Raw genomic sequence first — 57,671 nt, forward strand, 5'->3', positions numbered from 1 at the left:
GGGACCAATTATTTCTTGACAAACTGGGGGTTCCAGCGTTCTGATGTTTTGAGTACTGATTATTCGACTTTTAGGTTTCTATATGGATTTTAAAATATTGATATCTGTCTGCGAAGTCCATTATATATTATGAACCTTGCCAAAACCTTGCCGAAACCTTGCTTTTTTCATGTTTTGCAAAAAGCCCTGTGCTGTCACAGGACTTTCCGAAACATGATTATAAATGTTGTGCCTACACTAGGGATGCTTTCCACTTTTATTTCTCCCTTATGTGCATTTACAAGTTCCTTTACAATGGCTAATCCTAATCCGTTCCCATCCGCCAGACGGGAATCATCACACTGATACATCCGTTCAAAAATATGAGGAAGATTGGACGGTGAAATTCCTATGCCATTATCCGTAACCGCAAGCTGAGCCTGACTTTCATTCTCTGTTATCCGTAAAGTCAGTTTATTTCCACCGCTGTGTGTTAAAATATTTTGAATTAAGTTATTAAGAATACGGATATATGCACGAACATCTATTTTCATAAAATATTCGTTTTCTGGAATATCAATATCATATTCAAAATGACTGTTCTCCAATGTGGGTATCCAGTCCGCCATAATATTACGAGTTAGTTCGTTTAAGTCAAGTTGTTCAAAATGATATACTTGTTCTCCTGCATCCAATTTTACCCACTCAAACAGAGATTCTACAAATTCCTTTAATTGATGTGCCTTTTCCGTGGCAATCTGAATATAAGTTTCTTTTTCTTCTCCTGCAACAAGGTTTTCAGTAACCGCTTCTAAATAGCCGACAAGAGAAGCTAACGGCGTTTTTACATCGTGTGAAAGGCTCGTCATAAGCCGCTTATATGCCTGTTCGGATTGTTGCTGCCGAATAAACTGTGATTGATTTGTAGTAGCAATTCTGTTGATGTCATAGCAAATTTGCTTTGTCATATCATTTTCTTTCGCCAGTACACGACGATTTAAGTTGCCTGCTTTTATATCTTCTAAAGCTTCCTTAATGACAGACAAACTTTCCTGTACCCGTCGTAATTTTATACTTAAAAGCAGTACACACACCAACGAAAGACATAATGCAACAAACAGAAATACATTACAATTCATATTATGCCTCCCCATTAAAACGATAGCCTATACCTCGGACGGTTAAAATATAAAAAGGATGCTCTGGGTCTGGCTCTATCTTTTTACGCAGTTTGCTGATAAAAGACATAATATTGCTGTCATCAAAAGCATATTCTTCTTCCCATACTTGGTTATAAATCTGTTTTTTTGTAAAAATGCTCCCCTTATTGGATGCCAAAAAACTAAGTAAGTCAAACTCCTTGCCAGTCAATTCTGCCCGTATCCCATTTATCTCAACAATACGGTTTACATTATCAATCGTCATTCCTTGAAATGTAAGCGTATCTGCATCAGGGCAAGAAACAGGATTAAATTGAGTGTACCGTCTAATCAACGAATTGACACGAGCCATCAATTCATTCAGACTAAATGGTTTTGTTAAGTAATCATCAGCCCCCATTCGCAATCCAGAAACCTTATCCTCCTCATCGCTTTTAGCAGTCAGCATAAGTATGGGCACATTGCTTGTCTGACGAATTTTCTGTAAGACTTGAAAGCCATCTAAATCTGGCAGCATAATATCAAGAATGATAAGCGAACAATCATCACTGTTTTCACTTGCAATCCTTAAACCTTCAGCTCCACTGTTAGCTATCATCGCTATATAATTTTCCTGTTCTACGCATTTCTTCATAAGAAAGCATAGCTCTTTATCATCGTCTATAATAATTACTTTATTCATTTTTCTTTTCCTTTCCATCATGTGTCCTGCCATCAATAAGTTTTTGGATATTCTGGGGAATATACCCAAACATATTAAACATCCCAATGTGTACGGTATCTATTATAGCCACTTGAACAAACTGTATCAATAGGGCAAATATGAACTCTCACCACCCAAACTAAACTGAAATATAACGCTTTTCCGCTTACACTATCAAGATTTCTGCTGATTTTTAAGGCATAAAACAAGAGGATAGGTATTCAATCCCTATCCCCCGTTTTGGGCTTTTTACGCTTTGCAGCTATACAAAAATAATCTCGTTATTCACAATCTTCCTTGCACACGCCCTTATGTTATTGAGCTTTCCCGTCCATTCTAAGGCGTTTTCTGCCTTTAACTGTTCCGTTGCCCTGTGCCTGTTTCATGTTCTCTATAAGCCTTTCAAAGCGTTCCTGCGCCTGTCTGTCAATGTCGGCAAGGTAGGCGTTCAGCCTGCCGCTTGTGAGAAGATTGGTGTATGTAACCCTGCGGTACTGCTTCAGATAGTCCAAGTGCCACTGTCCCCATACGCCTATCGGCTGTTCTTCTTCGGCGGGTACATTTAAGCACGGAATTAGATAATCACCTTGCCTTTCGTATTTGCCGCCCAGTTCCTCAAAAATCGTCTTTGCCATTGTCTGTTACCTCCACATTCATTTTTATTTTGAATGTCCGCAAAATCCGTCCTACATCTGTCCACCAGAGATTAGAGATAAGAGTATAGAGAATAGAGAATAGAGATAAGAACTTAGATAAAAGAGAGAGTAAGGAACAAGGGCAGTTCCTGAGAGAAAAAGGCACTCTCCCACGCCCTTATGGGAAATATGGGAATGTCATTCTTACGGATAGGGAACTGGAAACGCTGAAAAATGACTTTCCGGCAGATTACCTGTCCATGATAGAACATTTATCGGAATACATGGAATATTCAGGAAGAACATATAAAAACCATTTAGCAACTATGGAATGTTGGAAAAGAGCGGATTTGAAAAAAGAACGGAAAACAGGGACAGGGTATACTTATAACGGCAGTTTTAAGGAGGGTGACAGTTTATGATCGGTGCGGTTGTTGATGAAGTGCTGAAAGAAATGGAAAATGCCGCAAATGAGGGAAGAAAAGCGGCTGATGATTATATGGATACTGAAACGGGGTTTTTGATGTGCGGAAAATGCCATACAAGAAAGCAGAAAAAATCTCATTCTTGGGGGTGGAGCGTGTTGTCGGCTGTCTGTGTCAGTGTGCATCGGAGGAAATGGAAAGGGAGTGTGAAAAACACAGGGCGGAGGAAGAACTTCTGCATATCCGGCAGATGAAAAGCGCAGGATTGCAGGACAGCACTTTCTTTGATTATACATTTGCAAACTCTGACGAAACGCACCCATGCGCCAAATATGCACGCCGCTATGTGGAACATTTTGCAGAATTTCAGAAAAACGGGCAGGGGTTATTGTTCTGGGGCAACGTGGGAACGGGCAAGACATTCCTTGCAGGCTGTATTGCCAATGCGCTCATGGAGAAGAATATCCCTGTGCTGATGACCAGTTTCCCGAAACTGTTGAATGCACTCGGTGGGTTATACAGCGGCGAAAAAAATGAGTACCTGAAAAGCCTGAACCAGTACAGACTTCTTATCATTGACGATTTAGGAGTGGAGCGTGACACTCCCTATGTGCTGGAAACAGTTTATCTTGTGATTGATGAACGCTACAAAAGCGGGAAATCGTTTATCATTACAACAAACCTGTCACTGGAAGAACTGCGCAATCCGGCAGATTTGGAACATGGGCGCATCTATGACCGCATCATGGAGAGATGTGTTCCTGTTGCTTTTTCGGGGAAAAATTACCGGACAGACAAAGGAAGGAAGAACGTGGAGGATGCTGCGGGCAAATTGAGGGATGAACCGGCGTGAAATGCTGTTGAATTTGAGATAAAATAATGATATGATAAAGGCACAAAAAGGAAGGAATTAAGATATGGCAAATATATATGACGGGGCATTCTGGACAATATTAAATGACTGCAGGAAGCTGATAATCCCCGTAATCAATGAAATTTTCGGGGAAGCATATACAGGGGAGGAAGAAATCCGCTTTTTCCCCAACGAGCATTTTTTAGACCAGCAGGACGAAGCAGACAAGGAACGGATTACGGATACGAATTTTACGGTTTTTGGAAAAATACCAAAGAAATGTAGAGTGCGAAAGCAGTCTGCCGGACGGAAGAATCACCATAAGGCTTTTTGAGTATGATGCGCAGATAGCGCTTGATGAGGGTAAGGTTACGGAGGAAACGCTGACAGTGACATTTCCCAATACTGCGGTTCTGTATCTTCGGACTTACCAAAAAACACCGGATAAAATGAAATATGTGATTGTTACACCGGGCGGAACAGTTCAGTATGATGTGCCGATTATGAAAGTACAGGCGTATTCGCTGGACGATATTTTTGAAAAGAGGCTGCCGATGCTGATTCCGTTTTATATTTTTTCACATGAGAAAGGCTTTCCGGAGTATAATAGTAATGAGCAGAAACTGGTAGAATTGAAGGCGGAGTATCAGAAAATTTTAGAAAGGCTTGATGAACTGGAACAGCAGGGAGTGATCGGGGCGTTTGACAAACGCACAATCATAGAGCTTTCCGGCGATGTGGTTAAAGAGATTGCACAGAAATACGAGAATGTGCAGAAAGGCGTAGGTGATATGATGAGCGGAGCATTGATTGAAACAAGTGCAAGGACTATTTTAAATCAAGGAATAAAGCAAGGCATTAGTGAAACAAAAAAGCAGACAGCACTTAGGATGCTGAAAATGGGAAAGCTGACAATCGAGGAAATTGCAGAATGTTCTGAACTCAGCGTGGCAGAGGTAGAACAGCTTGCAGGACTTCAAACGGTGTAAAGCGATAATGTGGAAAATTTAATATTGCAGCCATTAAGCAGGGAATAACTGATGATTCAGATTTGTTTCCCTGTTTTTTTGCAGGAAAACGGAGGACAGCATGATGGATTCTAATTTCGCAGCATTACAACAGCTTCACAGCAGTTTACGGGTTGCCATATATTGCAGGCTCTCAAAAGACGATAACCTTGACGGGGAAAGCGCAAGCATACACAACCAGCGTGATATGCTGGAAACATGGTGTCAGGAGCATGGTTTTACCGTTGCGGGCGTGTATGCTGATGACGGGTATTCCGGTTTATACATGGACAGACCGGACTTCCAGAGAATGTTAGCCGACTGTAAACAGGGCAAGATTGATATTGTGGTGACTAAGGATATGTCAAGGCTCACCCGAAACAGCACACATTCAGGACAGCTAAGGGACGAATTTTTTCCAAAACATCATATCCGCTACATAGGCGTGACGGACGGCGTGGATATGGGGAAAGATGATGACCTTATCGCATTCCGCAGCGTCAATGGCGTAGATTTGAATTAGACTGGGATAATCTATCCAGGGAAGGACATCAGGTAAATATTAAGGCGATTTTTGTTGATAGTGATGAAGAAGGGACATATTCACCTTTTTGGTGTATCAGAGAGGCAATTGATGAAGATGATGTGAGCGAATATGTAATAACAAATGATGATTTACAGTAATTTGGATTTTATTATTTTCAGTATCTTAAAACTACGATTTCATGTTTATCTACTAGCAAGAAAAATGATTTAGCAAAAGATAGAAAGATTTTAGAAACTTACATTGAATCGCAGGAATATAAATTACATGATATCCAATGCCCAGTCCATAATAATCTTACCATAGATAAAATTGTAAAACAGCTTGAAGCAGCCAAAATAAATTCGCACGAATATATTTACAATATCGCACGAATAATATATAATGATAGCACGAAGGGAGGGAATGCCATGTCAATCACAGCTACAGAGTTGAAACAGAATTTAGGGAAGTACCTGTTGCTTTCCGTCAATGAAGATATATATATCACAAGGAACGGCAAGACGATAGCGAAGCTGACAAACCCGAACCAGAACAGGGTAGAAGTGGCGAAGTCATTGTTTGGAATACTGCCTATAGATGCAGATATTGAAGAGTCAAGGAAAGAAAGGCTGGATTCAAAATAATGAAGATACTCGTTGATACCAATGTGATAATCGATGCATTGACTGGAAGGGAGCCTTTCAGGGAGACGGCAGAGCAGATATTCATGCTTGCTGCCAACCAGACAGAGGATATGCATATCACAGCAAGTTCCGCAACAGACATATACTACCTGATAAGGAAGCATCTGCATAGTACGGATAAAGCGAAACATGCCATGGAGAAACTGTATGAGTTGTTTTATATCCTGGATGTTACAGCAGAAGACTGTAAGGATGCGCTATCGTCAGAAGTGAAAGATTATGAAGATGCTGTCATATCCTGTTGTGCCTTACACAATAAAATGGATTATATCGTGACAAGGAATGTCAAGGATTTTGAACAATCTAAAATCAAGGCGGTCTTGCCAGATGATTTCATGAAACTGATAATGAACGATGAAGAGTAATGTCTTAATTCCATAGTTCACATCCTCAAAAACTACCAATCTGCATCCAAATGCATTGAGGTAGTTTTTTATATTTTTTTCACATAGTCCAACTTATTGGACACCCTTATCTGTATAATAGTGTCTATAGGCTGGCAGACAGGCTCATTCCCATAAGATACAACCGAAAAAGAACTAATGTTCGATTCTGCTATTGACAAATACAAACATATGTTCTACAATAACGAACATGACAGGAACAGGCCTGCCATATAACAGAAGACCTATCCAGAATCATGCAAACGGTGTTGGCGCACCTCTGATCATAGATAGGCCTTGATACATAAAAACGGATAAACCGCTTGGATATATTAAATCATTTTCCGTGCTTCAAGTCAAGCAATTTCAAGCGGTTCAGCTGTGATTTCGGTGGAAATAGTTGTAAAAAGTATTCTGAAAGTGTTTTTCAGAGAAGTTGTTCCAGTAAAAGGAGAAGTAATGTAATTATATGTAATAGTGGATATATGAAGCGGAGGTGAAAGATAATTGGAGAATAATTTATGCAGAATTCAGTATGTGATTCTACATAACATGAGGAAACAAAAGGCAGTTCATCAAATGCGCTCCATGTCATGCAAAGAGATATGCGATATCATGGAAAACCGATTTAAGGTAACTACAATATATAAACACATCAGTATTCTGGAGAGGTATGGATATGTAGAAAAGGGAGCTAAGATTGAAAGGGCATATGGTTATATCTTAACAAAAAAGCGCTGGATATATTACCAATAATAGATGTAGAGGAGGAGACGAGTGATGAGCAATAGTACAGTAAAGAACAAATGTGGATTTTTGGCAATAGGAGCAGGTGGTGGTAATGTCTGTGTTCCATTTTATAAGGCAGGCTATCCGTCCCTATTCGTAAATTCAGCCAGACTTGACTTGGACAGCTTGACGGAAGTGGATGAAACGTATAAGTACCATATTCCAGGTGGTGAAGGGTGCAATAAGGACAGGAAGAAATCAAAAGAGTTGTTCCGTAAGGATATTGATAACATTATAAATGAAATCAAAGAGAAGCTGCCAGGGATTGAGTATCTGTTCATCATTGGGGCTGCTGGCGGTGGAACAGCTTCAGGTGTCCTTGCATCTATGAAACGGGTTGCTATGAATGAATTGGGTTTGAAAGCATGTATCATTGTCACGATATTGCCCAATACAAAGACAGAATCTGTAAGGGCATTGATTAACGCATATGAGACACTGGCAGAAATAGAGCAGTTAGATGAGGCTGGAATGACCATTATCCTTGACAATGACAAGAATGCAAACAAGATGCGGATAAATGAGATGTTCTTCTGCTATTTGGATGCACTGTTGACCAACAGTTCCAGTTCCGTGCTAGGGAATGTTGACAATGCGGAAGTTGAGGAAATGATTTCTACAACAGGGATGGCGATAATATCAAAGTTAGGGAAAGATAAGTCAGACACCCAACAGCTTATCAGTACATTCCGTAACAACATTTATGCTCCACTTGAGGATGATAAGATACTCAAGTATATAAGGCTGATCAATGCTGGGAATGGGAAGGATATCCAGACTGAGGATATCAATAGCGAAATCGGTACGCCTCTTGATACATTTATTGGCTATGAAGCAGATGCGACTATCTGCATTTTGGCAGGTTTATCACTTCCTTACACGAAAATGGACGAAATCAAAGAAATTATTGATTCTAATAAGGATGCGATAAAGCGTAACTTGACAGCACAAAGCAGAAACAAATTATCTGAAGGATTAGGATTCTTTGATGATATAGTTCCAGCAGATAAACCCCAAAATGAGAAGAAAAAGAGTTATAGGGATTTATTGTTTTGACTGAGTATAAGAGTTCGATATGAAAATATGTGTATTGGATAGTAGTTAGTAATTGCTATATGTGAGATAAAATAAAAGTAAAATATATTTAAACGATGTTCATTATATTTAAGAAATTTCTTGAACTTCATTTAAATTTATCTACGACATCCGTATAGCCATCTATGATGTCATATGCCTGGACACCTGGTGAAACGTAAAGAATTTGAAAAGTACTTAGAGAAGAACATTGAAATATGAAGTTGAAATAAGAGTCTGGATGTGGTAGTATAATATACTGTGTCAAAGGAAAAAAACACACGCCCGAATACAGTGAGGAATTATCGTGAAAGATATGAGTATAATATCCGGGATGTGATTGGGGACATGGTTATATCAGAGGTAAAGCCGATGCACTGTCAGAAAGTGCTTAATCTCATGGAAAACAGCTACAAAGGTTCTGCAATCGAGCAATGCAGAATTACTATGGCGAGTATGTTCTTCTACGCACAGGAAAATCAGATTATACCGATAAGCCTGGTCGTAAAATCAGTTAAAACGCCTAAGAAGATTGAAAAGAAGGTAAGGTTCCTTACCTTGGAAGAACAGGACAAGTTCTTGAAGGCGGCAGAAGGGACGGGCAATTATTGTCAGTTTGCTTTGATTTTGCAGACTGGCTTACGGACTGGTGAGATGATTGGGCTAAAATGGGAAGACATAGATTTTCGAAAAAGAACGGTCAGCGTCAACCGAACAATGGAATTTCGCTATGGTGACCAGGAGTTTCGTATCGGAGAGCCAAAAAGTAAAGCTGGCTACAGAACCATTCCAATGACGAAAGCTGCTTATGATATTTTGAAAGCAAAGGAAAAGGAAAGGCATGCGATAAAAGTACTGGACATCAGATACAAAGATTTTGTGTTTATTAATAGAAAGGGTATGCCGACTAAAAATTCCACCTATGATTCTGCAATATACAAGATAGCGGATAAAGCGGGTATCCCCAGATTTTCGATGCATACATTAAGGCACACCTTTGCTACAAGAGCGATAGAAGCAGGAATGAAACCTAAAACCCTTCAGGAAATACTCGGTCATGCAAATATAGGGGTAACAATGAACCTGTATGTACATATAACCGAGGATGAGAAAGAAAAGGAAATCAAGAAGTTCGAACAGGCATTCAAGATTGGCTGATGGTGCGGAAATGGTGCGGAGGCCGACTGGAAAATGCTTGAAACCCTTGAAAATAAAGGAGATGTGAGATTATTATGAAATTAGGAATCGTCGGCCTGCCGAACGTAGGAAAGAGCACATTATTCAATTCACTGACAAAGGCCGGGGCAGAATCGGCCAATTACCCTTTCTGCACCATCGACCCGAACATCGGAATCGTCGCCGTGCCGGATGAGCGCATAAAACTGCTGGGAGACATGTACCAGTCAAAGAAAGTCACCCCCGCCGTGATAGAGTTCGTGGACATCGCCGGTCTGGTAAAGGGCGCTTCCAAAGGCGAGGGCCTGGGCAATCAGTTCCTGAGCAATATTCGCGAGGTGGATGCCATCGTCCATGTGGTCAGGTGCTTTGAAGATGCGAATGTAATACATGTGGATGGCAGCGTGAATCCTCTGCGGGACATCGAGACCATCAATCTGGAGCTGATTTTCTCCGATCTGGAGGTGCTGGAGAGGAGGCTGTCAAAGGTTTCCAAGGCTGCCAGAATGGACAAGACCTGCGCCAAGGAACTGGCCCTGCTGGAGCGGATCAAGGAGCATCTGGAAAGCGGAAAGCCGGCCAAGACCCTGGAGGCTGCCGATGAGGACGAGCTGGCGCTGCTGCGGGAATACAATTTCCTGACCTGCAAGCCAGTCATCTACGCCGCGAACGTGGCGGAGGAGGATCTGGCCGATGACGGCGCCTCCAACCAGAAAGTGGCGGATGTCCGCAAATTCGCGGAGGATGAGAACAGCGAGGTGTTCGTCATCTGCGCGCAGATCGAGCAGGAGATTTCCGAGCTGGACGATGACGAAAAAGCAATGTTCCTGGAGGATCTGGGGCTTTCGGAGTCCGGGCTGGAGAAGCTGATCAAGGCCAGCTACCATATTTTGGGCCTTATGAGCTTCCTGACGGCAGGCGAAGATGAGACCAGGGCGTGGACCATCAAAATCGGCACGAAAGCGCCCCAGGCTGCCGGAAAGATTCATTCTGACTTCGAGAGAGGCTTCATCAAGGCAGAGGTGGTCAATTATAAGGATCTGCTGGAGCAGGGCTCCCTTGCCGCCGCCCGGGAAAAGGGGCTGGTGGGTATGGAGGGCAAAGAGTATGTAGTGAAAGACGGAGATGTCATCCTGTTCCGCTTCAATGTGTAATGAGAGAAAGGAAATAGCTTATGAATGTTGGCGATATCGCGTTTCCGAATCTGGGAATCTATCTGAGGGATGTGCCGAAGTCTTTCAGCGTGTTTGGCTTCAGCATTGCCTATTACGGCCTGATCATCGGCATCGGCGTGCTCTGCGGCATCCTGATGGCGGCGCACATGGCCAAGGTGAGCGGCCAGAATCCGGACGATTACTGGGACTTCGCAATCTATGCCGTCGTTTTTTCCATCATCGGGGCGCGCATCTATTATGTGGTGTTCGCGTGGGATTACTATAAGGACAATCTTCTCGGTATTTTCAATACGCGTAACGGCGGCATGGCCATTTACGGCGGCGTCATCGCCGCGTTCATCACCCTGTTCGTCTACGGCAGGATAAAGAAGAAAAATCCTCTCCTGATGGGGGACACCTGCATGCCGGGGCTGATTCTGGGACAGGCCATCGGCCGGTGGGGGAATTTCATGAACCGGGAGGTCTTCGGCGAATATTACGACGGCCTGTTTTCCATGCAGCTTCCCATAGACGCGGTGCGGGTCAGGGACATTTCCGAGAACATTGCGGCCCGCATCCCGGAGGGCGCCAACTATATCAATGTACATCCCACCTTTCTGTATGAGAGCGTGTGGAACCTGCTGGTGCTTGCCGCGATTCTCTGCTATTGGAAGCATAAAAAGTTCGACGGGGAGATATGCCTGCTCTATCTGGGGGGCTACGGACTGGGGAGGTTCATCATCGAGGGCATCCGCACCGACACCCTCTTCATTCCCGGTACACAGGTTCCCGTGTCCCAGGTGCTGGCGCTGTTGATGCTGGTCTTCGCGATAGCGGTTGACATCGCGGTGAGGCAGAAGAAAAAGGCTGGCGCAGGGTCAAAATAAAGACGAAATTACGTGAACAGGTCTGCTGATTTCCGCTATGGAGACAGTCGGGCCTGTTCTTTCGACAAAAAAGTTTACGAATTGACATAAGAGCTTTATAAACCTTTAAAAATTTTATAAGGAAGCCGAAAACTATATCTTGTGTGAAGATGCTGTTAATGGAACAATATATTGTGTTTCATTTTCGGCATTTTCTTTTTTGTTGTCCTAAAATCCGTTTGGAATCCCAATCGCACAAACTTTCGGCTTGTCAAATGATGAATTATATATTAAAATCAATAACGTAGTGGGATGGATATGGCATGAAAACCCATAAAGTGGGATGAAAGACCAAAAAAGGGTTGGAATGCGCAGTCCCGTGGCGGTTCCGGCTTTGATGGGTGGTGATTGCTTTTGTTCATGGGCAGATACAATCATACAATCGACCCCAAGGGCAGGCTGAGTATTCCTTCAAAGTACCGGGAAGTCCTGGGGGATGAATTCGTGGTATCAAAGGGGATGGACGGCTGCCTCTTCGTGTATGCCAACGAGGAATGGAAAGTCTTCGAGGAAAAGCTGGCGTCCCTGCCGCTGATCAACCCGGAGGCCAGGCAGTTTGCAAGATTCTTCCTCTCAGGGGCCCAGTCAGTGACCGTGGACAAGCAGGGACGTATCCTGATGCCCCAGGATCTGCGGGATTTCGCAGGTCTGGAAAAGGATGTGGTGCTGGCCGGTATGGGAGGCCGCATTGAGATCTGGAGCCTTGAGAGATGGAACGCGAACAGCGAATCCGTGGACATAGGTGCCATATCCCAGGGCATGATGAACTTAGGCCTGACTATCTAAGGAGGAGCATCCATGGAATTCAGACACTACTCCGTGCTTTTGGAGGAGACCATTGAACAACTTCATGTGAAGCCGGACGGTATCTACGTGGATGGGACCCTGGGGGGCGGCGGACATGCCCTTGAAGTGTGCAGAAGGCTCGGGAACGGGCATCTCTACGGCATCGATCAGGACGGCGAGGCTGTCTCGGCAGCAAGGGAGCGCCTTTCCTCTTTTGCGGACAAGACCACTTTCATCAGGGAGAATTACTGCAACATGAAAGCCGCGCTTGCCGCGGAGGGTGTGGAAAAGGCGGACGGCATCGTAATCGACCTGGGCGTATCCTCCTACCAGTTCGACAATCAGGAAAGGGGCTTTTCCTACCGCTTTGACGCGCCCCTTGACATGCGGATGGACCGCAGACAGACTCTGACGGCGAGGGACATCGTAAACGGCTATCCGGAGAGCGAGCTCTTCCGCATCATCAGAGATTACGGAGAGGACCGCTTTGCGAAAACAATCGCGAAGCACATAGCAAAAGCAAGGGCGGACAAGCCCGTCGGGACTACTTTCGAGTTAAATGAAATCATCAAAGCCGCGATTCCGGCGAAAATGCGCCAGAACGGACATCCCTCCAAACAGACTTTCCAGGCCATACGCATTGAGTGCAACAGGGAGCTGGAGGTGCTTCGGAATTCACTGGATGATTTTATCGAGATACTGAATCCGGGAGGAAGGCTGTGCATCATTACTTTCCATTCCCTGGAGGACCGCATTGTAAAGACTGCTTTTAAGAAAAATGAGAACCCCTGCACCTGCCCCCCGGAATTTCCCATGTGCGTGTGCGGTAAGGTCTCAAAGGGGACTATGGTGACGAAGAAGCCGATTCTCCCTGGGGAGAGGGAACTTACAGAGAACAGCCGTTCTAAAAGCGCGAAGCTGCGTGTGTTCGAACGTGCATAGAGACAGGAAGACCATAAGGACATCAATCAAATAAGACAAAGAAAGCGGGTATTGAAATGGGCCAGAATAGAAGGAACTATCGGCGGAATACATACGAAGAAAACAGAAGGGCGTACCTGGGAAGGAACCGCGATGAGTACGTCTATGGAAATGCAGTCAGGAAAATCAGTCCACAGGAGGAATGGGAGCAGACACCGGCGAAAAAAGTGAATCCCGGCGTGCGCAAGAACAGGGAGAAAGCGAGGCACATGAGCGCAGGCTATGTCATGTTCCTGGCAGTAGCCCTCTGCGCGGCGGCATTCATCCTGGTGAATTATATTCAGCTGCAGTCCGAGCTGACCACCCTGACAAAGACAGTGGCCGACAAGGAGAGCGAGCTGAATATTCTCAAACTTTCCAACGATGAGGATTATAACCGAATCATCAGCAGCATCAATCTGGAAGATATCAAGCGCGTGGCCATCGGAGAGCTGGGCATGGGCTATGCCAAAGAAGGGCAGATCGTGGAATATGAGAACGAGGAAGGCGATTACATGCGCCGGGTGACGGAAAGCAATAAATAGGAGTGCAGCGTGAAGAACAGAAATGTCAAGAAGTTTTCAATCAAAATGCAGAAAAAGCTGGTGGTTCTGTTCATCCTGCTGTTATTTCTGTTCATCGGCCTGATTATCCGGCTGGTGTGGATTACGAGAGAAAATGAGACGGATTACCAGAAGCAGGTTCTGTCCCAGCAGCAATACACATCCACCACCATCCCCTTTAGACGGGGAAATATCCTGGATGTGAAAGGGACCAGGCTTGCCACCAGCGAGAAGGTGTACAATCTGGTCATTGACGCCAAGGTCATGAATTACAGGTCTCAGTACCTGGAGCCGACTCTGAAGGCGCTGGGCGATAACTTCGATCTGGACATGACAGCCATCAGGGCCCATGTGACCACCAACAAGAAATCTTCCTGGTATGTGCCTTTGAGACAGCTGACCTATGAGGAAATCAGCGGGTTTCAGGAGGCCCAGCAGGCGGACTCCAATATACAGGGAGTCTGGTTCGAGGAGGAGTACAGGCGCATATACCCCTATGGTTCTCTGGCGTCGGATGTCATCGGCTTTTCCGACAGGGACAATATGGGAAGATATGGATTGGAGGAATACTATAACGATACGCTTAACGGCGTCAACGGAAGAGAGTACGGCTATCTCAACGATGATCTGACATTAGAGCGCACCGTGAAATCCGCGGTGGACGGCTACGACCTCCATTCCACCATCGATGCCAATCTGCAGATGATGGTGGAGAAATATTTAAAGCAGTACAATGATGAGCAGACGGATGCTTTCACAAAGGGAAACGGCGCGGAGAACGTGGGCTGTGTGATGATGGATGTCAACACGGGGGAAGTGCTGGCCATGGCGAGCTACCCGCCCTATGACCTGAATGACGTGCGGAATACGGACAGTCTGCTGGGCACCAGGTTGCTGGAGGAAATCACCAACGCCGCGGGCTATAAGGAGATCAGGAAGACGGACACCGTCATCACCGAAGAGGTGCTGGCTTCTTTGAGCGAAGAGCAGCTGTATGTGAATCTGAATTATCTGTGGCAGAATTATTGTATCACCGGCACTTACGAGCCGGGTTCCACGGCCAAGCCCTTTACGGTGGCCTCGGCGCTGGAGGACGGCGTCATTTCACCGGATCTGAACCTGGAGTGCAACGGCGTCATGGAAATCGGCGGATATGACATTAAATGCCATAACGGGCCGGAGGGCTGGCTGACCCTGGAGCAGGCAGTGGCGAATTCCTGCAACGTGTCCATGATGAAGATCGCCCAGCTTATGGGGACGGATGAGTTCTGTGAGTTCCAGCAGATTTTCAACATCGGCCTGAAGACGAACATCGACCTGGCAGGAGAAGCGAGGACGGCAAACCTGGTCTATGTGGCGGACAATATGGGGCCGACGGATCTGGCCACCAACAGTTTCGGCCAGAATTACAACGTGACCATGATCGAGATGATCGCGGGCTTCTGCTCATTGATTAACGGCGGTTATTATTACGAGCCCCATGTGGTGAACAAGATTACCAATTCAAACGGCGCCACAGTGCAGAACATCGAACCCAGGGTCCTGAAGCAGACGGTATCGGAGTCCACCTCCGAGCTGATCAGGCAGTACTGCAGGGCTGTAGTGGCATACGGAACCGGCGTGACAGCCAGACCGGCGGGGTACATGATAGGCGGCAAGACCGGAACGGCGGAGACTATAGATCCGAATACGAACAAACGTTCCGAAACGGAGCATGTGGTATCCTTTATCGGATATGCTCCGGCGGATGATCCGCAGATTGCGATATATGTAGTGGTGGACAGGCCCAATTCCGACAAGCAGGGCAATGCCAGATACGCCACGAAGATTGTACGCAATATTCTGACAGAAGCGCTGCCCTATCTGAATATCTTCATGACAGAGGAAGTCTCGGAGGAGGAGAGGCAGGAACTGGAGGCGCTGCAGCTGTCGATTACCAGCCAGTATACCCAGACCCCTGAGAGCGGAGAGGAACCGGAAAACGGCGAAGGCGCAGAGGGAAACCAGACGGGCCAGGAAGGAAACAATGGAACTGGCGGGGAAGGGAACGGCGGAACCGGCAGCGAGGGCGGCCAGGAGGGGAACTCGCCAGAAGGCGGACAAGGCGCTGCGGAACAGCCCTGGATGGCTTACCCGATCGATCCCGAGACCGGCTACCGTGTGGATCCTGCTACGGGCAGGTCCTATGATGCCCAGACCGGAGCGCCCATCGATCAGGGAGAATCGGTGCCGGATCCCGGCATCCCGGTCAATCCGAATCTGCCCGTGAATCCCAACATGGAGTAAAAGCCCAGGCATAACCTCAAAGAGACAGGAATAAAGTATAGTAACACTTATTCCTGAGGCATACATGCTGACAGACAACAATAAAATATTCCACAGAAAGAAGATTCTGACCATCTTCCTTGTCTGTACCGGCATTTTCCTGGCGCTGTTAGGGAGGCTCGTCTATCTGTGCGTGTGGGAATCGGAGCATTACTCCGCCATGGCCACGCAGCTGCATGAGAGGGAGCGAAGCATCAAGGCGGCCAGGGGCCGCATCCTTGACCGGAACGGCATAGTACTGGCGGACAACAGGACAGTGTGCACCATATCTGTCATCCATAACCAGGTGGAGGATCCGGAGAAAGTCATCGAAGTCCTCAGCCGCGAGCTGGAGCTCTCGGAAGACTACGTGCGGGGGCGCGTGGAGAAGTATTCCGCCATGGAGCGTGTCAAGAGCAATGTGGATAAGGAACTGGGAGACAGAGTCCGGGAATACGATTTGGCCGGAGTCAAGGTGGATGAGGACTACAAAAGATATTATCCCTATGATGACCTGGCCAGCAAGGTGCTGGGCTTTACCGGCGGCGACAATCAGGGAATCATCGGACTGGAGGTGGTCTATGACGAATACCTCCAGGGAGAGCCGGGAGAAATCCTGACCATGACGGACGCCAGGGGCATTGAGGTGGAAGCGGCGGGAGAACGGCGGGTGGAGCCGGTGAGCGGACTGGATTTACATATCAGCCTTGACTGCAACATTCAGTCCTATGCTGCCCAGCTTGCCCGGCAGGCTATGGCCACAAAGGAGGCGGACAGCGTGTCCATTCTGGTGATGAATCCCCAGAACGGAGAAATTTACGCCTGCGTCAATGTGCCGGAGTTCGACTTGAACAATCCCTTTGAACTGCCGGAGGGGACGCCGGAAAATATCAGTGAGGAGGAGTCCCGGAATATTTTGAACGGCATCTGGCGCAACGGCTGCATCAATGATACATACGAACCGGGATCTACTTTCAAAATCATCACGGCTGCGGCAGGCCTGGAGGCCGGAGTGGTGACCACGGAAAGCAATTTCAGCTGCCCGGGCTTCATCGTAGTGGATGACAGAACGATTCACTGCCACAAACGGGCAGGGCATGGGAGCCAGAACTTCACGCAAACGATGATGAACTCCTGCAATCCGGCTCTGATTTCCGTGGGGCTGCGGCTGGGTATCGACAATTATTACAGCTATTTTGAAAAATTCGGCCTGAAAAAGATGACCGGTGTGGACTTGCCGGGAGAGGCCGGGACTATCATGCATAGGAAAGAGGACATGGGCAATGTGGAGCTCGCGACAGTGGCTTTCGGCCAGTCCTTTCAGATTACGCCCATACAGCTTTTGACTACGGTTTCCTCCGTCATAAACGGAGGCAGGCGGATCACGCCCCACTTTGGCATACAGACAACGGATGCCCGGGGGAATGTGGTGGAACGCTTTGAGTACCCTGTGGCCACGGAGATCGTATCCGGAGAGACCAGCGCTACCATGCGGGGAATCCTGGAAATGGTGGTGCAGGAGGGGAGCGGCTCCAACGGCAAAGTGGAGGGTTTCAGGATAGGGGGCAAGACCGCCACCAGCCAGACACTTCCCAGAGGAAGCGGACGCTATATCGCTTCTTTCATCGGCTTTGCGCCGGCGGACGATCCTCAGGTAATCGCTATTGCCATTGTGAACAATCCCCAGGGAGTGTACTATGGTAGTCAGGTGGCTGCACCAATCGTGCGACAGCTTTATGAGAATATTCTTCCCTATCTGGGCATAGAATGACCTTATGATTTGTGAAAGGTATGACAAATGGGCAAAATCAGTATTACAGCAGTCATGTTTTCTTTCTTTGTCAGTTCCCTTTTGGGGCCGATGCTGATTCCTTTCCTGCGATGGCTGAAATGCGGCCAGATGGTCAGGAGCGACGGCCCTGCCGCCCATCTGAAGAAGATGGGTACTCCTACCATGGGAGGCGTACTGATACTGTTCAGCGTGACAGCCACCTCCCTGCTGTTCATAAAGGATTATCCCAGGATAGCGCCGGTGCTGCTGCTGACAGTGGGATTCGGGCTGGTAGGGCTCATGGATGATTACATAAAAGTGGTATGCAGGCGTTCCATGGGGCTTTCGCCATGGCAGAAGCTGTTAGGGCAGCTGCTGGTCACCGGCATCTTTGTCTGGTATCTGACCTGTTATACGGATGTGAGCCTTGCCATGAAAGTGCCTTTTCTGCCTGGCAGATATCTGGATTTCGGTGTCTGGAACATACCCATACTGTTTTTCGTCACATTGGGAACGGCGAACGGTACGAATTTCACCGACGGGCTGGACGGACTGGCGGGAAGCGTCACCTTGATGGTGGCGGTGTTCTTCTCCGTGGCGGCAATCGGCTCTTCGGCGGGGATAGAGCCTGTGACATGCGCCGTGGCCGGGGCGCTGATGGGATTTCTGCTTTTCAATGTCCATCCGGCGGCGGTCTTCATGGGAGATACCGGTTCCCTGGCGCTGGGAGGGTTCGTGGCGGGCTGCGGCTACATGCTGCAGATGCCGCTTTACATAGCGATTATCGGCATTATTTATCTGGTGGAGGTCTGCTCCGTCATCCTGCAGGTGGGATACTTCAGGATGAGCGGAGGAAAGCGGATTTTCCGCATGGCGCCCCTGCATCATCATTTTGAGCTCTGCGGATGGTCGGAGACGAAAATCACGGCGCTGTTCACCATCATTACAGCATTGATGTGCCTGGTGGCCCTGCGGGCCATGTAAGACACATGTGACGGGAAGTCAGAAAGGAAACAGAGATGAAATCTGGGGAGAAATTCCGGGGAATGAAACGTCAGGGCATAAAGTGCCTTGTGATCGGCTCCGGCCTGAGCGGAGTCAGCGCGGTGGCCTGCCTGGAAAGCATGGGGGCCGAAGTCATATTGTATGACAGCAATGAGAAACTGACGGAAGAATCTTTGAGGGCGCTTCTTCCTGCGGAGAGCAAAGCGGCCTGCGTGGCGGGGGAACTGCCGGATTCATATCTGCAGGACGTAGAGACTGTGGTGCTGAGCCCCGGTGTGCCCACGGATATTCCGCTGGTGAACCGTCTGCGGGAGAGCAGAATGGAAGAAGGGCATTCCATGGAAATCATCGGAGAGATTGAGCTTGGTTTTTGGCAGGAGAAAGGCAGAATAGCCGCCATTACGGGTACCAACGGCAAGACCACCACCACTACGCTGGTGGGCGAAATCATGAAGGCGCACCTGGGAGCGGAGAATGTGTTCGTGGTGGGCAATATCGGCAACCCCTACACTGCGGAGAGCAAAAAGACCACGGAACAGTCCGTGACAGTGGGGGAAATCAGTTCTTTCCAGCTGGAGACCACCCGCACGTTCCATCCGGCAGTCTCGGCAATCCTGAATATCACGCCGGATCACTTGAATCGCCATCACACCATGGAGGCCTACATAGCGGCGAAAGAGAACATCGCTGCAGCGCAGACAAAAGATGACATATGTGTCTTAAATTATGAAAATAAATACACGAGACAGTTCGGGGAGAGATGCCCTGCCAGAGTGGTATATTTTTCTTCTGCAAGGGAGCTGGAAGACGGCTATTATCTAAAGGGAGACAAAATATTTAAGAGTATTTCCGGCAGCGGGCAGGAGCTCATGGACATCCACAGTGACATGAGACTGGTAGGCCTGTGCAATGTGGAGAATGTCATGGCTGCCATTGCCATCGCACAGGGGATGGGAGTGCCCATGGACACGATTCTGGGCGTCATCAGGGAGTTCAGGGCCGTGGAACACCGCATTGAATTTGTGGCCACGAAAGCGGGAGTGGACTATTACAATGACTCCAAGGGGACCAACCCCGATGCGGCCGTCCAGGGAATCCGCGCCATGAACAGACCCACGATTCTGATTGGCGGGGGGTACGATAAGAACAGCGAGTATGACGAATGGATTGAAAGCTTTGAGGGGAAAGTGAAATGGATGGTGCTGATCGGCCAGACAAAAGAAAAAATCGCGGAATGCGCCAGAAAGCACGGCTTTGAAAACATCCGTTTCGCGGATACATTTGAGGAATGTCTGAAACTGTGCACCAGTCTGGCCGAAAGCGGCGACGCGGTGCTTCTCTCACCGGCCTGTGCCAGCTGGGGGATGTTCTCCAATTATGAGGAGCGGGGGCGCCTTTTCAAGGAATACGTGAATCAGTTGTAGAGGGGTATATGGATGAGGGCACAGGTAAGACATAGACGGAAGAGAAAAGAGCAGTCGGAATATTTTTTTGACTACAGCCTCTTATTCGTTGTGCTGTTCCTGCTGGGCTTCGGTTTGGTGATGATTTATTCGGCCAGTTCCTATGAAGCATTCCAGAGTTACGGGGAAACTACATATTATATGAAGAGACAGCTGATAGCCATTGTAATCGGCATGGTGATGATGATTGTGGTGGCGAATATTCCCTATCATTTCTGGGAGCGGTTCGCGCTGTTGGGGTACCTGATATCCATGGCGCTGGTGCCTGTGGTGCTGACGCCCCTGGGGGTGGAGTCCCACGGAGCCAGGCGCTGGATCAAGATTCCCGGCATCGGGCTGAATCTGCAGCCGGCGGAGGTGGCGAAGCTGTGCCTGATTCTCTTTCTTGCGGTGATGGTATGCAAAATCGGAAAGAATGTGCGCACCATGAAGGGCTTCATCCTCATGGTTGTCCTGCCTATCCCCGTGGTGCTGGAAATCTATCTGATTACCAGGAACCTGAGCTCCGCCATCATCATCATGGGAATTTCAGTGCTGATGGTATTCGTGGCAAGTCCTGACTACAAGAAATTCATTGTCATGGGCGCTTTGGTAGTGGCAGCGGCGGCGCTGGTAGTGTTCCTGGCGGTATCCTCCACACAGAACGCCGCGGAGGGGGAGGAGGTGAACTTCCGTTTTGGAAGAATCACCGCATGGCTGGATCCGGAGAGCGATGCGGCGGGCACAGGCTTCCAGACTTTGCAGGGCTTGTACGCCATCGGCAGCGGCGGCGTCTGGGGCAAGGGGCTGGGGCAGAGCATGCAGAAGCTGAACTACCTGCCTGAGGCCCAGAATGATATGATCTTCTCCATTATCTGCGAGGAACTTGGGCTTTTCGGAGCCATTGCCGTCATCATCATGTTCGTCATGCTGCTGTGGCGGATGATGGTCATCGCCAACAACGCGCCGGATCTGTTCGGAGCCATGCTGGTGGTGGGCGTCATGGGACATATCGCCATACAGGCCATCCTGAACATCGCCGTGGTGACCAACAGCATCCCCAACACGGGAATCTCTCTTCCCTTTATCAGTTACGGAGGCTCCTCAGTGATGTTTTTGCTGATAGAAATCGGGCTGGTCTTAAGCGTGGCAAGGCGGATACAGTTAAAGGAACTGTAAAACAAGGCAGCTTTTCGCATGCTTTTTCAGGAACCGGGATGGGACAAGGTACGCTTCCGGCGTTTCCCTCATAGGATAGAATATCCAAAAACTTGAGCCGGATGGTGCTTTATGGATTCTATTCGTATTCAGGGCGGTATTGCCCTACAGGGAAAAGTTCGTGTACAAGGTTCTAAAAATGCTTCGCTGCCTGTGCTGGCGGCTACGCTGCTTGTGGGAGAGGAGTCTCTTATCAGGAATTGTCCCAGAATAGCGGATGTATACTCCATGATCAGCCTCTTGAAGAGCCTGGGCTGCAGCGTACACTGGCAGAAGAGGGGCATTGCCGTGGACTCGTCACAGGTGCGCAGGGCCGAGATGCCCAAAGACGCGGTGAAAGGGATGCGTTCTTCCCTCTGTCTTTTGGGAGCGCTGATCGCAAGATGCAGCGAGGTGGTCATGGAGCATCCGGGAGGATGTGTCATAGGAGAACGTCCCATCGATCTGCATCTGTCCGCGCTGAGGCAGATGGGGGTGGAGTTTACAGAGGAAGAGGGATGCCTGCGAGCCGTATCTGACAGGCTGCATGGAGCGGATATCGCTTTGCCGTTCCCTTCTGTGGGGGCTACCGAGAATATAGTCCTGGCAGGGGTGATGGCGGAGGGCGATACCGTGCTCGAGGGGGCAGCCATGGAACCTGAGGTTTCCGCATTGTGCCTGTTCCTGCAGCGGTGCGGCGCGTGGATCGAGGGCGTCGGGACTGACAGGCTGGTGATTCACGGCGGACGGCGGCTGTATGGAACCGATTTTACGGTGCCGGCGGACCGGATTGTGGCGGGGACTTATCTGTTCGGCTGCATCGGCGCCGGGGGCAACGTGCTTCTGGAACAGGCCCCTGAGGAAGAGATGCGGTCGGTGCTGGAGGCTGCAGAACAGATGGGCGGGCGCGTATATGCCTCCAGGGAGGGCATCTATGTACAGGCTCCCGCGAGGCCCGCAGCCATAGAACTGGTCACAGCGCCCTACCCGGGCTTCCCCACGGATCTCCAGTCAGTGGTGCTGGCGGTGGAGACAAGGGGAAAGGGACGCAGCCGTATCCGGGAGCGTATCTTTGAGAACCGTTTCCGTGTGGTGGAGGAGCTGGAAAAGATGGGGGCTTTGGTGGAAGCGGACAGTCCTGAAAGCGTGCTGGTCCACGGTGTGGAGACGCTGCAGGGCGCTCATGTGGAGGCCAGGGAACTGCGGGGCGGCGCCGCTTTGGTGGTGGCCGGGCTGATGGCGGAGGGAGAGACCTTTGTAGGGGGATGTCCCTATATCTACCGGGGATATGAAAACATTGGCAGGGATTTCAGAGAATTAGGAGCGCGTGTGGCAAGTGTTTAGGAAAAGCAGAGTGAGTATCTGTATTTTACTGGCGATTCTGTTCCTGGCCGCGGCCGGGGCAGCGGGCTATGTCAAAAAGACATATACCATTCAGACGGTTTACGTGGAGGGGAATGTCCATTATACAGAGGAAGAGATTAAGGCAATCGTCATGAAAGGGCCTTTGGGGGACAATTCCCTCTATCTTTCCCTGAAATACAAAAACAAGGGGATAGAGGGCATTCCCTTTGTGGACGTGGTGGACGTGGACATCCTCTCTCCGGATACGGTCAAGATTATCGTGTACGAGAAGAGCCTGACAGGCTGTGTGCGGTATCTGGACACTTACATCTATTTCGACAGGGACGGCTATGTGGTGGAGAGTTCCAGCATCAAGACGGTGGGTGTGCCCCAGATTATGGGCCTGCAGTTCGACTATATGGTCACAGGGGAAAAGCTGCCGGTGGGAAATGAGGAGATTTTCAACAGCATCCTGAACATTACCCAGATGCTGCAGAAGTACGAACTGGCATCGGACAAGATATATTTTAACAAATCCGGGGAGATTACCCTCTATTTTGAACAGGTCAAGGTCTCTCTGGGGAATGAGCCCGCTGCGCTGGAGGACAAGCTGATGATTCTCCCCGGGCTCCTGTCCAACCTGGAGGGGAAGAGCGGTACGCTGCAGATGCAGACCTATGACGCGGACAGCGGGAAATATGTTTTCAAGCCTGAGTGAACGCCGATGATTCTTTTACCTAATAATTGGAGTTTTTTGAAGAAAACAGTTGATAAATTTGAAAAATGATTATATGATAGTAAATATGGTAATGAAGACGGAAAAAAGGAGGGCATATCTTTGCTTGAAATTAAGACGAACGATGCTGAATCTGCTGCCAAGATTATAGTAGTCGGTGTTGGAGGCGCAGGTAATAATGCTGTAAATAGAATGATTGACGAACAGATTGACGGTGTGGACTTCGTGGGAGTCAACACGGATAAGCAGGCTCTGCAGCTGTGCAAGGCGCCGATGCTCCTGCAGATTGGGGAGAAGCTGACGAAAGGTCTTGGAGCCGGAGCGAAGCCGGAAATCGGTGAGAAGGCTGCGGAGGAGAGCGCCGAGGACATCTCTGCCGCACTGAAAGGAGCGGATATGGTGTTCGTCACCTGCGGTATGGGGGGCGGCACGGGAACCGGCGCTGCGCCCGTGGTGGCCAAGCTGGCAAAGGATATGGGCATCCTTACGGTGGGCGTGGTGACCAAACCTTTCCGCTTCGAGGCCAGGACGCGCACGGTGAACGCCCTCAGCGGCATTGAGCGCATCAAGGAGAATGTAGATACATTAATCGTCATACCGAATGATAAATTACTGCAAATCGTGGACAGGCGCACTACCATGCCGGAGGCGCTTAAGAAAGCGGATGAGGTGCTGCAGCAGGCGGTACAGGGCATCACGGACCTGATCAATCTGCCTGCCATCATCAATCTGGACTTCGCGGATATCCAGACCGTCATGAAGGATAAGGGTATCGCGCATATCGGCATCGGTGAGGGCAAGGGCGACGACAAGGCTTTGTCGGCTGTGAAGATGGCAGTGGAGAGCCCTCTGCTGGAGACTACCATCAGCGGAGCCACGGATGTGATCCTGAATGTATCCGGGGATATTTCCCTGCCGGATGCCAGCGATGCGGCGGACTATGTTCAGAGCCTGACCGGAGAGGATGTGAACATCATCTTCGGCGCTATGTATGATGAGAACAAATCAGACAGCTGTACCGTTACGGTGATTGCCACCGGCTTAGAGGAAGCGGGAAATACTATGCAGGCTCAGTCCAGATTTGGGACAGGCAGTATCTACAGACAGCAGAACAAGGGGATGAATACGCCTCCCGTACAGACTTCTCCTGTGCAGCAGGGATCTGTCCAGGGCATCCAGAAGCCTGTGGACATCCGCAGCTCCGTGGAGGAGAAGACATTGAAGATACCTGATTTCCTTCAGAGGAAATAGCGCAAAAGAAGCTGAAATAATTTGTGATATAGAGCCGGGCAGTTCCTGTCCGGCTTTTTTGTCGAAAAATTCTTGGGATTTTTCCCTCTCTTTGACAAATTCTGAAGTACAATCCCTTTATAATGATTATGAAAAGGATGATGCCGATGCACTATGAGCTATATGTTGACAGCCTGTTCTTTCTCAATTTCATGATGAACCTGTACCTTTTGCTCCTGGTGGACAGGAGCACCCTGCAGATTGCGGGCCTTGGCAGGATGGCGGCGGGGGCGGCCCTGGGAGCGGCCTGCGGGCTGATTCCTTTCCTGGGAGGAGGCCCCGGAATCCTGAAGCTGGCAGCAGGAGCGGCTGCCGGGACGGCGGGCATGCTCTGTCTCACATTCCGTGTGAGGGGCTTGAGAATGTTCCTGAAGCTTTTAGAGAGGCTGGTGCTGTATTCTTTCGGGATGGGCGGGGCCATGCTCTTCCTGATCGGGTTCGTGCCCGGACTTCGCGGGATAATTGTCAGCGTCCCGGGCATTTTGGGGATGGGAGCGGTCTTCTTTCTGCTGTTTAGACGGTTTAAAGACGATTTATATGCGGGAGACAGTCTCTGCAGGGCTGTATTGTCCAGAAAAGGGAAGAGATTTCAGGCGGTGGCCCTGATAGACTCCGGAAACAGCCTGTTCGAGCCCGTCAGCGGGAAACCTGTCTGCGTAGTGGGGAGGGCGGTGTTCGATGAATTGTGGGAAAGGGACGAAGAGGGCTTCCGAGCGGTCCCCTATCACAGCATCGGGAAGAAACATGGCATCCTGCCAGGCTATCTGCTTCCGGAACTTGTTCTGGAGACAGGAGGCATGAAGTATCGTTTTACCGATGTGTATGTGGCTGTCAGCCATGAGAAAATTTCAGCTGCGGACAGTGCGGGCGCAGAGTCCGTGAATATGATAATCAATCCCAGGCTCTTTGCGAAGGCCAAAAATGGGAGGCCGTGGGAAACGGCAGAATGAGAGGCGCTATGATACTGAAGGTCATGATACCGGGAAAAATGCAATTTAAGATGATTCACAGGGATAAGCTGCTCCTGCGCAAGGAGGGCGAGATTCATTATATCGGCGGTGCCGAGGTGCTGCCTCCTCCGCTGGAACTGGAAAAGGAAAGCCAGGTCATAAGCGACCTGGGGACGGAATACGACGACGAGGCAAAGGCTATCTTGATTGAGCACAATCTGCGTCTGGTGGTATACATAGCAAAGAAATTCGACAATACCGGTGTGGGAGTGGAGGACCTGATATCCATCGGGACCATCGGTCTGATCAAGTCCATCAATACTTTCAAACCGGACAAGAATATCAAGCTGGCCACCTATGCCTCCAGATGCATCGAGAACGAGATACTGATGTATCTGCGCAGGAACAACAAGACCAAACTGGAAGTCTCCATCGATGAGCCCCTGAACGTGGACTGGGACGGGAACGAGCTCCTGCTGTCGGATATCCTGGGGACCGACGAGGATGTCATCTACCGGGATATCGAGAACGAGGTGGAGCGGAAGCTCCTCATGGGAGCCATCAGCAAGCTGTCGGAGCGGGAGAAGCGGATCATCAAGCTGCGGTTCGGACTGGGCACCAAGGATGGGCAGGAAATGACCCAGAAAGAGGTGGCCTCCCTTCTGGGGATTTCCCAATCATACATATCCAGGCTGGAAAAGAAAATCATGCGCCAGCTAAAAAAAGAGATGAGCAACCATATTTAGGCTATGCAAACGGGAAAAAATAGGGTAGAATAAATATAGTGGACAGTCAGGAGGGATTTACGGCTGTCACACAAAATGAACGATGAGACAGGTATAAAAACGTTGATACAACGAGATGATATATTATCGATGGAATATTTGAAGAAGACGGAGTTTACGGGCTGCCACCAGGGCATGCGCTACCGTCTGGAGGGCATTACCGATGCGGAGGGCGCCGCCGGTGGGACCGGCGGGAAAAAGCTCCTCTGTACGGTATGGCCGGAGCCCTTTGCTTTTTTTAAGACACCTGAAGAGAAGAGGGAGACTGCTGAGTTTCCCTTTGGGGAGGACGGCGTGGCAGAGGCCATCTGCTGGATGAACGAAATGCTTTCTGAGAAAAAAGAAATCTGGGAGCATGCCAGGGAAAACTGGGACGAGTACTGACAGCTTTTCCGACGCGCTCTGATGAGCCGGACCTTCCGCAAGAAGCTGCGGAGAATACGAAATGTTTGCATATATATATCGGGATATGATGTCCATGGTGAGGTTCCTGCCCTACGGCCTTGCTATGGGGCTTTTGTTGGCATCTCTTTTTTTGTGGGGAATAAACGGTTTCAGGAGTCGAAAGGGGAAGACGCCGGTGGCGAAATTTCCAGTGGCGGCTTTTGTCGTTTACATCTCTCTGATGCTAATCATCACCTTTTTGTCCAGAGAGAGCGGGGGCAGCGAGGGCTTTGATCTGGAGCTGTTCTCCACCTGGGGAATCAATGACAGGAATAACGCTTTTGTCATAGAGAACATACTGCTCTTCGTGCCGTATGGCTTTTTGGGCTGCCTGGCCTGTAAGCGGTGCGGGCATTTGCTTCACTGCCTGGTATTGGGAGCGCTGACCAGTCTGTGCATTGAGACCATGCAGCTGATTACGGGGCGGGGGATATTCCAGATAGACGATATCCTGACCAATACTTTGGGGGCTGTGACAGGATATCTGTTATACAGGCTGTTTATGCTATTTCGGAAGCTGGGGAAGAAATGAGGGCTGAAGCGGTGCGTCAGGTGAGGATGCCGGATTGGATGGGAGGTTCTATGTAACGGTGACCGCGTCAGGCGGTCAGATAGTTGCGCATGGAGCGCAGGGCATTTTTTTCCAGCCGGGAGACCTGGGCCTGGGAGATACCTATGGCTTCGGCTACCTCCATCTGGGTCTTCCCCTCAAAAAAGCGCAGGGAGATGATTTCATGCTCCCTGGGGTTCAGGCGCTTCATGGCTTCGCTGAGGGAGAGATGTTCCACCCAGTTCTCTTCCTTATTTTTTTTATCGCTGATCTGGTCCATCACATAGAGGGTGTCGCCTCCGTCCGTGAGGATGGGCTCGTAGAGGCTCATAGGATTTTGGATGGCGTCCAGAGCGTAGGCGATGTCCTCTTTTGCGATGCCGATTTCCGTGGCGATCTCCTCGATGGAGGGCTCCTTTAGATTCTTCCTGGTCAGGGCGTCCCTGGCGTAGATTGCCTTGTAGGCAGTGTCCTTTAAGGAGCGGGAGACGCGCAGCTGGCTGTTGTCCCGCAGGAAACGCCTGATTTCCCCGATGATCATAGGCACTGCATAGGTGGAGAACTTCACGTTCAGGGAGGTGTCGAAATTGTCTATGGCCTTGATCAGGCCGATACAGCCGATCTGGAACAGATCGTCCACATTTTCATTGCTGGAGGAGAAGCGCTTGATGACGCTTAAAACCAGACGCAGATTTCCCTCAATATAAGCCTCTCTGGCCCTCTCGTCCCCGGCCTCGATCTGTTTGAAGAGAGCTTCTTTCTCGTCCGCTTTCAGCAAGGGGAGTTTTGAGGTATTCACCCCGCAGATTTCCACTTTTCCCTGTGTCATTTCCTTCCTCATTTCTGCGCGTGGAGCGCGTTGGATTATAGTGGTAGTATGTACCCGGAGCAGAAAAATATTCCCTGCAGAAGCAGGAAAACGTAATTTGTTCCTGTAGGCCGTTCTCATATTTCCCATATACCGCATACTTGTATATAGAAGCAATGTTTTATGGGAAAGGAGGATTTCCATGCTTTATTCGGAATTGAAGAGCAAGGATGTCATCAATATCAATAATTGCAAAAAGCTGGGCAGGGTATGCGACCTGGAGTTCGATGCCTGCAGCGGCTGCATCTGCAAAATCATGGTGCCCGGGGGGAACAAGCTGCTGGGATTTTTGAACTGTGAGCCCAACATCGTGATTCCTTTCAAGGACATCAGACAGATAGGGCCGGACATTATTCTCGTTGACATTCACTGTTGAATATGATACGTTAGGGATGATGGCAGGCATGTAGTGTACCGGAAGAGGAGAAGAATCATGAAATGTCCGTTTTGCAATCATGAAAATACAAGAGTGATCGATTCCCGGCCTGCGGAGGAGAACAATTCCATCCGCCGCAGACGGGTCTGCGATGAGTGCGGGAAACGCTTTACCACCTATGAGAAAATCGAGACCATTCCGCTGATTATCATCAAAAAAGACGACAATAGAGAGACCTATGACCGGTCCAAGATAGAGGGCGGCCTGTTGCGGGCCTGCCACAAGAGGCCGGTGAGCGCCCAGGAGATTACCAGGCTGGTGGATGCGGTGGAGAATGAAATCTTCAACAGAGAGGAAAAGGAGATTTCCAGTCAGGTCATAGGGGAGCTTCTGATGAATAAGCTCAAAGACCTGGACGCGGTGGCCTATGTGCGCTTTGCCTCCGTGTACAGGGAGTTCAAGGATGTGAATACTTTTGTGGATGAACTGAAGAAGATGCTGGAATAGCGTGAGAAGATTTTCAAGCGCCAAAGTGTATGGCGCTTGAAAATCTGCATCTCACGTATCCGGCCGTTTATTCCTCAGGAAGCCGTAGAGGCAGAGGAGATAAAGGATTCCCAGGGTCAGCTGGCTGGCCAGAAGGCCCCAGAGGAAGCCTCTGACTCCGAAGCGGGGGACGGCAAAGAAGATGAAAGCCAGCCGTATGAGCAGGCAGACCGCATTCATGGCAAATGTATGCCCCGCCAGCCCCAGCCCCTGCAGGATGCTGGACAGTGTGGTGTCCAGATAGAGGAAGGGGCAGATGAAGCCCAGGGTGGTGATGAAGTAGCCGGCGAGGGGGCTGTTGAAGAGGGTGGTGCCTGCCCAGTTGCCGAACAGGACGAATACCCCCAGGCATCCAAAGCCCATAAGCCCGCAGTATTTTACGGTGCGGACGGTGGCGCTGCGTACAGCCGCCATGTTCCCCAGGGCGTAATTCTCCGAGATGACGGGCAGCAGCAGGACGGCCACGGAGCTGGTCAGGGCATTGGGAAAGTAGATGAAGGGCATGGCCATGCCGGTGAACACGCCGTAGACGCTTAAGGCAGTGGCATTGTCATAGCCGTAGAGCCTGAGTCTGGCGGGGATGGACACGGCTTCCACGCTCTGAAGGAGATTCAGGACGATGCGGTTGGCGGTCAGGGGCAGGGCCAGGGCCATCAGCTTGCCGAAGAGGACGGCGTTTCCGCTTCTTCCGTCTGCAGGAGAAAGCCTGGAAAAGGATTTGCCCGGAAGTTTCCCGGGCCAGACAGCAGCTATGGTCAGCAGCATGGAGGCCAATTCCCCCACGGTGAGTCCCAGCACCGCCACGCTGACAGAGGGCGTGCGTCCCATCGCCAGGATGCGGGAGGAGACTATGTATACACAGCCTACGCGGACGATTTGCTCCAGAAGCTGTGCCCCGGCCGGAATCCCGGCTTTTTTTATGCCGTAGAAATAGCCGTTGATGCAGGAATGCACTGCGCCCAGGGGGATGGAAAAGGAAAGGATGCGCAGCATGGAGGCGGTGCGGGACTCCTGCAGCAGGGTCGCGGCGATGGTATCGGCGAAAAAGAACAGCACGGCATTGCAGATCAGTGACAGGGGAAGGGAAACGCACAGCCCCGCCACAAGAGGACGGCGGGAGGGAATTTTCTGCGTCGCGGCCTGTTCCGCCACCAGCTTTGAGATGGCGGTCTGGTATCCGGCGGCAGTCAGGGAAAAGGACAGGGACAGTACCGGGCCAAGCAGCTGGTAGATTCCCATGCTTTCCTCGCCGAACTGGCGGGAGAGGTAGATGCGGTACAAAAAGCCGATAAGGCGGCTTGCGATTCCGGTGGCGGTAAGGATGAATGTGCCCACAATCAGGGGGTGATGTTGCTTTGTTTTCATATGGATTTTGGGACTTTCGTTTTTCATTATTATATTCCAAAGGTACAAATGGCAGAACAGCAGGGGAAAACAAGAGACAGTTGACAGAGCGGATAGGAAGTGGTATATTGTGAATATAATTCCTAGTAAAATAGTATGAATTAAAACAGAGGCTATAAGAGAAAGGAGCGACACGAAAATGATATATCTGGACAATGCGGCCACCACAAAGACCGCCCCGGAGGTAGTGGAGGCCATGCTGCCCTATTTCACGGAAATGTACGGGAATCCCAGCGCCATCTATTCCCTTGGATCTGCCGGGAAAAAGGCTATAAACGAAGCCCGCAGGACCATAGCCGGGAGCATCGGCGCCGGACCTGAGGAAATCTATTTTACGGCAGGCGGAACAGAGGCGGACAACTGGGCGGTCAAAGCGGCCGCGGAGAGTTACAGTGAGAAAGGAAAGCACATCATCACCACGAAGATAGAGCACCATGCGGTTCTGCACACCTGCGAATATCTGGAGAAGAGGGGATATGAGGTGACCTATCTGGACGTAGACAGGGACGGAATCGTGGATCTGGAGGCACTGAAAGCGGCCATCCGCCCTGACACCATTCTGATCAGCGTCATGTTCGCCAACAATGAAATCGGCAGCATAGAGCCCATTGGGGAAATCGGGGCCATTGCAAAGGAGAGGGGTATCCTGTTCCACACGGACGCGGTGCAGGCTTTCGGGCAGATTCCCGTCAATGTGGACGAACTGCACATCGACATGCTCAGCGCCAGCGCCCACAAGCTGAACGGCCCCAAGGGCATCGGCATGCTCTACATCCGCGGAGGCCTGAAAATCCGTTCCTTTGTACACGGCGGGGCCCAGGAGAGGAACAGACGGGCGGGGACGGAGAATGTCCCCGGCATCGTTGGATACGCCGCCGCGGTCCAAAGGGCGCAGAGGCTCATGGAAGAGAAAGGCAGGCGGGAGAGGGAGCTTCGGGACTACCTGATTGACCGGATTGAGAAAGAGATTCCCTACTGCCGCCTGAACGGCCATCGGGAAAAGAGGCTTCCCGGCAATGTGAACTTCTCGTTCCGGTTCGTAGAGGGGGAATCGGTGCTCATCATGCTGGATATGAAAGGGATATGCGCCTCCAGCGGTTCCGCCTGTACCTCCGGCTCCCTGGACCCCTCCCATGTGCTGCTGGCCCTGGGGCTGAAGCATGAGGAGGCCCACGGTTCTCTCAGGATGACCCTCTCGGAGGAGAATACGAAAGAAGAGATGGATGTCGTAGTAGAGCACCTGAGGCAAATCGTAGGCAGGCTCCGCGATATGTCACCGTTATACGAGGATTTCCTCAAATCGCAGAAAGTCTGATTTTCACAGATACGGATTATATCAAGACCAGGAGGAATTTATGTACAGTGAAAAAGTAATGGATCATTTCCAGAATCCAAGGAATGTGGGAGAGATAGAGGATGCCAGCGGCGTAGGGACTGTGGGGAACGCCAAATGCGGCGATATCATGAGGATTTTCCTGGATATTGACGAAGAGGGGATTATCCGGGAGGCGAAATTCAAGACCTTCGGATGCGGGGCCGCTGTGGCTACCAGTTCCATGGCCACGGAGCTGGTCAGGGGCAGGACCATCCGGGAGGCTCTTCAGGTGACCAATAAGGCGGTCATGGAGGCGCTTGACGGCCTGCCGCCGGTGAAAGTGCACTGCTCCCTGCTGGCGGAGGAGGCGATACACGCTGCCCTCTGGGATTACGCGCAGAAGAACGGAATCGAGATTGCGGGATTGAGCAGGCCGAAATCCGATATCCACGAGGGCGAAGAGGAGGAGAACTGGTAGAAGCCTGGTAGAAACCGGTAGAAAGATTCTCCCACTGTCTGGACAATTCCCCGTAATTCTGATACAATCATACTGATTCGCGGAAACGGCGGTAAGAGATTCTGCGGAAAATACGATTGAATGAAAATAAAGGAACGAGGAAACGGAAGTGAAGTCCATGGACAGGAAACTGGAACAGAGCAGAATCCGCAACTTTTGTATCGTTGCGCATATAGATCACGGCAAATCCACGCTGGCGGACCGTATCATCGAGCAGACAGGTCTTTTGACCAGCAGGGAGATGCAGGCACAGGTGCTGGACAATATGGACCTGGAGCGGGAGAGGGGCATCACCATCAAGGCCCAGGCCGTCCGCACAGTGTACAAGGCCCGGGATGGGGAGGAGTATATCTTCAATCTGATAGACACCCCGGGACATGTGGATTTCAACTATGAAGTCAGCCGTTCCCTGGCTGCCTGTGACGGCGCGATTCTTGTGGTGGACGCGGCTCAGGGCATCGAGGCTCAGACCCTTGCCAATGTCTATCTGGCGCTGGATCATGACCTGGACGTGATTCCGGTCATCAACAAGATCGACCTCCCCAGCGCGGAGCCCCAGCGGGTCATTGATGAAATCGAGGATGTGATAGGGCTGGAGGCCCAGGACGCTCCTCTGATATCCGCCAAGAACGGCATCGGCATCGAGGATGTGCTGGAGCAGATCGTGAAGAAGATTCCCGCTCCCGGGGGAGATCCGGGGGCACCGCTGCAGGCGCTGATTTTTGATTCCCTTTATGATCCCTACAAAGGAGTCATCATTTTCTGCCGCGTCATGGAGGGAACCGTGAAAAAGGGAACGGCCATCCGTATGATGGCCACAGGGGCTAAAGAGGAAGTAGTGGAGGTGGGCGTCTTCGGTGCAGGCCAGTTCATCCCCTGCGAAGAACTTTCCGCCGGCATGGTGGGATATATCACGGCTTCCATCAAGAATGTCAAGGAGACGGAAGTAGGAGACACTGTCACGGATGACAATAATCCCTGTGAAGCTCCGCTGCCCGGTTATAAAAAGGTACAGTCCATGGTCTACTGCGGTTTCTACCCGGCGGACGGCGCGAAATATCCGGATCTGCGGGATGCGCTGGAAAAGCTTCAGCTGAACGATGCCGCCCTGCAGTATGAGCCGGAGACTTCTGCCGCGCTGGGATTCGGGTTCCGCTGCGGCTTTCTGGGACTGCTGCATTTAGAAGTGATTCAGGAGAGGCTGGAGCGGGAGTACAATCTGGACCTGGTGGCCACTGCCCCCGGCGTAGTATATAAGGTATACAAGACTAACGGGGAAGTCATCGAGCTGACGAATCCCTCCAACCTGCCGGATCTTTCGGTCATCGAGCATATGGAGGAGCCTGTGGTCAGCGCGGAGATTATGGTGACCAGCGAGTTCATCGGCTCCATCATGGAACTCTGCCAGGAGAGGCGGGGACGGTATCTGGGAATGGAATATATAGAGGCCAGCCGTGCGCTTCTGCGGTACGATCTGCCATTGAATGAGATTATCTATGACTTTTTCGATGCGCTGAAGTCCAGATCCAAGGGCTATGCCTCCTTTGACTATGACATCAAGGGCTACGAGGAGTCCAGGCTGGTGAAACTGGATATTCTGATTAACAAAGAAGAAGTAGACGCTCTTTCGTTCATCGTGCACTCGGACTCCGCCTATGAGAGAGGGCGCAGGATGTGCGAGAAACTGAAAGAGGAGATTCCCAGGCATCTGTTCGAGATTCCCATCCAGGCGGCTGTGGGCGGCAAGGTCATCGCCAGGGAGACCGTGAAAGCCATGCGCAAGGACGTGCTGGCAAAGTGCTACGGCGGAGACATCACCCGAAAGAAGAAGCTGTTGGAGAAGCAGAAAGAGGGCAAGAAGCGCATGCGCCAGATTGGCAGCGTGGAGGTGCCCCAGAAGGCTTTCCTGAGCGTGCTGAAGCTGGGTGACGATTGAGCGCACCCGGCAACTGTGAAAGGTGAGGCAGAGCCATGGATGATAGATTGGAACTGTATTTCCACATCCCTTTTTGCGTCAGAAAATGTTTCTACTGTGATTTCCTTTCCGCCCCGGCGGATGAGGGAACGATAAAAAGATATATGGAAGCGCTTCTCGCCGAGACGGCGGGAAGCGCCCTTTCGTATGCGAAATATACGGTTTCCAGCGTATTCATAGGCGGAGGGACGCCTTCTGTGGCGCCGGTTTTCTGTATCGAAGATATGCTGGGGACTGTAAAGGAGCATTACAGCCTGGCGCAGGATGCGGAAATCACTATGGAGGTAAACCCGGGAACCGTGTCTGAAAAAGCGCTTTCCCGGTATCGGGAGGCGGGCGTCAACCGGCTGAGCATAGGCCTGCAGTCCGCCGACGACAAAGAGCTGGCATCCATCGGAAGAATCCATACCTGGGAGCAGTTTCTGGAGACCTACACGAAGGCCAGAAAGGCGGACTTCCGGAATATCAATGTGGACATCATGAGCGCGCTTCCCGGTCAGACGCTTTCCCGGTACAGGAATACATTGGAAAAAGTCCTGTCCCTGGAGTCTGCGCCGGAGCATATTTCGGCATACAGCCTGATTCTGGAGGAGGGCACTCATCTATATGACTTATATGAAAAAGGAATGCTGGAGATTCCCGACGAGGACACGGACAGACTGATGTACCAGGAGACGAAAGAGCTTTTGGCCCGGAGAGGATACCGCCGCTATGAGATATCCAATTATGCGAAAGAGGGCTGCGAATGCAGGCATAACCGCGGCTATTGGACCAGGGAGAACTATGCGGGCTTTGGGCTGGGAGCAGCTTCTCTGGTGGAAAATGTCCGTTTCAAAAACGGCACGGATCTGCAGGCTTATCTGGCGAATTCATCCGGGTGCAGGGAGGATGTCCGGCAGCTGAGCCGGGAGGAGCAGATGGAGGAATTCATGTTCCTTGGGCTGCGGATGACGGAAGGGGTGGATGAGGGCCTGTTCCGGCGGCTTTTCGGCTGCGGCATGGAGGAAGTGTACGGGGAAGTGATCGGGAAGAATATCCGGGACGGGCTTTTGAGGATGGATTGTGATTTTGCGGGAAAGGAAGAGCGTGCTGCTTTGAGGCGTCTGTCTTTGACAGAAAAAGGGCTGGATGTGAGCAATTATGTGATGGCGCAGTTTTTGCTGTGAACCGAGTAAAAACAAACGATATTTGGTTTATTTTCATTCGATTCATTGTGACAGGCACCGTGGATGGAGTCGATACATAAAATATGTTAAGAGTAATCCATGGGGGTTGTCTTGGAGACTTTTCAAAAACCACTGACTCAGGAGGAAGAGGCCGAGTATATCCGACTGCTGCGGGACGGTTCCCCTGAGGAGGCAGAACGGGCGCAGAAGATTCTGGTGGAGAGGAATCTGCGGCTGGTCGTTCATATTGCAAAAAAGTACCAGAATGCGGATGAGGATATAGAGGATTTCATCTCCATCGGCTGTATCGGACTGATTAAGGCCATCAGGACCTTTGACGAAAAAAAGGGACGGGTCGCTACCTACGCCTGCAGATGCATCGAGAATGAACTGCTGATGTTCCTGCGTGGGAAGAAAAAATCTTCCAGGGAGGTGTCGCTCTTCGAGCCCATCGGTCAGGACAAAGAGGGGAACGAGATTCATCTGGTGGACGTGATAGAACAGAACCAGCCGGATATCTTGGAGAGCATGGAGCTGACCGGAAATATTCGGCGGCTGTTCGCTTTGATGGACGCGAACCTGACGCCCAGGGAGCGCCAGGTTCTGATTATGCGCTATGGGCTCTATGGGAACCGGGAGGTGACCCAGAGCGAGATTGGAGAGAGGCTGGGAATCTCCAGAAGCTATGTGTCGAGGATTGAGAAGAAGGCCTTGGGGAAGTTGAGGGAGAAGTTCGAGGAGTAGTAAAGAGTAAGGGGCGACAGGGGGGCAGCTCATAGACAGCAGCCCCTGCGCTGCTCCTTTTTTTGTTGTAAAGGGTAATGGAATCTGGTATAATAATAGTGGGCAGGGCAGATATCAAATTGTGTAAAAAAGCAGACTAAGAGGTCTTTATGGGGAGATTATCCGGTAATTATATTGACAGTTACGAAAAAAATACCTGTCCGACAGATATTTCAGATGTATCAGGAGAAAAAGATTGTGTTTCTGTAGACTTGATTGAAATAAGAATTCAGGAACAGACGCTCCGGCTCATCCAGCAGATAAACAATTCAGATAAAGGTAGCGGCAATACACTCCTGTCGAGTAGTCAAGCTACAGATAAATAATTAAAAGTCCACAGTATCTGAGTTGTATTGAACCACGATACGAAATAAAAAGAAAGGGAACATGGTGTTCATACAAGAAAAAGAGTTGTGCAGGCATCCTCTTGTTTGCGCCATTCATTGATGCCTTAATGGCTGGCCGACACCATATAAAAATACGGGGGCGTCGCTATACAGTCCCGTTACTCACCTCCTCGGGTTCTGTAGTATGCCGGCATCCTGCTGGGTGAGTATAACAGATAAAAGTGATGAGTGAAAGGTGCAATGGTGGGTTTCATAACCCCATCAGTGCCTTTCGCAGAAAGGCGGTTTATAATTATGAAGAAACCTAAAGAGACCGATACAGAGCCAAATCTGAAGTGGATTTGTGCACAGAGCCGGAGCGTGTGGTTCGGACTGTCCCTGCTGGCGGCGGTGGGGGTTGCCGCTGCGTGCATCAATATGTGCATGACTCGCGTGATGCAACAATTTGTGGATATTGCGGCCGGAGACAGCAACATGCCACTGCTGAATAACGCCGTCATGTCTGTCCTCATCCTGGCGGCGGAAGGGATATTGGCCCTGTGCCTTTCCGTCTCATACCGCAGGTCCGTCAACATCACGTCGAAAAAGCTGCGCATGGACATGGTGCAGAAGGTCTACCGCAGCAGCCTGCTGGAGGTGCAGCGCCATACGAGCGCTGAGTACATGACGAACCTGACTGCGGACGTGGAGAAAGTCAGCGCCTGCCTGCCGGATCTAATCCGCGATACTGTGGGGAACGCGCTGAGCGCGCTGCTGGGTGTCGCCTATCTGTTCTGGATCAACTGGAAGCTGGCGCTGGTGCTGCTGGTGAGCATTCCCCTGCTGATTCTCTGTGTGATGGTGTTCTCGCCCATCGTGCAGAAAGCCAGCCAGGCGGACACGGAAAATGAGGAAAGGATTCGCGTGTACCTGCAGGACGTGGTGGAGAAGCTCGCCATCTTCAAGACCTGCACCATGGGGGACAAGATTGGGGAAAAGCTGGCGGGTCTGTTGAACCGCAAGGTGAAAAGTTCCCAGAAGCTGGGAGCCGCGGAAGGGGGATCTGCTTTCCTGAACACGGTCATGGGGTCGGTGATGTTCCTGATTGCCCTGGGCGGCGGCGCGCTGCTGGTCTCCAGAGGGGAAATGAAGGTCGGCGGGATGATTGCAGTGGTCCAGCTGACGAACTACATCGTTTGGCCTTTCACAGCCGTGGGCGATATCATCTCGGAGGCGAACCAGGCAATCGTCGCAGCCAGGCGTCTGGGGCGGGTGTACGGCCTTGGGCAGGAAGAGCGCTTTCTTCCCGCCCGCCATGCCGAGGCTGCAGTCGACGAGGTCAGGATGGAGGGCCTTTCTTTCGGATACAGCGACGACCCTGTAATCCGGGACGTGACACAGTCCATCGAGAAAGGGATGACGGCAGTCATCGGCGAGAGCGGATGCGGCAAGAGCACCCTGCTCAAGGTGCTGGCAGGTCTGTACCCGCCTGAGGGAGGGAGACTGGAACTGCACACCCGCGAAGACGGGACGCTGACGGATGTCCGTGCACACATCGGGTTCGTGCCGGCAGACAATCTCGTTTTCAGCGATACGATTCAGGCCAACATCTGCATGGCGGCAGAGGTGGATTCGGAGAAATTGGAGCGCTGTGCGTCCCAGGCCAATATCGGCGGCTATATCTCTACGCTGCCGGAGCGGTACGGTACGGTGGTTAACGACGGGAGGCTGAGTCTCTCCAGCGGTCAGGCCCAGCGCATCGCCATAGCGCGTGCCCTCTACCAGGATGCCGATGTCCTGCTCTTCGACGAGCCCACGGCGAACCTGGACGCGGAGTCAATCGAGATTTTCCTGAAGACCCTGAGGCAGCTGGCAGACGACCATATTTGCATTGTCGCCACCCATGACCCTCGGGTCACGGGGTGCTGCCAAAGGGTGATGGAATTGAAAGGGGGCAGGCTCTCCTGCGTAACGGATGGCATGGCATGACGGATTTTACGATGAAGACACGCTGCATTATTAAAAAACGGAGCCTCATTTGAGACAGTAGCAAATTCATTGGAACAGTGGAAGTCAGAAGAAGAGAAGAGACAGAGAGACAGAAGAACAGTACGAAAAAACGGAGAAAGGGAATGGGAAGAGATTGTGGAATTGAGGTAGAAATTTTTTATCCCTAACTTGACAGGAGAGTATGTGTCCGGGATAGAGAAAAAGGTGCTGCTGAAGCTGCGGGAGAAGTTCCGGCAGCCATAGTGCGGATTTGGCGGAGCGCCGGGGAATTATCCCTGACGCTCCCTTGCCCTATTCCGCTCAGAAAAAACAGCCTGAAGCTCTCCCGCCAGAAAGTCCTCTGCCTGTCTGGCATATTCGGCCTGTTCCTGGTTCTTCCGGGAATCCCCGTCTGGATAATCCGGCCGGTTCACTTCCAGAAAACCGTGCTCTGCTCTGATGAATTCCCGAACGCGTACCGGGACGGCCAGCTCCATGAGACGCTTTGCATAAGCGATTCCCTGGGGTCTTAAATCGTCAGGCCCGCACAGGACAAAAATCGCCGGAGGGAGCGATTTTAACACTTCGTCCGATGCCGCAAGAGGAGAGGCATATCTGTGGGCTGCATTATATTCTGCCTGGGAATCCGGGAACAGCATGGGGCCAATCAGATACATGAGCTCATCCGCGTTCTGATCCATCTGTACGCAGGGATAGACCAGCATTTGGGCAGCCAGCGAGATGCCTCTTTCCCCCAGAAGAACCGCCGTTCCCGCCGCCAGCTGGGCGCCTGCGCTGTGTCCGCCCACTGTTATCAGGTCTGTATCGATTCCGTACTCTTTCGCATGTTCCGTAAAATAGCAGACACAGTCCGCTGCCTCCTCGATTGCGTAGGGAAAGGGCCTTTCATCCGCTTTGCGGTAATTTATGTTCACCACAAAGGCCGGGAGACGTTCCGCCATCATCTGGCAGAAGCTTTCCATATAGACAGCATCGCCGCCGATCCACGCTCCGCCGTGCATATTGAATAGCACAGGGAGGGCCGCTTCCCCGCTGGCAGGACGGTAGAGGATGGTATCAATGCCCTCCTTTGGCTGTCCGTCAAGGGAAACGCCTGTTCTGGGCACTGTGAAGCGTGTGCCGATAGTCCTTTTTGCGGCATTTTCTTTTCGCTCTTTGCGGATATCCTCCAACATTTTCTCGGGGGAGAACTCATCTTGTAATTCGGTTGCCTGTGTCATGGTGATTCCTCGCTTTCTGGTATTTGATAAGATTATAGCGGTGTTTCCACGAGGTGTAAAGTTTTTTGTGTGGAAACAGATGCACCGGAAGAAAATTTTTCGGAACGGTTGTCATTTGCCGGAGAATTGTATATAATGGATTTTAGACAATAGAAGCCGTCTTATGGTTTCTATTGTAGATTTTAGGCGATGGAAACCGTTTTTCGGTTTCTGGGAGGGGAGACGAAGAAACGCGATGTCTGCGATAAATGAAATCATCTGCAGCGCCAGAGAGGCAGGCGCCAGCGATGTGCATCTGGCAGCGGGGATGCCGCCGAAGATGCGGATTGGCGGGGAATTGTTTTCCATGAACTGTTCCAGACTTACGGCAGCGGATATGCTGGATATCCTGATTGGCATCATGCCGGAAGCCTTTCGCGACAGATTCGAGGAGAGAGGGGAATACGCTTTTGCCTTTACTTTGCCGGAGGGAGGGCGCTGTCGGGCCAATGCCTACAAACAGAAAGGCAGCATAGCTCTTGCCATCCGACTGATAGACGAGGAAATCCTTTTGCCGGAGGAGATGGGGATACCAGAGCCTGTGGCGGAGATGAGCCGGAAAGAGAGCGGCCTGGTGCTGGTGACAGGTTCCGCCGGGAGCGGCAGGTCCACGACACTGGCCTCCATCATCAACAAAATCAACGACAGCAGAGAAGCGCTCATCATCACGCTGGAGGAACCGGTGGAATATCTGCATCCCTACAAAAGGTCTATGGTCAACCAGAGGGAGATAGGCATGGACAGCAAGGGCTGTGTCGATGCCATCTATGCGGCTGTCCGTGAGGACGCGGACGTCATTGCGATAGGGGAGTTGAGAGACGCGGAGAGCGTCACTGCGGCGATTGCGGCAGCGGAGTCAGGGCATCTGGTATTTGCCGTCATGAATGCCGTCAGCGCGGTGGATGCCATTGAGGACATCCTGGACATGCTCCCGCCCCACAGGCAGGAGCGGATGCGGGCGAGGCTTGCCGGTGTGCTGGAGGCGGTATTGTTCCAGCAGCTCAATCCCGCGGCGGACGGAGACGGGAGGGAGGTGGCTTTCGACATTCTTCCCGTGGACGAAGGGGTGCGCGGTCATATCCGCGCGAACAGATTCTCTGCGATTCCCGGTGCAGTGCAGCATTTATTCTCATAGTCAATCTGATCTGCCGGATGCGGGCCTTTGCGCCCGCCCGGCGGATGCCATAAATGTCAAAATTTTTCACAAATACATTCGGAAAAACATTACCAAATCGTCTTTCTTCTATATTAATATATTTTCAAATCGGTACATCTTTCGCGATTCTATGGGCAATGGGCCCAAATTTAATCCAGGAGGTTTTAGTTTATGTACAGCACGATTTTTTCCGGTGCGCTTCACGGGGTGTCAGCCTATCTGGTCTCCGTGGAAGTGGACATCGCCAAGGGACTCCCGGCCTTTTTTATGGTGGGCTCCCTGAGCACGGAGGTAAGAGAGTCCAGGGAGCGGGTGACGGTGGCCCTGAAGAATGTGGGGCTGCATCTGCCTCCTTGCCGTATTACCGTAAATTTATCACCGGCAGACAGGAAAAAGGACGGAACTGCCTTTGATCTGCCTATCGCGGTGGGGATGCTGGAGGCTCTGGAGCTGGTTCCCCGGGATGCGGCGAAAGGCTGCCTGTTCCTGGGAGAACTGGGACTGAACGGAGAGCTGAAGAAAGCCAGGGGAGTGCTGCCCATTGTGCGCGCCGCGGCAGCAGCAGGGATAAGAGAATGCATCGTCCCCAAAGCCAACATGAGGGAGGGCGCCGTCATCCCGGGGATAACCGTCAGAGGTGCGGAGAATATTCTGGAAATCATGTATTTCCTGACGGCCGGGCAGACAGACCGCGATGGGCTGATGCCGCCGGTGCAGGTGGATACGGACCGCCTTTTTTCGGAGAGGGCATTTGGCTGCTGTGAGCAGCAGGGGAGATTCGACTTCAGCGAAGTGACCGGGCAGGAGACGGCCAGGCGGGCGGCGGAAATCGCGGCGGCAGGCTTTCACAATCTGCTGATGGTAGGCCCGCCCGGCGCGGGAAAGTCCATGATTGCCAGGCGGATTCCGGGCATCCTGCCTCCGCTGACTTTGGAGGAAAGCCTGGAGGTGACATCTGTGGTCAGCGTGGCGGGACTTTTGGAGGAGGGGGAGACCCTGGTGACGGAACGGCCTTTCAGAAGCCCTCATCACACGATTTCCCAGGCAGCGCTCATAGGCGGCAGCACTGTGCCCAAGCCGGGGATGATATCTCTGGCCCACAGAGGCGTCCTGTTTCTGGACGAGCTGCCGGAATTCCAGAGAGCGGCTCTGGATGCCCTGCGGCAGCCTCTGGAGGAGCACAGGGTAACTATCTCCCGGATAAACGGCAATGTCACCTATCCCAGCGATTTCATGCTGGTCTGCGCCATGAATCCCTGCCCCTGCGGCTACTATCCGGATGCGGAGCGCTGCAGCTGCACGGAGCCCCGGGTGCGCAGGTACATGGGAAAGGTGTCCGGGCCTATCCTGGACAGAATAGATTTGTGCGTGGAACTGGAATCCGTGGACTATGAAAGCCTGAGGAACAGGACAAAGGGCGAATCCAGCGGAGAAATCCGCAGGCGGGTGGAGCAGGCCAGGCAGATTCAGGAGGCCAGATTTGAGGGCAGCGCATATCGCTTCAACGGAGATATCGAGGTCTCGGCCATGGAGCGGTACTGCAGGCTCGGGGAGGAGCAGCAGCGGTGCATGGAGCAGCTGTACGCCTCCCTCCAGCTTTCCGCCAGAGCGTACCACCGCATCCTGCGGGTGGCCAGGACCATAGCGGATTTGGAGGGAGCGGAGGAAATCGGGGTACCCCATCTGATGGAGGCTTCCTTTTACCGCCCCTCCACGGAATACTGGGGACATTGACAAGGAGAAATGAGAAAGGAAGAAAACATGAACCGGGAAGAGTGGAAAGAAAGAGAAAATATGTACGCCTGCTGGCTGTGCAATTTCCCCGATATAGGAAATAAGAAGCTGCACGCGCTGGCCGAGTTCTGCGGCGGGCCGGAGGCGGTGTATCTGGCGGACAAGGAGACATGGGGGCGGATTCTGTCGCCGAAACAGGTGCAGAGTCTGGCCAGGTACACTGCCCGGTGGAAGCCGGAAGCGGAATACCGCAAAATGAGAGAGGAGGGCATCAGGCTGGTGACAATCACGGACGAGGGCTACCCGGAGCGGCTGAAAGCGGTTCCGGACGCTCCTTACTGCCTGTTCATCCGGGGAAAACTGCCGGTGGAGAATGCCCCGGCGGTGGCGGTCATCGGAGCCAGGGAATGTTCCGAGTATGGGCGGCATGTGGCGAGGCTGTTGGGGGCGGCATTGGGGCGTCGGGGCGTCACCGTGGTAAGCGGCATGGCCAGAGGGATCGACGGCATCAGTCAGGAGGCGGCAATGGAGGCAGGAGGCTGTTCCGTAGGGGTGCTGGGCTCCGGTGTGGACATTTGTTATCCGGCACAGAATAGATTGATTTACGAAAAACTGATAAATACAGGGACGGTGCTGTCCAGCTATCCCCTGGGGACGCCTGCCAGGCCCCAGAATTTCCCGCCCAGAAACCGTATCGTCAGCGGCCTGGCTGACGCAGTGGTGGTAGTGGAGGCCAGGGCAAAGAGCGGGACTTTGATTACCGTGGACATGGCACTGGAGCAGGGCAGGGAGGTGTATGTGATTCCAGGGCGGGTGACGGACAGGCTGAGCGACGGCTGCAACCGCCTGGTGAAGCAGGGGGCAGGAATCGTGCTCAGCCCTGAGAGCTTTCTGGAGGAAATCTGGAGAATCTGGGAGACTGGGAAGAAAGCGATTTATCCGGAACAGAGGAAACGGGATGATGCCCGGACCGCCAATATCTTTCTGGAATCGCCGAAGACAGCCGGCCTGCCGGAGGAACTGGCTGAGGTCTGCAAGGCGCTGGACTTTACTCCGAAGTCCCCGGAGGAAATCTGTCAGCTGCTTTCCGGCAGATATTCGGAGAAGCAGATTATCACCTGTTTGATGCAGCTTTGCATGGAAAGTCTCGCGGTACAGGTAAGCCCGGGACGCTTTTGCGGCAGGCGGAATTCTACATAACGCCGGAATCTGCCGTACCGCATTGGTTAATTGCTGGCGTTATGTAGTCAGGTTTCCCGGAAATCTTAACTGTTAAGCAGTATAAGGGCATTGAGACGGCTCGGCGCCTGTCCGGACGGATGCGCGGCACTGGCGGGGGAGTGTTTTTTGTGTTCTGCGCGGTTGCTTTTTAGGCTGGTTTCGTTTATATTAGAGAGTGTATCAGAAAAAAGAGCTGGTCGGCACGCCAGGATATTCGGAAAGGAAGACTGCCATGCACAGAGATAAGACGCGAGTAGTACAGATAGGGGACAGGAAGATAGGAGGCGGCAATCCCATCCTGATTCAGTCTATGACCAATACGAAGACACAGGACGTTTCCGCCACGGTGGCACAGATTCGGGCTCTGGAGCGGGCGGGATGCGAAATCGTGCGCTGCACGGTGCCGGATATGGAGGCCGCCAGAGCGCTGTCTGAAATCAGGAAACAGATTCATATTCCGCTGGTGGCGGATATCCATTTCGACTACAAGATGGCAATTGCCGCCATAGAGAACGGGGCGGACAAAATCCGCATCAATCCGGGCAATATCGGCGGCCCTGACAAGGTGGAAGCGGTGGTGGCCGCTGCGAAAGAGCGGGGCATCCCGATCCGCGTGGGAGTCAACAGCGGTTCCCTGGAGAAGCCGCTTCTGGAGAAAAACGGCGGCGTGACGGCGGAGGGCATTGTGGAGAGTGCGCTGGATAAAGTTCGCATGATAGAAGAGTATGGCTATGAAAATATAGTCATAAGCATCAAGTCCTCAGATGTGCTTATGTGCGTAAAGGCCCATGAACTGCTGGCAGCCCGCACGGAGTATCCCCTCCATGTGGGAATCACGGAGGCCGGAACCGTGTGGAGCGGTAACATCAAATCTTCCGTGGGCCTAGGCCTGATTCTCCATCAGGGAATCGGTGATACTATCCGCGTCTCCCTGACGGGGGATCCGGTGGAGGAGATTAAGTCGGCGAAGCTGATTCTGCGCACACTGGGACTGCAAAGCGGCGGCATCGAGGTGGTTTCCTGCCCTACCTGCGGCAGGACAAGGATTGACCTGATTGGCCTTGCCGGAAAGGTGGAGCGTCTGGTGGAGGATTATCCGCTGGACATCAAGGTGGCCGTCATGGGCTGTGCGGTGAACGGCCCCGGCGAGGCCAGAGAGGCTGATTTAGGCATAGCCGGCGGCGAAAGCGAGGGCCTTTTGTTCAAAAAGGGAGAAATCCTCCGCAAGGTGCCAGAGGAGCAACTGTTGGATGCGCTGAAAGAAGAGCTGGATAACTGGAAATGATGACGAAATCGAAACCATTTTTTGAAGTATTTCCTACATTGGATTTAAAGGGAACCTTACATGACAAGCTGGAGCAGACGGCGGTGGAAAGGGTATCCGCCACGAAACGGAAGGACAGGCTCTCTGTCTACCTGTTCAGCACGAGGCTGTTGGTGAAAGAGGACATCTGGGCGGCGGAAAAGGCAATCAAATCCCAGCTTTTTCCCAATGCTCTTTTGACTGTGCGGATATTTGAGCGCTTTGAGCTTTCCTCCCAGTATACCCCGGAGAACCTGATGGAGGCCTATCGGGAAAGCATTCTGGCGGAACTGCGGGAGTACAGCCATGTGGAGTACAACGCGTTCCGCACGGCGGAGATTACCTATCCTGAATCCGGGAAGATTCGCCTGTCCATTGACGACACCGTGCTGAACCGGAGCAAGGAGCCGGAGTTGGTCCGGGTGCTGGATAAGATATTGGTGGAGCGCTGCGGCTTAAAGACCGGCGTGGAAGTGGAATACAGAGAGGCGGAATCCGGCAGATTCTCCGAAGATGACGAAATCCGGCTCCAGATGAAAGTGAACGAAATCTTCCTGCGGGCAAAGAGCGGCGGATCAGGGGAAGGGGCATATGGGCAGTCCGCGCCGTCGGAGAGAGCGGCATATGGCGGCAGCGGCGCACCCGGACAGGGCAGCGGAACTAGGCAGAAATCCGGAAACGGCGCTCATGCCTCCGCAGACAGAGGCGACAGGAAAGAAAACGGCTTTATGCCCGGAAACGGCGGCCCTGAAAGCGGCGCCGGAAACGGCTTCGGCAGCGCCGGAGACGGCAATGGAAACAGTGCAGGCACAGGAGGCAGCACGAGACAGGCCGGAGGTGGCGGCTATCGAAACAGCTTCCGGGGAAATGGAAAGGGAGACTTCAGGCGGGGCGACCGCCCCCTGAAACAGTCCGACAATCCTGATGTCATCTACGGCAAGGATTTCGACGAGGAGGCCATCTCCATCGATGAAATCATCGGCGAAGTGGGGGATGTGACCATTCGCGGGAAAGTCCTGAAGACGGACAGCCGTGAAATCAGGAACGAGAGAACGATAGTCATGTTCGATGTGACGGATTTCACGGATACCATGACCGTAAAGCTCTTTACCAAGACGGAATTCGTGGGGGAACTTCTGGGGAGCCTGAAGCCCGGTACTTTCGTGAAGATCAAGGGCGTGGCCACGCTGGACAAATTTGACCATGAACTGACTATCGGCTCCCTTACCGGCATCAAAAAGATTGCCAATTTCGTCACCCCCCGCTCAGATACGGCGGCCCACAAGCGTGTGGAACTGCACTGCCATACCAAGATGAGCGACTTCGACGGTGTCTCCGAGGCGAAGAACATCGTAAAGCGCGCTTACGGCTGGGGCCACAGGGCCATCGCCATCACGGACCACGGCGTGGTGCAGGGTTTCACGGATGCCTATCATGTGTGGGAGGATCTCTGGAAAGCGGAGAAGGGAAAATGCAAGGACGAGGGAAAGGAGCCTCCCGACAAACAGGATTTCTTCAAGGTCATCTATGGAGTAGAGGCCTACCTGGTGGATGATTTGAAAGAAATCGTCACCGGCGACAAGGGCGGGACGCTGACAGACGATTTCGTGGTGTTCGATATCGAGACCACGGGATTTTCCCCTGTGAATAACCGTATCATCGAAATCGGCGCGGTAAAGGTTCGGGGCGGTCAGGTGACGGAGCGGTTTTCCACTTTCGTGAATCCTCAGGTGCCCATCCCTTTTGAGATTGAAAAACTGACCAGCATCCGGGACGATATGGTGATGGACGCGCCTCTGATCGAGGAAGTGCTGCCACAGTTCCTGGAATTCTGTCAGGGCTGTATCCTGGTGGCCCACAACGCGGGTTTCGACATGAGTTTCATGCAGGAGAACGCAAGGAGACAGAATCTGCCCATGGAGCATGCCTATATCGATACGGTGGGCATAGCCAGGGTGCTGCTGCCGAACCAGGCCAAGCACACCCTGGACGCGGTGGCGAAGACCCTGAACATCTCCCTGGAGAACCATCACCGGGCGGTGGACGATGCGGAGTGCACCGCGTGGATATTTATAAAGCTAGTTCAGATGCTGGAAGAAAAGGATATCCATACCCTGGCCCAGCTGAATGCTCTGGGAGCGGCCAGCGCGGATCTGGTGAAGAAAGCCCCCACCTACCATGCCATCATCCTGGCCAAGAACGACCTGGGCCGCATCAACCTCTACCGGCTGGTGACGGAGTCCCACCTGACCTATTATGCCAGCAGACATCCCAGGATTCCCAAGAGCCTGATTCAGAAATACAGGGAGGGGCTTATCCTGGGCAGCGCCTGCGAGGCGGGAGAGCTGTACAGGGCCCTGCTGGACGGACAGAGCGACATGCAGATTGCCAGGATAGTAAATTTTTATGACTATCTGGAGATTCAGCCCGCGGGCAACAACAAATTCATGATAAAGTTCGACAGGATTCGGGACATCAATTCCATGGAGGACATCCAGGAGGTCAACCGGCGCGTGGTGAGGCTGGGGGAGCAGTTCCACAAGCCCGTGGTGGGCACCTGCGACGTGCATTTCCTGGATCCGGAAGACGAGGTGTACCGCCGCATCATCATGGCGGGCAGGGGCTTCGAGGATGCCGACGAACAGGCGCCGCTGTTCCTGCACACAACGGATGAGATGCTGGAGGAATTTTCCTATCTCGGCAGCGACAAAGCCTACGAAATCGTGGTAAAAAATACCAATATGATAGCGGACATGGTGGAGGTCATAGCCCCGGTGCGGCCGGACAAATGCGCTCCTGTCATCGAGGACAGCGACAAGACGCTGACCAAAATCTGCTATGACAAGGCCCATGAAATCTATGGGCCGGATCTCCCCCGGATCGTGGAGGCGAGGCTGGAAAAGGAACTCCAATCAATCATCAAAAACGGCTTTGCCGTGATGTACATCATAGCGCAGAAATTAGTGTGGAAATCCGTGGAGGACGGCTATCTGGTGGGCTCCAGGGGGAGCGTGGGGAGCTCTTTCGTGGCCACCATGGCCGGAATCACGGAGATCAATCCCCTAAGCCCCCACTATTACTGCAGCAAATGCCACTACGTGGACTTTGAGGAGGACGATGTGAAGGCCTACGCCGGCAAGGCGGGGGTGGATATGCCGGACAAGGCGTGTCCGGTCTGCGGGGAGCCTCTCCACAAGGACGGCTTCGATATTCCTTTCGAGACTTTCCTGGGCTTCAAGGGGGACAAGGAGCCGGATATCGACCTGAACTTCTCCGGGGAGTACCAATCCAAGGCCCATAAGTACACGGAAGTCATCTTCGGCGCGGGCCAGACTTTCCGGGCCGGCACCATAGCCACCCTGGCGGACAAGACCGCTTTCGGCTATGTAAAGAATTATTTCGAGGAAAGGGGAAAGCACAGGAGGAAGAGCGAGATGGAGCGGCTGGCCATGGGGGTGGCCGGAGTCCGGCGCAGCACGGGGCAGCATCCCGGCGGCATCGTGGTGCTGCCTTTCGGGCAGGATATCAACTCTTTCACGCCGGTGCAGCATCCGGCCAACGACATGGAGACGGATATCGTCACCACGCATTTTGACTATCATTCCATCGACCACAATCTGCTGAAACTGGACATCCTGGGACACGATGATCCCACCATGATCCGTATGCTCCAGGATCTCACCGGCGTGGATCCCCTGACCATCCCGCTGGACGGAGAGGAGGTCATGAGCCTGTTCCAGAATACGGATGCCCTGGGAATCACTCCCGACCAGATTGGGGGGACGAAGCTGGGAATCCTGGGGATTCCCGAGTTCGGCACCGACTTCGCCATGCAGATGGTAATCGATGCCCAGCCCAAGGCCTTCTCGGATCTGGTGCGCATATCGGGGCTGGCCCATGGCACGGATGTGTGGCTGGGCAATGCCAGAGATCTGATCATGAGCGGCACGGCCACTATCTCCACGGCCATCTGTACCCGCGACGACATCATGCTGTACCTGATGCAGATGGGAGTGGAGTCCAGCCTGTCCTTTACCATCATGGAGAGCGTCCGCAAGGGCAAGGGCCTGAAGGACGAGTGGATCGCTGCCATGAAAGAAAATAACGTGCCGGACTGGTATATCGCCTCCTGTAAGAAGATAAAGTACATGTTCCCTAAGGCCCACGCGGCGGCCTATGTCATGATGGCATGGCGCATCGCTTACTGCAAGGTGCATTATCCTCTGGCCTACTACGGGGCTTACTTCAGCATCCGTGCCAAGGCTTTCTCCTATGAGCTGATGTGCCAGGGGAAGGCCAGGCTGGAGGCTAACATGGCGGACTATAAGCGCCGGATGGACGCGGCGGCAGACAAGGAGCCGGGGGCGGTCCCCCTCTCTAACCGGGAGGAGGGGGCTTACGGCGATATGCGCATCGTTCAGGAGATGTACGAAAGAGGCTATGAGTTCACGCCCATCGACATCTTCACGGCCCAGTCCAGGTCTTTCCAGATTGTGGACGGAAAGCTGATGCCCTCTTTAAACAGTATAGAAGGCTTAGGGGACAAGGCGGCTGATGCCATCGTGGAGGCGGTGAAAGACGGCCCTTTCCTGTCCAAGGACGATTTTAGAGAGCGCACTAAGGTGTCCAAGACCATGGTGGATCTGATGGCTTCCCTGAACCTCCTGGGAAGCCTGCCGGAGTCCAACCAGCTGAGCCTGTTCGATTTTTAGCCCGGTCAGGCTTTTGCGGAATACGCGTTTTGTCCATTCGTAAGAAATATGTAAGAAATACCACAGGAATTTTGTAAAAAATAAAATATATTCTGAAAACAGCTCAGAGATACAGCAACAGAACACAAGGCTGCGGAAAGGCATGGGAGACGAAATGGGCGAACGCGTATTGGTAGTGGACGACGACAGGGAAATAGTAAAAGCGATTGATATCCTCCTGAGAAAAGAGGGCTATGAGGTGCTGAAAGCTTACGACGGTCTTCAGGCGCTGGATATCCTTTCCAGAGAGTCGGTTCAGCTGGTGCTGATTGATGTGATGATGCCGAAACTGGACGGTCTGTCGGCCCTGATGCGCATCCGGGAGAAGCAGAATATCCCCATCATCGTCCTCAGCGCGAAGAGCGAGGAGACGGACAAGGTGCTGGGGCTGTCCATGGGCGCCGACGACTATGTGGCCAAGCCCTACAATCCCCGGGAGCTGGCGGCCCGGGTGAAGAGCCAGCTGCGCCGCTATACCAGCTTAGGCGACATCCATGCCGGGAGCAGGGCCAGCGAGATTAAGAACGGCCGCCTGCTCTACAACATCGAGGAGAGGATTCTCTACGCGGATGGAGAGCCCGTCAGGCTCACGGCTACGGAGACCAGGATTGTCGACCTGTTCATGCGAAACCCCGGCCGCGTGTTCCCCGCGGAGGAAATCTACCGCAGGGTGTGGGAGGAGGACGCCTTTGCCTCGGAGAACACCGTCATGGTGCATATCCGCCGCATCCGCGAGAAACTGGAGCTGAATCCGAAAGAGCCAGAATATATAAAGGTGGTGTGGGGCATTGGATACAAAATGGAAAAACAGGAAAAAAGGAATTAGCTTTCTCGTCTTCTTTCTGGGAATCAGTCTGGCGCTGGGGAACATAGCGGCTATCTTCAGGGACAGGCCCTCCGGGGTGCGGATCTGGCAGCTTCAGAGGCTGCTTCAGGATGATTATCAGGAGAGCGGCAGGTTTCGGGCGTATATGACGCACCGCCTGGAAGACTTCCTGATCATGGCCACAGGCGGAGAGGGCCTGTGGGGCATATGGGGGTATGCTGACGGTACCTATTATGGCGGCTATGACAGGGATTATTATTACAGCGATTATGGGGACTATTACGGGGACTATTATGAAGAGTACTGGAACGGTTATACCGAATTTCAGGAGGCGGTTCGGGAAATGGGCTATCCACAGGAGGCAGAGGAGGATTCCGCGGATTCCGGCAGTGTTTCTTCCATGTCTGTAGAAGAGCTGGCAGATTATCTGGAGGGCCTCGAAAAGATGCAGGATGATTATCTGGAGCTGCTGGACATGATAGGCGATTCGGAGCAGTGGGATTCGGACCAAATGGAAGATTTCAGGTATCAGCTGGAGGATTATCGGGACGGCATAGAGTACTATCTGGGAGAGCTGCAGTCGTATCGTCCAGAATTGGACAGGGAAAGGATGAAGCCCCTCACGGAAGAGCAGAAGCAGATTATCGCCCGGAAGTACCATGAGCGTATCCAGGGAGACAAGAATCTCCTCTATACCGTTGCCTATGACGGCAAGGCGCTCTACAGCAATTCGGATTTTCTTCCCGCAGACGGCAGCATGGCCGCCCCGGAGGGCTATGACTTTGTCCTGTACTTTGACGGAGAAAAAGTCCGGATTCAAAAGGACGGAAAAGAAGTGGACATATATGGGGACGGCTATTACCGCGATGACAGCGACTGGTATCTGCCCGGATACAGGAATTTCCAGGTGGATGAGACCGCAAAGAAAGCGGCTGTCTGCATCGCCGTGGCCAAAGAGCCGGTGTTGTTTTCAGAGGGCGCTTACGGGAACGGCGGAACGAAGCAATATGACAACACGCTCTACTGGATGGACAGAAATTTTCGGGACAGGCAGCGGAATCTCATCAGGGAATTCAAAGGACTGGCCATTGGCATTGTGCTGCTGTTTGCGGCTTTCCTTTGCAGAAAGAGCAGGCAGGAGGCGGCAAAAAGCATTGCGCGATTCCAGGCAAGAATATGGATGGAATGTAAGCTTGTGGTGTTCCTGCTTTTCTTCTGCGGGATATACCTGTTTTTGCTGGTCTTCCTCATAGACGGCTCCGGCTACAGCCTGCGGGAAGAGATGGCGGATATAGTCCCTCCTCTGCTCTGGGTGGCGCTGTTCTGGGGGATATGGCTTCTCTGGAACGATTTACGGCATAATAAAAAAATATGGCGCCGCAGCCTGATTGCAGAACTGTACAGGACTTTTTCCGCAAAAAGCCTGAACCAGCCCCTGGCCCGGAAAATAGCGCGCAGGAACAGGACGGTCTTCCTGACGTCCCTGGTGTATGGGGCGCTGATGACAGGGGAATTTCTGCTGATTTACTCAGACTGGCGGGATGAGGGGATCCGGATCGCTGTACTGTTTCTGGTCATCCTTGAAACAGTTCTGTTCCTGACGGCCCTGTATCTGACCGGGGCGAAGAATATGAAAGCAGCCCGGGAGGTGGATGTCCTTTCCGGCCGCATCGCCCAGATACGGAACGGAGATTACAGGGACAGACAGGCGATGGACAGCACCGGTGTATCGGCGAACAATACCGCATACAATGACGCCGGCTGGCCCCGGAATGTGGAAGAATCAGCCGGTCAGAATCTGGAGCCGGTGATGGCTCAGCTTGAGGATATCCGCCACGGCATGGCAAAGGCTGTGGACGAACAGATGAAGAGCGAGCGCATGAAAGTGGAGCTGATTGCCAATGTGTCCCATGATATCAAGACACCGCTGACTTCTATCATCAGCTACGTGGAGATTCTCAAGCAGGAGGAGGGACTGCCGGACTATGTAAAGGATTATATCAGAATCCTGGATGAAAAGTCCCATCGGCTGAAAAACATGGTCCAGGATGTGTTCGCGGTGAGCAAGGCCGCCTCAGGGGAACTGCCCGTGCAGATGGAGGAGCTGGATTTCGGAAAGCTGCTGCGCCAGACCCTGGCGGACATGGAAGAGCAGATTGCGGACAGCGATGTGACTTTCCGCACGGAAATACCGGAAGAGCCTGTGATGATCATGGCGGACGGCGAGCGCTTGTACCGGGTCTTCCAGAATCTGTTCCAGAATGCCATCAAGTACTCCCTGGAGGGTTCCAGAGTATACATTACCCTGCGGACCGATGGACAGCTGGCGGTGGCCAGCGTCAAGAACACTTCCCGCCAGGAGCTGGAAAAGGAAAAAGACTTCGCGGAGCGTTTTGCCAGAGGCGATGCGAGCCGCACCGACGGCGGCAGCGGCCTGGGACTTTCCATCGCCCAGAGCTTCACCGAGGCCTGCGGCGGCCAGTTCTCCTGGGAGACGGACGCGGATCTCTTTGTAGTAAAGATTGCTTTCCGAATCCTGCGGCCATATATCGCTCCGAAAGAGACAGCACAATAGAAAAGAAAATCCGGCAGAAACTCAGGCGGCTGGCAGTTCTATCCCGGCGGCCGCCGCCGTTTTACTGCCGTTTATCCCCGGAAACTTTCGTGAAAATCAGAAAAACGAAAAAAATAAAAAAATTTGAAAAAAGTACTTGCATTCTGCCTGAAAGTGTAGTATTATAATCAAGTACCGAGGCGGTGATGAAAATCACAGAGCGGTTTACAGAAAATGGCTGATTGGTCAAGCGGTCAAGACGCCGCCCTCTCACGGCGGAAACAGGGGTTCGATTCCCCTATCAGCTGCTAATTCAAAAGAATAGTTCTGTTTTGGAAAGTGCTGAAAACCATTTATAAATGTTTCAGCATTTTTTTCGTGAAAAATGCCTCTTGCATATCTTCCCCTTTCGAGGTATAGTTATTCACGTATGCAAAACAGTGCGCAAGTAAAGCAGAGGAACATTTATTATGGCAAAATATCTGGTAATCGTAGAGTCACCTGCGAAAGTGAAGACCATCAAGAAATTTTTAGGCTCCAACTATCAAGTGGCCGCCAGCAACGGACATGTCCGTGACCTGCCCAAAAGCTCGCTGGGAATAGATGTGGAGCATGATTATGAACCGAAGTATATCACCATCCGGGGAAAGGGGGATATCCTGGCAAATCTGAGGAAAGAAGTCAGAAAGGCCGAGAAAATCTACCTTGCCACCGACCCTGACAGAGAGGGGGAGGCTATCTCATGGCATCTGCTCTATGCCCTGAAGCTGGAGGAGAAGCAGCAGGGGAAAAAAGTCTACAGAATCACCTTCAATGAGATTACCAAAAACGCCGTGAAGGAATCTCTGAAGAACGCCAGGGAGATTAATATGAATCTGGTGGACGCCCAGCAGGCTCGCCGCATGCTTGACCGCATGGTGGGCTACCGCATTTCCCCTTTATTATGGAAGAAAGTCAAGAGGGGCTTAAGCGCCGGCCGGGTACAGTCCGTGGCGCTGCGCATCATCTGCGACAGGGAGGAGGAAATCGATGCCTTCATCCCGGAGGAGTACTGGTCCCTGGACGTGAATCTGGATGTAAAGGGCGAGAAAAGCTTTGTCTGCGCGAAATACTACGGCACAGTGGATGAGAAACGCGGTATTTCCTCCAAGGAGGAAGCAGATGCCGTCATGGATTCCCTGAAAGGGGCAAAGTACACCGTGAAGGAGGTCAAAAAAAGCGGACGGCACAAAAAGCCGCCTCTTCCGTTCACCACATCCACGCTCCAGCAGGAGGCCAGCAGGGCGCTGAACTTTTCCACCCAGAAGACCATGCGTCTGGCCCAGCAGCTCTACGAGGGTGTGGATATCAAGGGAGAGGGCACGGTGGGCCTGATTACCTACCTGCGTACAGACTCCACCCGCGTCTCCAAGGAAGCCGAGGACATGGCGGCGGAGTTCATCGCTGCTAAGTACGGTAAAAAATACCTGAACAATACCGCGGGAGAGAGGAAGAACAGCCAGAAGATACAGGACGCCCACGAGGCCATCCGCCCCACGGATTTAGGGCGGATTCCGCTGGAAATCAAAGAACAGCTGCCCAGGGACCTGTTCAGGCTCTACCAGCTGATCTGGAAACGTTTTGTGGCGAGCCGCATGAGTGCAGCGGAATATGAGGCCACATCCGTCAAAATCCAGGCGGCGGATCAGATTTTTATGGTGTCCGCTTCCACATTGAAGTTCGACGGATTTTTAAATGTATACAATCCTGTGGATGAAGAGAAAGAAGAGAATACCCTGACCGTAGGCCTTGGCAAAGAAAGCGTCCTCACTTTCAGGTCCTTTGACCCGAAGCAGCACTTCACCCAGCCTCCGGCCCATTATACTGAAGCTTCTCTGGTGCGCGCGCTGGAAGAACTGGGGATAGGGCGTCCCAGCACCTACGCGCCTACCATCACTACTATCCTGGCCAGACGCTATGTGGTGAAAGAGGAGAAGAACCTCTATGTCACCGAGCTGGGCGAGGTGGTGAACCATATGATGAAAGAAGCGTTCCCCTCTATCGTGGATGTGCATTTCACTGCCAGCATGGAGGCGCTGCTGGACAGCGTGGAGGAAGGCAGCGTGAAATGGAAGACAGTGGTCTCCAATTTCTACCCGGATCTGGACGAGGCTGTGCAGTCCGCGGAGAAAGAACTGGCAGAGGTCTCCATTGCCGATGAGGTCAGCGATGAGGAGTGCGACCTCTGCGGCAGGAAGATGGTGATCAAATACGGCCCTCACGGAAGGTTCCTGGCCTGTCCCGGATTCCCTGATTGCCGTAATACCAAGCCCTATTTCGAGAAAATCGGCGTGGCCTGCCCCAAGTGCGGCAAGGACATCGTGCTGAAGAAGACGAAGAAAGGCAGGAAGTACTATGGCTGTATCGACAATCCTGAGTGCGACTTCATGTCATGGCAGAAACCCTCGGGACAGAACTGTCCCCGCTGCGGTTCGCCGCTTTTGATCAAAGGAAATAAGCTGGTGTGCAATGATGCCCAGTGCGGCTACCACATTTTGTCTGAATTGTCAAACAAATCTGTGTAAATGCGAAAATTTTAGCTGTTTGTGGATTGTAATCTGATTTTATTTGTGATATGATAGGATTGCATGTGAAACAGGCGGTCAGTTAAGGATGCGCTGCCATCCGCGGACCGTGTTATGCGTGGGACAAAAGCGGAGGAAAGTGAATGAGTAGCGTACAGCTTCTGGATAAGACCAGGAAAATAGGTAAACTATTGCACAATAACAATTCCAGCAAAGTCGTGTTCAACGATATCTGCAAGGTGATGCGCGAGATTCTGGAGTCCAATGTACTGGTCATCAGCCGCAAGGGTAAGGTGCTGGGTGTGGGGAAGTCAGAGGGAATCGATTCCATCACCGAGCTGATAGATGAGAATGTGGGCGGCTTTGTGGATGCGATGCTGAACGAGAGACTGCTGGGAGTACTTTCCACAAAAGAGAATGTGAATCTGGAGACATTGGGATTCGAGAGTCCGGATATCCGGAAGTTCCAGGCAATCATCACGCCGATAGAGATTGCGGGAGAGAGGCTGGGCACGCTGTTCATATACAAATGCGACAGGCAGTATGAGATAGACGATATCATCCTGTGCGAATACGGAACTACGGTGGTGGGGCTTGAGATACTCCGGGCCATCAATGAGGAGAGCGCGGAGGAGAGCCGCAAGGTGGCGGTAGTGAAATCCGCAATCAGTACGCTGTCCTTTTCCGAGATGGAGGCCATCACCCATATCTTCGACGAGCTGAACGGCATGGAGGGGATATTGGTGGCCAGCAAGATTGCGGACAGAGTCGGGATTACCCGTTCGGTCATCGTCAACGCTTTGCGCAAGTTCGAGAGCGCGGGAGTGATTGAGTCCCGCTCTTCGGGCATGAAGGGTACCTACATTAAGGTGCTCAACGATGTGCTGTTCGATGAGATAGAGGATCTGAAGCGTCAGAACCAGCACAAGCAGTGAGATTACGACAAATGAGCTACATAGCCAAAAGGATTTGGGTGGCCGGGAGGGCCGTAGATGTAGAGGAGAGATAAAGGGATTTATTGAATGAGGCAATAAGTCCCTTTTGCATGTTCTGTGATGCCGCGCGTGTGTTATTTCGAATGCGTATATGGGAAATTTAGTAATTTTGCTTTAAACTATTGTTTTTTCAGAGAAAAACACTATAATAGATTATTGTAGGGATAGCAGGCTCGTGATTTTATATTGATTACATAGATATAATGTGATGTGAAGCAGAAAGGAGAAGATTATGTTTCAGTCGAATGTATTCGATTATGTGAACGTACTGGACAGAGCGGCGGATGCTAGTTGGATGCGCAATGAAGCAATCGGGAATAACCTATCCAATGTAGACACGCCGGGATATAAGAGACAAGATGTGGCGTTTGAGGATGTATTGAAGCAGGCTCTGGGCAGGA

49 protein-coding genes, 1 tRNA gene and 1 pseudogene (1 of these 51 running past the window's edge) are annotated in these 57,671 nt (G+C 51.8%); 45 read left to right on the forward strand and 6 right to left on the reverse strand.

Going from position 1 to position 57,671, the window contains the following annotated elements; all coding sequences use genetic code 11:
- Positions 1 to 194: 194 nt before the first annotated feature.
- From NFS35_RS10080 to NFS35_RS10090, 3 genes and pseudogenes are all read right to left on the reverse strand, one after another.
- A complete protein-coding gene (locus NFS35_RS10080; protein WP_160253989.1) occupies positions 195 to 1,118 on the reverse strand; it encodes a sensor histidine kinase in 924 nt (307 codons plus the stop codon).
- A gap of 1 nt (position 1,119) precedes the next feature.
- Positions 1,120 to 1,821: a response regulator transcription factor gene (locus NFS35_RS10085; RefSeq protein ID WP_251207002.1), complete on the reverse strand. Its 702-nt coding sequence runs from the start codon at positions 1,819 to 1,821 to the stop codon at positions 1,120 to 1,122.
- A gap of 283 nt (positions 1,822 to 2,104) precedes the next feature.
- Positions 2,105 to 2,477, reverse strand: a pseudogene (locus NFS35_RS10090) (TnpV protein).
- 534 nt (positions 2,478 to 3,011) lie between these two features.
- Here NFS35_RS10090 and NFS35_RS10095 point away from each other — a divergent pair.
- The 25 genes from NFS35_RS10095 (at position 3,012) to NFS35_RS10215 (ending at position 27,603) form a co-directional block, all read left to right on the forward strand.
- Positions 3,012 to 3,755, forward strand: a complete 744-nt coding sequence (locus NFS35_RS10095; RefSeq protein WP_251207004.1) for an ATP-binding protein — start codon at positions 3,012 to 3,014, stop codon at positions 3,753 to 3,755.
- 64 nt (positions 3,756 to 3,819) lie between these two features.
- Entirely contained in the window at positions 3,820 to 4,089 is a 270-nt protein-coding gene (locus tag NFS35_RS10100; protein WP_251207005.1) for a hypothetical protein, read from the forward strand.
- Positions 4,090 to 4,144: 55 nt separating this feature from the next.
- Complete coding sequence (locus NFS35_RS10105) at positions 4,145 to 4,744, forward strand: hypothetical protein (RefSeq protein ID WP_251207006.1); 600 nt, start codon at positions 4,145 to 4,147, stop codon at positions 4,742 to 4,744.
- Positions 4,745 to 4,844: 100 nt separating this feature from the next.
- Positions 4,845 to 5,285 (forward strand): recombinase family protein, encoded by a 441-nt coding sequence (locus tag NFS35_RS10110; protein ID WP_251207007.1) that lies wholly within the window; start codon positions 4,845 to 4,847, stop codon positions 5,283 to 5,285.
- A 431-nt stretch (positions 5,286 to 5,716) separates the two neighbouring features.
- Positions 5,717 to 5,932, forward strand: a complete 216-nt coding sequence (locus NFS35_RS10115; protein WP_251207008.1) for a type II toxin-antitoxin system Phd/YefM family antitoxin — start codon at positions 5,717 to 5,719, stop codon at positions 5,930 to 5,932.
- Complete coding sequence (locus tag NFS35_RS10120) at positions 5,932 to 6,357, forward strand: PIN domain-containing protein (protein ID WP_251207009.1); 426 nt, start codon at positions 5,932 to 5,934, stop codon at positions 6,355 to 6,357. Before NFS35_RS10115 ends, NFS35_RS10120 begins: the two co-directional genes overlap by 1 nt.
- Positions 6,358 to 7,155: 798 nt before the next feature.
- Positions 7,156 to 8,220, forward strand: coding sequence for an FtsZ/tubulin family protein (locus tag NFS35_RS10125; protein ID WP_251207010.1), 1,065 nt, complete (start codon positions 7,156 to 7,158; stop codon positions 8,218 to 8,220).
- Positions 8,221 to 8,499: 279 nt separating this feature from the next.
- The gene (locus NFS35_RS10130; protein WP_251207011.1) at positions 8,500 to 9,396 is read left to right on the forward strand and encodes a tyrosine-type recombinase/integrase; all 897 of its coding nucleotides are present in this window, start codon (positions 8,500 to 8,502) and stop codon (positions 9,394 to 9,396) included.
- Between the two features lie 74 nt (positions 9,397 to 9,470).
- A complete protein-coding gene (gene ychF / locus NFS35_RS10135; RefSeq protein ID WP_251207012.1) occupies positions 9,471 to 10,568 on the forward strand; it encodes a redox-regulated ATPase YchF in 1,098 nt (365 codons plus the stop codon).
- 20 nt (positions 10,569 to 10,588) lie between these two features.
- Positions 10,589 to 11,455, forward strand: a complete 867-nt coding sequence (gene lgt, locus NFS35_RS10140; protein ID WP_251207013.1) for a prolipoprotein diacylglyceryl transferase — start codon at positions 10,589 to 10,591, stop codon at positions 11,453 to 11,455.
- Positions 11,456 to 11,848: 393 nt separating this feature from the next.
- Positions 11,849 to 12,280 (forward strand): division/cell wall cluster transcriptional repressor MraZ, encoded by a 432-nt coding sequence (gene mraZ / locus NFS35_RS10145; protein ID WP_251207014.1) that lies wholly within the window; start codon positions 11,849 to 11,851, stop codon positions 12,278 to 12,280.
- A gap of 12 nt (positions 12,281 to 12,292) precedes the next feature.
- Complete coding sequence (gene rsmH / locus NFS35_RS10150; RefSeq protein ID WP_251207015.1) at positions 12,293 to 13,222, forward strand: 16S rRNA (cytosine(1402)-N(4))-methyltransferase RsmH; 930 nt, start codon at positions 12,293 to 12,295, stop codon at positions 13,220 to 13,222.
- Positions 13,223 to 13,278: 56 nt separating this feature from the next.
- Positions 13,279 to 13,785: a cell division protein FtsL gene (locus tag NFS35_RS10155; protein ID WP_251207016.1), complete on the forward strand. Its 507-nt coding sequence runs from the start codon at positions 13,279 to 13,281 to the stop codon at positions 13,783 to 13,785.
- Positions 13,786 to 13,794: 9 nt separating this feature from the next.
- The gene (locus NFS35_RS10160) at positions 13,795 to 16,089 is read left to right on the forward strand and encodes a penicillin-binding transpeptidase domain-containing protein (protein WP_251207017.1); all 2,295 of its coding nucleotides are present in this window, start codon (positions 13,795 to 13,797) and stop codon (positions 16,087 to 16,089) included.
- A 64-nt stretch (positions 16,090 to 16,153) separates the two neighbouring features.
- Complete coding sequence (locus NFS35_RS10165; RefSeq protein WP_251207018.1) at positions 16,154 to 17,878, forward strand: peptidoglycan D,D-transpeptidase FtsI family protein; 1,725 nt, start codon at positions 16,154 to 16,156, stop codon at positions 17,876 to 17,878.
- Between the two features lie 27 nt (positions 17,879 to 17,905).
- The gene (gene mraY / locus NFS35_RS10170; protein ID WP_251207019.1) at positions 17,906 to 18,862 is read left to right on the forward strand and encodes a phospho-N-acetylmuramoyl-pentapeptide-transferase; all 957 of its coding nucleotides are present in this window, start codon (positions 17,906 to 17,908) and stop codon (positions 18,860 to 18,862) included.
- Positions 18,863 to 18,924: 62 nt separating this feature from the next.
- Positions 18,925 to 20,307 (forward strand): UDP-N-acetylmuramoyl-L-alanine--D-glutamate ligase, encoded by a 1,383-nt coding sequence (murD, locus tag NFS35_RS10175; protein WP_251207020.1) that lies wholly within the window; start codon positions 18,925 to 18,927, stop codon positions 20,305 to 20,307.
- A gap of 12 nt (positions 20,308 to 20,319) precedes the next feature.
- Positions 20,320 to 21,504, forward strand: a complete 1,185-nt coding sequence (locus NFS35_RS10180) for an FtsW/RodA/SpoVE family cell cycle protein (protein WP_251207021.1) — start codon at positions 20,320 to 20,322, stop codon at positions 21,502 to 21,504.
- A gap of 111 nt (positions 21,505 to 21,615) precedes the next feature.
- The gene (murA, locus tag NFS35_RS10185) at positions 21,616 to 22,866 is read left to right on the forward strand and encodes a UDP-N-acetylglucosamine 1-carboxyvinyltransferase (protein ID WP_251207022.1); all 1,251 of its coding nucleotides are present in this window, start codon (positions 21,616 to 21,618) and stop codon (positions 22,864 to 22,866) included.
- 10 nt (positions 22,867 to 22,876) lie between these two features.
- Complete coding sequence (locus NFS35_RS10190) at positions 22,877 to 23,584, forward strand: cell division protein FtsQ/DivIB (RefSeq protein WP_251207023.1); 708 nt, start codon at positions 22,877 to 22,879, stop codon at positions 23,582 to 23,584.
- Positions 23,585 to 23,704: 120 nt separating this feature from the next.
- Positions 23,705 to 24,853, forward strand: coding sequence for a cell division protein FtsZ (gene ftsZ / locus NFS35_RS10195; RefSeq protein ID WP_251207024.1), 1,149 nt, complete (start codon positions 23,705 to 23,707; stop codon positions 24,851 to 24,853).
- Between the two features lie 146 nt (positions 24,854 to 24,999).
- Positions 25,000 to 25,842, forward strand: coding sequence for a sigma-E processing peptidase SpoIIGA (locus NFS35_RS10200; RefSeq protein WP_251207025.1), 843 nt, complete (start codon positions 25,000 to 25,002; stop codon positions 25,840 to 25,842).
- A gap of 8 nt (positions 25,843 to 25,850) precedes the next feature.
- A complete protein-coding gene (gene sigE / locus NFS35_RS10205; protein WP_251207026.1) occupies positions 25,851 to 26,588 on the forward strand; it encodes an RNA polymerase sporulation sigma factor SigE in 738 nt (245 codons plus the stop codon).
- A 129-nt stretch (positions 26,589 to 26,717) separates the two neighbouring features.
- Complete coding sequence (locus NFS35_RS10210) at positions 26,718 to 27,011, forward strand: hypothetical protein (protein WP_251207027.1); 294 nt, start codon at positions 26,718 to 26,720, stop codon at positions 27,009 to 27,011.
- Between the two features lie 61 nt (positions 27,012 to 27,072).
- Complete coding sequence (locus tag NFS35_RS10215; RefSeq protein ID WP_251207028.1) at positions 27,073 to 27,603, forward strand: VanZ family protein; 531 nt, start codon at positions 27,073 to 27,075, stop codon at positions 27,601 to 27,603.
- A 67-nt stretch (positions 27,604 to 27,670) separates the two neighbouring features.
- Here the strand turns inward: NFS35_RS10215 and sigG are convergent, their stop codons facing one another.
- Positions 27,671 to 28,450 carry an RNA polymerase sporulation sigma factor SigG gene (sigG, locus tag NFS35_RS10220; RefSeq protein ID WP_251207029.1) on the reverse strand — a complete coding sequence of 260 codons (780 nt, stop codon included), beginning with the start codon at positions 28,448 to 28,450 and terminating at the stop codon, positions 27,671 to 27,673.
- Positions 28,451 to 28,631: 181 nt separating this feature from the next.
- Between sigG and NFS35_RS10225 the strand changes: the two genes are divergently transcribed.
- Both NFS35_RS10225 and nrdR read left to right on the forward strand, forming a co-directional pair.
- Positions 28,632 to 28,865 (forward strand): PRC-barrel domain-containing protein, encoded by a 234-nt coding sequence (locus NFS35_RS10225; RefSeq protein ID WP_251207030.1) that lies wholly within the window; start codon positions 28,632 to 28,634, stop codon positions 28,863 to 28,865.
- 57 nt (positions 28,866 to 28,922) lie between these two features.
- Positions 28,923 to 29,372 carry a transcriptional regulator NrdR gene (gene nrdR, locus NFS35_RS10230; RefSeq protein ID WP_251207031.1) on the forward strand — a complete coding sequence of 150 codons (450 nt, stop codon included), beginning with the start codon at positions 28,923 to 28,925 and terminating at the stop codon, positions 29,370 to 29,372.
- A gap of 51 nt (positions 29,373 to 29,423) precedes the next feature.
- Here nrdR and NFS35_RS10235 read toward each other — a convergent pair whose 3' ends face one another.
- Positions 29,424 to 30,803, reverse strand: a complete 1,380-nt coding sequence (locus NFS35_RS10235; RefSeq protein WP_251207032.1) for a polysaccharide biosynthesis protein — start codon at positions 30,801 to 30,803, stop codon at positions 29,424 to 29,426.
- Positions 30,804 to 30,954: 151 nt separating this feature from the next.
- On the opposite strand from NFS35_RS10235, the gene nifS reads away from it, so the two are divergent.
- The 7 genes from nifS to NFS35_RS10270 all read left to right on the forward strand — a co-directional run bounded on the left by nifS (position 30,955) and on the right by NFS35_RS10270 (position 38,886).
- On the forward strand, positions 30,955 to 32,130 hold the full coding sequence (nifS, locus tag NFS35_RS10240) for a cysteine desulfurase NifS (protein WP_251207033.1): 1,176 nt from the start codon (positions 30,955 to 30,957) through the stop codon (positions 32,128 to 32,130).
- A 40-nt stretch (positions 32,131 to 32,170) separates the two neighbouring features.
- Complete coding sequence (gene nifU, locus NFS35_RS10245; RefSeq protein ID WP_251207034.1) at positions 32,171 to 32,608, forward strand: Fe-S cluster assembly scaffold protein NifU; 438 nt, start codon at positions 32,171 to 32,173, stop codon at positions 32,606 to 32,608.
- Positions 32,609 to 32,765: 157 nt separating this feature from the next.
- A complete protein-coding gene (gene lepA / locus NFS35_RS10250; protein WP_251207035.1) occupies positions 32,766 to 34,583 on the forward strand; it encodes a translation elongation factor 4 in 1,818 nt (605 codons plus the stop codon).
- A 35-nt stretch (positions 34,584 to 34,618) separates the two neighbouring features.
- On the forward strand, positions 34,619 to 35,788 hold the full coding sequence (gene hemW, locus NFS35_RS10255) for a radical SAM family heme chaperone HemW (RefSeq protein ID WP_251207036.1): 1,170 nt from the start codon (positions 34,619 to 34,621) through the stop codon (positions 35,786 to 35,788).
- A 111-nt stretch (positions 35,789 to 35,899) separates the two neighbouring features.
- Positions 35,900 to 36,532: an RNA polymerase sporulation sigma factor SigK gene (sigK, locus tag NFS35_RS10260; RefSeq protein ID WP_251207132.1), complete on the forward strand. Its 633-nt coding sequence runs from the start codon at positions 35,900 to 35,902 to the stop codon at positions 36,530 to 36,532.
- Positions 36,533 to 36,681: 149 nt separating this feature from the next.
- A complete protein-coding gene (locus tag NFS35_RS10265) occupies positions 36,682 to 36,897 on the forward strand; it encodes a hypothetical protein (protein WP_251207037.1) in 216 nt (71 codons plus the stop codon).
- A gap of 315 nt (positions 36,898 to 37,212) precedes the next feature.
- Positions 37,213 to 38,886: an ABC transporter ATP-binding protein gene (locus NFS35_RS10270; RefSeq protein WP_251207038.1), complete on the forward strand. Its 1,674-nt coding sequence runs from the start codon at positions 37,213 to 37,215 to the stop codon at positions 38,884 to 38,886.
- A 290-nt stretch (positions 38,887 to 39,176) separates the two neighbouring features.
- Here the strand turns inward: NFS35_RS10270 and NFS35_RS10275 are convergent, their stop codons facing one another.
- Positions 39,177 to 40,127, reverse strand: a complete 951-nt coding sequence (locus NFS35_RS10275) for an alpha/beta hydrolase (RefSeq protein WP_251207039.1) — start codon at positions 40,125 to 40,127, stop codon at positions 39,177 to 39,179.
- A 235-nt stretch (positions 40,128 to 40,362) separates the two neighbouring features.
- On the opposite strand from NFS35_RS10275, the gene NFS35_RS10280 reads away from it, so the two are divergent.
- From NFS35_RS10280 to flgB, 11 genes are all read left to right on the forward strand, one after another.
- Positions 40,363 to 41,301 (forward strand): type IV pilus twitching motility protein PilT, encoded by a 939-nt coding sequence (locus NFS35_RS10280; RefSeq protein ID WP_251207040.1) that lies wholly within the window; start codon positions 40,363 to 40,365, stop codon positions 41,299 to 41,301.
- A 192-nt stretch (positions 41,302 to 41,493) separates the two neighbouring features.
- Positions 41,494 to 43,056: a YifB family Mg chelatase-like AAA ATPase gene (locus NFS35_RS10285; protein WP_251207041.1), complete on the forward strand. Its 1,563-nt coding sequence runs from the start codon at positions 41,494 to 41,496 to the stop codon at positions 43,054 to 43,056.
- A gap of 9 nt (positions 43,057 to 43,065) precedes the next feature.
- Positions 43,066 to 44,256 carry a DNA-processing protein DprA gene (gene dprA, locus NFS35_RS10290; RefSeq protein WP_251207042.1) on the forward strand — a complete coding sequence of 397 codons (1,191 nt, stop codon included), beginning with the start codon at positions 43,066 to 43,068 and terminating at the stop codon, positions 44,254 to 44,256.
- Positions 44,257 to 44,509: 253 nt separating this feature from the next.
- The gene (gene ispG, locus NFS35_RS10295) at positions 44,510 to 45,562 is read left to right on the forward strand and encodes a flavodoxin-dependent (E)-4-hydroxy-3-methylbut-2-enyl-diphosphate synthase (protein ID WP_251207043.1); all 1,053 of its coding nucleotides are present in this window, start codon (positions 44,510 to 44,512) and stop codon (positions 45,560 to 45,562) included.
- Entirely contained in the window at positions 45,559 to 50,292 is a 4,734-nt protein-coding gene (locus tag NFS35_RS10300; RefSeq protein WP_251207044.1) for a PolC-type DNA polymerase III, read from the forward strand. The genes ispG and NFS35_RS10300 overlap by 4 nt, the downstream gene beginning before the upstream one ends.
- Before the next feature lie 154 nt (positions 50,293 to 50,446).
- Positions 50,447 to 51,157: a response regulator transcription factor gene (locus NFS35_RS10305; RefSeq protein ID WP_251207133.1), complete on the forward strand. Its 711-nt coding sequence runs from the start codon at positions 50,447 to 50,449 to the stop codon at positions 51,155 to 51,157.
- Entirely contained in the window at positions 51,120 to 53,732 is a 2,613-nt protein-coding gene (locus tag NFS35_RS10310) for a sensor histidine kinase (protein WP_251207045.1), read from the forward strand. Before NFS35_RS10305 ends, NFS35_RS10310 begins: the two co-directional genes overlap by 38 nt.
- Positions 53,733 to 53,947: 215 nt before the next feature.
- Positions 53,948 to 54,019 (forward strand) — tRNA-Glu (locus NFS35_RS10315).
- Between the two features lie 162 nt (positions 54,020 to 54,181).
- Positions 54,182 to 56,275 (forward strand): type I DNA topoisomerase, encoded by a 2,094-nt coding sequence (gene topA / locus NFS35_RS10320; protein ID WP_251207046.1) that lies wholly within the window; start codon positions 54,182 to 54,184, stop codon positions 56,273 to 56,275.
- Between the two features lie 143 nt (positions 56,276 to 56,418).
- A complete protein-coding gene (gene codY / locus NFS35_RS10325) occupies positions 56,419 to 57,210 on the forward strand; it encodes a GTP-sensing pleiotropic transcriptional regulator CodY (RefSeq protein WP_251207047.1) in 792 nt (263 codons plus the stop codon).
- 292 nt (positions 57,211 to 57,502) lie between these two features.
- Positions 57,503 to 57,671, forward strand: partial view of a flagellar basal body rod protein FlgB gene (gene flgB, locus NFS35_RS10330; protein ID WP_251207048.1) — the start only. The gene runs 221 nt beyond the window's last position; 169 of the gene's 390 nt are visible here — the first part of the coding sequence; it begins with the start codon at positions 57,503 to 57,505; its stop codon lies beyond the right edge, outside the window.

The sequence above is a fragment of the Acetatifactor aquisgranensis genome (assembly GCF_943193215.1).
Taxonomy (GTDB): Bacteria; Bacillota; Clostridia; order Lachnospirales; family Lachnospiraceae; genus Acetatifactor; species Acetatifactor aquisgranensis.

Excerpts from the sequence above, each read along its gene's own strand:
- sigE (WP_251207026.1), top strand. The coding sequence starts at position 25,851 with ATGATACTGAAGGTCATGATACCGGGAAAAATGCAATTTAAGATGATT.
- NFS35_RS10225 (WP_251207030.1), top strand. The coding sequence starts at position 28,632 with ATGCTTTATTCGGAATTGAAGAGCAAGGATGTCATCAATATCAATAAT.
- lgt (WP_251207013.1), top strand. The coding sequence starts at position 10,589 with ATGAATGTTGGCGATATCGCGTTTCCGAATCTGGGAATCTATCTGAGG.
- NFS35_RS10165 (WP_251207018.1), top strand. The coding sequence starts at position 16,154 with ATGCTGACAGACAACAATAAAATATTCCACAGAAAGAAGATTCTGACC.
- NFS35_RS10215 (WP_251207028.1), top strand. The coding sequence starts at position 27,073 with ATGTTTGCATATATATATCGGGATATGATGTCCATGGTGAGGTTCCTG.
- NFS35_RS10280 (WP_251207040.1), top strand. The coding sequence starts at position 40,363 with ATGTCTGCGATAAATGAAATCATCTGCAGCGCCAGAGAGGCAGGCGCC.
- nifU (WP_251207034.1), top strand. The coding sequence starts at position 32,171 with ATGTACAGTGAAAAAGTAATGGATCATTTCCAGAATCCAAGGAATGTG.
- NFS35_RS10265 (WP_251207037.1), top strand. The coding sequence starts at position 36,682 with ATGGGGAGATTATCCGGTAATTATATTGACAGTTACGAAAAAAATACC.
- hemW (WP_251207036.1), top strand. The coding sequence starts at position 34,619 with ATGGATGATAGATTGGAACTGTATTTCCACATCCCTTTTTGCGTCAGA.
- NFS35_RS10285 (WP_251207041.1), top strand. The coding sequence starts at position 41,494 with ATGTACAGCACGATTTTTTCCGGTGCGCTTCACGGGGTGTCAGCCTAT.
- NFS35_RS10125 (WP_251207010.1), top strand. The coding sequence starts at position 7,156 with ATGAGCAATAGTACAGTAAAGAACAAATGTGGATTTTTGGCAATAGGA.
- dprA (WP_251207042.1), top strand. The coding sequence starts at position 43,066 with ATGAGAAAGGAAGAAAACATGAACCGGGAAGAGTGGAAAGAAAGAGAA.
- NFS35_RS10180 (WP_251207021.1), top strand. The coding sequence starts at position 20,320 with ATGAGGGCACAGGTAAGACATAGACGGAAGAGAAAAGAGCAGTCGGAA.
- sigG (WP_251207029.1), bottom strand. The coding sequence starts at position 28,450 with ATGACACAGGGAAAAGTGGAAATCTGCGGGGTGAATACCTCAAAACTC.
- NFS35_RS10100 (WP_251207005.1), top strand. The coding sequence starts at position 3,820 with ATGGCAAATATATATGACGGGGCATTCTGGACAATATTAAATGACTGC.
- nrdR (WP_251207031.1), top strand. The coding sequence starts at position 28,923 with ATGAAATGTCCGTTTTGCAATCATGAAAATACAAGAGTGATCGATTCC.
- murA (WP_251207022.1), top strand. The coding sequence starts at position 21,616 with ATGGATTCTATTCGTATTCAGGGCGGTATTGCCCTACAGGGAAAAGTT.
- ispG (WP_251207043.1), top strand. The coding sequence starts at position 44,510 with ATGCACAGAGATAAGACGCGAGTAGTACAGATAGGGGACAGGAAGATA.
- topA (WP_251207046.1), top strand. The coding sequence starts at position 54,182 with ATGGCAAAATATCTGGTAATCGTAGAGTCACCTGCGAAAGTGAAGACC.
- murD (WP_251207020.1), top strand. The coding sequence starts at position 18,925 with ATGAAACGTCAGGGCATAAAGTGCCTTGTGATCGGCTCCGGCCTGAGC.
- codY (WP_251207047.1), top strand. The coding sequence starts at position 56,419 with ATGAGTAGCGTACAGCTTCTGGATAAGACCAGGAAAATAGGTAAACTA.
- ychF (WP_251207012.1), top strand. The coding sequence starts at position 9,471 with ATGAAATTAGGAATCGTCGGCCTGCCGAACGTAGGAAAGAGCACATTA.
- lepA (WP_251207035.1), top strand. The coding sequence starts at position 32,766 with ATGGACAGGAAACTGGAACAGAGCAGAATCCGCAACTTTTGTATCGTT.
- NFS35_RS10095 (WP_251207004.1), top strand. The coding sequence starts at position 3,012 with ATGCCATACAAGAAAGCAGAAAAAATCTCATTCTTGGGGGTGGAGCGT.
- NFS35_RS10275 (WP_251207039.1), bottom strand. The coding sequence starts at position 40,127 with ATGACACAGGCAACCGAATTACAAGATGAGTTCTCCCCCGAGAAAATG.
- NFS35_RS10300 (WP_251207044.1), top strand. The coding sequence starts at position 45,559 with ATGATGACGAAATCGAAACCATTTTTTGAAGTATTTCCTACATTGGAT.
- nifS (WP_251207033.1), top strand. The coding sequence starts at position 30,955 with ATGATATATCTGGACAATGCGGCCACCACAAAGACCGCCCCGGAGGTA.
- mraY (WP_251207019.1), top strand. The coding sequence starts at position 17,906 with ATGGGCAAAATCAGTATTACAGCAGTCATGTTTTCTTTCTTTGTCAGT.
- NFS35_RS10120 (WP_251207009.1), top strand. The coding sequence starts at position 5,932 with ATGAAGATACTCGTTGATACCAATGTGATAATCGATGCATTGACTGGA.
- NFS35_RS10080 (WP_160253989.1), bottom strand. The coding sequence starts at position 1,118 with ATGAATTGTAATGTATTTCTGTTTGTTGCATTATGTCTTTCGTTGGTG.
- NFS35_RS10270 (WP_251207038.1), top strand. The coding sequence starts at position 37,213 with ATGAAGAAACCTAAAGAGACCGATACAGAGCCAAATCTGAAGTGGATT.
- NFS35_RS10210 (WP_251207027.1), top strand. The coding sequence starts at position 26,718 with ATGGAATATTTGAAGAAGACGGAGTTTACGGGCTGCCACCAGGGCATG.
- NFS35_RS10305 (WP_251207133.1), top strand. The coding sequence starts at position 50,447 with ATGGGCGAACGCGTATTGGTAGTGGACGACGACAGGGAAATAGTAAAA.
- NFS35_RS10200 (WP_251207025.1), top strand. The coding sequence starts at position 25,000 with ATGCACTATGAGCTATATGTTGACAGCCTGTTCTTTCTCAATTTCATG.
- NFS35_RS10155 (WP_251207016.1), top strand. The coding sequence starts at position 13,279 with ATGGGCCAGAATAGAAGGAACTATCGGCGGAATACATACGAAGAAAAC.
- NFS35_RS10115 (WP_251207008.1), top strand. The coding sequence starts at position 5,717 with ATGTCAATCACAGCTACAGAGTTGAAACAGAATTTAGGGAAGTACCTG.
- NFS35_RS10085 (WP_251207002.1), bottom strand. The coding sequence starts at position 1,821 with ATGAATAAAGTAATTATTATAGACGATGATAAAGAGCTATGCTTTCTT.
- rsmH (WP_251207015.1), top strand. The coding sequence starts at position 12,293 with ATGGAATTCAGACACTACTCCGTGCTTTTGGAGGAGACCATTGAACAA.
- NFS35_RS10235 (WP_251207032.1), bottom strand. The coding sequence starts at position 30,803 with ATGAAAAACGAAAGTCCCAAAATCCATATGAAAACAAAGCAACATCAC.
- NFS35_RS10110 (WP_251207007.1), top strand. The coding sequence starts at position 4,845 with ATGATGGATTCTAATTTCGCAGCATTACAACAGCTTCACAGCAGTTTA.